The organism is Paraburkholderia sp. 2C (assembly GCF_054589215.1).
This window is the reverse complement of record NZ_BAAILL010000032.1, coordinates 423,024-479,037: the sequence shown is the minus strand read 5'-3', so window position 1 is coordinate 479,037 and position 56,014 is coordinate 423,024. Positions and strand designations below refer to the sequence as shown.

The following is a 56,014-nucleotide window of genomic DNA, read 5'->3' as shown; positions in this document are numbered from 1 at the left end:
ACGGATCGAACGCGCGGTGAGCATGACGGTCGTGCGTGGCGCGCAGCGGCTCGAGCTGACCGTGACGCCGGTCGAGCAAACAGGCTGACGCATCGCGGTGCGGACGGCGTGGCCATTACAGCACCGCTTCGCGTTCGAGCAGCGTATCGAGGCGGCCCGATGCGTCGAGCGCCTGCAGATCGTCGAAGCCGCCGACGTGATACGTGCCGATGTAAATCTGCGGCACCGTGCGCTGCACGTCGCGTTGCCATAGCGCAACCGCCGATCCGTGCGTGCCGGCAATGCTGATTTCGTGGAGGCGTACGCCTTTGCGTTTCAGAAGCGCTTTGGCAGCCGTGCAGCATTCGCAGTCCTGCCGCGTGTAGATCGTGATCGAGTTCATGGCGTTCGTCATCCGGTTCGGGCGCAAGCGCGTTACCGCAAGTCAGTGAGTTGCCGTCACCTTGGCGACGGCCTGACTTCACTTTAGGTGCGCGCTGTATCCGCGTGAACCGCGTAACGGATCATTTGCATGCTCGATCGGATCAATGCACTCGATGACGATCTATGGGCGCTGCGCTCGGGTCGTAGACGACATATCGACGACGACCCATGCGCTGGCATCATGACTCGGCGCTGTCCATCTCCGCTTCATCGGTTTGTCGCGCCTGTACATTGCCGCCCGATGTGCGCCAACGTGCGGGCGTGATGCCCGTGTGCCGCTTGAAAATACGCTGGAACGCGGCATCCGATTGATAGCCGACTGTCTCGCCGATTTCTGCTACCGGCCGCGTCGTTTGCATCAGCAGACGGCCCGCGACCGTCATGCGAACTTCGGTCAGCACATCGGTTGCCGAGCGGCCGATCGCTTCCTGGAACTGACGCACGAAGGTCGCGCGCGACATGTTGCACAGCGCGGCGAACTGATCGAGCGTCCATGGTTCGCCAGGCTTGTCAAACATCGCGATGATTGCCGGCTGCAGGCGCGGCCGCCCTGCAAGCGCGAGCAATCCGTGCGGCGGCGCCGATGTTTCGGTGGCAAAACGCAGTGTGAGGCCGAATAGCGCGGCGGACAGATGGTTGACGAGCGTCTCGCTGCCCGGGCCCTGATCGGTGGCTTCTTCGCGCATCAGTTCGATGAGCCGCGTGAGACGTGTGCCGGCGCTCGGCGATGCGGCCTTCCGGTTCGTGTCCTCGCCCGCGGGCGCATGTTGTGGTGTGCTATGCACGACGAGCCGTCCGGGCAAGTGATCGCGCAATAGACGGTCCGGCACGGCGCCGACCAGAAAACGCCCGCATAGCAGATCCGCGGTGACCCCCGGGGCGCCACTCTCGACGATCAGCAGCGATTCGTTCCGCCGTTCGATGGCCGGCTTCGGCGACATGCCGCTGCCATCATGAATGCGATGCGCGCTACCCGTGGGAAACAGCACGATATCGCCGGCCCCGATGCGCTCGGGGGGCCCATTGCCGTCCTCGACGACCGCGGTGCCCGAGAGCAGCACGTGATAGGGAATCTCGCGCATGCCGGCGGTTTCTTCCTCGATGGCCCACGGTGCGCCGAAGTGGCAGCGTATTTCGAGCCGGCCGCTGACTGGCATCAGCGAAAGAAGACGGCTTAACAAATCCATAAGCGCCGCATGTGTTCTGTTGTAGTGGTTCGGGAGTGTGCACGCGACGCGGCGACGCTGCGCCCGGCGTTGCTGCGTGCGGGGCGCCTCGTCGAAAGACGGCGGCGTGCAATGTCGTCCGATTCTACTAAAACGGATGGCGGCGCGCAGCGAGAGGGCTGCGCGCGAGACTGCGGGCGCTTCGGCTATTCGTCGTCTTCCGACGACTTGTTGCGGCGCGCCGCCGTGTGCCAATGCCGCCGCGCATGGGATCGCGCCGCGGGTGCCGCCGCACCGCTCGCTGCCTTGGCTGTTTCATGCGCGATCGATGATGTTTCGGTTGCCCAGCCACCCTGGACGATCGCTCGTTGCAGTAATGACTGCGCTTCCGTATTGCCTTCCTGGATCGCGAGCACGCCACTCGCGGCGTCGAGCACGCAGTTCCAGTGCGATGAAGCCGCGCACGCGCGCGCACGCGCCAGCGATGCGTCGACGGTGGCGGTGGGCATCGCGGCGCTCTGCGTGGCAACCGGCATCGCTACTGCCGGCGCGCTGCTTGCCGACGCGTCGTTGCCGCTGCGTGCATGCTGATCGCGCATGTTCTGCGCGCTGGCCTGTTGCGGCGCGTCCTCGCGAGCCGCCTGTCTGGATCCGGAATGTTGAAAGCCGATGACCGCGCCGAGAATCGCTACGAAGCACACCATGCTCAGTGCCGCGCTGCTGCCCGGTCCCCATGAAATCCAGCGGAAGAGCATAGGCTGCCGCGGCGCGGATGCGCTCGCGTTAGCGGCAGGCGTTGCAGCTTTCGGTCCGGTTTTCACGTTGCTTAGTGTCGGTGTGTCTGATGAAAGTCTGTCGGTACTCACGATCTTGCTCCGGCAGGCTAGCGCATCACGGCGGCAACAGGCGAGTCTTGTCCCGGCCAGGCCGGGACAACGCAGTTGCTTCTTCTTGTGAACGGACGCGCGTACGACCTGTAAACGAGAGGCGAAAACCCCTGTGCGACGATGGAGGCGCATAGGCGACACCATCGGTGCACAAGGCGCGAATTACCACTTGATCTGCGTATCAAACGTTCCTGTTTCGACAATTTCGAACTTCATCTCACCACGATAGGTGCCTTCAATACGATAGCTTGCCGAAGGCACAGAGAACAGGCAGCGTGGCCCGCCCGCGACGAAATCCATCAACACTCTTCCATGCCGCCGCAGACGAACCGCGACGTCCGAAAGCGGCGCCCCGTTCTGTTGGGCGACGAACGTGATACCGAGATTGAACGGATGCTTCGGGTCAGGCGAAGTCACGGTTTTTTCGAAACCTGCCTGGCCGCACACGTAGTACAGCATTTCTTGTGCTTCGGAGTTGGAGCCCGATGCGCCGGCCGCTTCCGGCGACGATGCGGCGATTGTCGACGCAGCCGGTGCGGACGCAGCGTCTTGCGCGGCGGCAGTAGCGGAACCGCATAACGCAACAGCGATGATGGCCAGCGAGTACACCCGTCCCGCCAGCGTTGAACCTTGGTCTTTGCTTGTATTTATGACAGCACGCATGACGACCTCCTCGGATCGTGGAAAGGAAAGCATAACGAACAGGGACTACAAAACGCAATGTAAAAGCGGCAGAAAAAATTGCTTTCTATTATTCAGGGATACGTATCATTCATCGATAACGGCTGATCTTTCGCCATGCATCCTTGTAACGAAAGGTTTCCGTTTTGCGCGGATGAAACGATTTGCGCATGCGCTTCGTGTTGCGAACATAACCATGAATCAAAAATGAAACATCTTCGACACGTCTGAGAAAGCCCGGCGAAGCTTGCACGCGGTGAAGCGATCGGAGATGTTCAGGCGCGTCAAAGATAGTACGTTTGACGGCCTTTGGCAGCGGAACGCTTGCGGCAGCGTGCGCTCGACCGCACAGGATCTTCGTCAGTAACACGCACGACATGCGTGAGTCTGTGCGCTGTTTCCGTATCGTCCTTATCGGCAAGTTTTCGTGCGGGGCCTTTGAATGCCAAGGTAAATCGCATACCTCGGGGTTGTATCGCAGATGAAACGCAAGCATCGCGAAATGACTGTCGATCCCATTTCATCTCGCGTGTCGCGTGATGGTTATGCAATGGCATAGATGTCGCTTGACGTGCACGGGCTCGACCTCTTCAAAAAAGCAGTCCTTCAGAACAATGCACTCAACGTTAAGGACATATCGTGAACGCTCAAAAAAAGCGTCTTTATGCAGTGCTTGCCCAGCCGAAGCGGTCTCATCCGGCCAACTGCATCTCGCTAGTGACATGTGCGCCCGTTATGCTGCTGTTTCTTTCGTCGATGTGTTCCGCAGTCGAGACGGAGAATGGAGGTGCACGCGAGCCTAACGATGTCGCGGAAGCGCAGGCCATCACGCCGCGCACCTCGACAATCGCACAATCGGTCCAGCAAGCTCAGCAACCGGCTGAACAAACGCCTGAATCGAAAACGCAACCATCGATGGAGCCTTCCTCAACGTCAACACCTGCGGCGCCGGGTCAACAGCCGCCTGCTGCGCAAGCACCCGCGCCTGCATCCGCGCCAGCAACGACGCCTCCTTCAGCGCGCGCGGGCGGCACGCAATCCGCCAGCACGATACGTACGGAAGTGTTCGGTCTGGCGACAGGGGGGGGTGCGATTCAAGCGCTTGAGGAGGCCAAGGCAAGGCCCGATATCTTCACTCCAGTAGATATTGCACAGCTTGAAGAACTTTCCATTCGTCAGCAGGTTAGAGGCGGACGCGATAAAGCGCGTGCTATGACCAGCCCCGATCGTTTTGATGGACTCGACACTGCGCTCAAGGCTGCGGACAATCTCGAAGCGAGTCTGCCGAATACGCCTGAGTATCAGCAAGTCCGTTACTCGCTCGCAGGCGATCGCACGGTGGCCTACGCCGGACGCGGCGAAATGGAAAAGGCCATATCGTCATATGAGTCGATCCCTGCAAATCAGCCCGTCTCCGTCGAAGCACTTGCTTCGGCGGGCGAAGCATATAGCTACGTGAACGAGCTCGCCAAGGCGGAAGTCGCCTATCGCCGTGCAATTGAGCAGGAAACCGCGGCGAGTGCCGATCCGGCCACACGCGGCTATCAATACGGCTCGCGCACCCGTCCGATCGATTTGCGCGAGGGACTGTTCTACTCGTTGACCGATCAGAACAAATTCGTCGAGGCCGGCAAGGTGCTCGATGAAATCAGCGCATCGTTGCCGCCGCCCAGCCAGGTGAGGCCTTGGGATCTTGCCAACGACGATTATCTGAGGCTCAACCGGTTGCGTGCGCAGTATCTGATTTATGTTGGTCAGACAGATGCGGGTCTCGCTGAGCTCGATCGTCTCAAGCAGCAGGTGCCATTTAGCGCGGAAGTGCGTAACGCAGAAGCCGACGCGGAACTCGGCAAAGGCCGCAACCGTCTTGCGAAAGATATGTATGTGGCCGCTCTTAACGATCACCCGGACAATATCGAGGCACTGGCAGGCCTCGGCCGTACCTCGCTCAATACCGGCGACTATCGGAACGCAACGCAGATCAATGCGGCGTTCGACGACACGTTCCCCGAGAACGGCTCGGTGAGAAACTTCAAGCGCGATTACAACGCGTGGCGTGCACCGACGTTTTCAACGACGCTAAACGCCGAGCACGGCGCGGCTGCGATTGCCGATGAAGAATTCAGTGCAGATACGTACGTCTATTCACCGCCGATCTACGATTTCTGGCGTATCTTCGCTCACAACTACTATCTGTGGGCACTGACCGATCTGGGCAGGCTGCAACGTATCCGCAATGGTGTCGGCGGTGATTTTCGTCAAGGGCCGTTGACCGTGCAGGCTGAGGTATCGCGCTCGACGGGTCCCGATGGACGAACCGGGGGTAACGGCGAGGTCGAATATGTGTTCAACGACTTCTTCAAGGCGACGGCCGGCTTCGATAGCGATTCGAACGAATTGCCGTCGAAGGCTTACGTCAGTCATATCTTTGGGCGCACCGGGCAGGTCGGGTTCAGCTATACGGACGGCGACCGGCGTACTGCGGACATCGGCTATACGGTCGGCCGCTATAGCGACGAGAACTTCCACCAGGAGATCTCGGCCAACGGATCGCAGCGCCTCTTAACACTGCCGAATCAGCAGATCAATGGGACGCTGCACTTAGGCACGAGCAGCAACACGCTCACGAACACCCCTTACTTCAGCCCGTCGCGCGACTATTCAGGCGAGCTTGGGATCGTGCATCAATGGTCTGTATGGAGAAGCGGGGAGCGTTCATTGCTGCAACGTTTTTACATATCAGGAGGTGCCTATAACCAACGGGGGTTCGGCACAAGCGGCTTTTGGGCCGCGCGGATCGAACATGCGTGGACGTTCAGCCACGACATTACCTTGACTTATGGCATCGGCATCGGCCGGCATGCCTATGACGGAGAGCAGGAACTATCAGAAACCGCATACGCATTGGTCACCGTACCGTTCTAACGTTTTTGGGGGTTCGACGATGCAGTCGCGCAGACGATTTATCTGTGGTTGTCTTGGAGCATTGGCAGGTTGTTCGTTATTTCCAAAGCTGGCGCCAGCGAAATTGATCGACATACTCCCGCCATCGGATCCGGCCGATGGCAAAACCTTCAGGGTGATCTGTTTTCACGATATTCGGGACAACCTGCTGTCTTCGTTCAACTCGCAGAACATGATCGACCCGTATGCGGTCGACACAGGCACGTTGACATCGATTTTCTCGTGGCTGCAGAACAATGGTTACCACCCGATCACGGTCAAGGACGTCGTAGAGTCGCGTTCCGGTGGAAAGCCGTTGCAGCCCCGCTCGGTGATGCTGACGTTCGACGACGGCTTTCGCAGCCACTACACGAAGGTCTTGCCGCTGCTCGAGCGTTTCCGCTTTCCGGCGGTGATGGGCATCGTGACAGCGTGGACCGATACGCCGCCTAACCAGAAGATCCGTCTTTCCGCCAAGCTCGAAGTGCCGAGAGACACGTTCATGTCATGGGACGAGGTCGCGCAGTTGTCGAAGTCGCCGTTCGTCGAGCTCGCATCGCATACGCACGACCTGCATCACGGCGCGGTCGCAAACCCGCAGGGCAACGAGTTGCCTGCTGCGACCTCTCACCTGTATTTGCAGGATCAGAAGCGCTACGAAACCGATGAGGAATTCGAAGCGCGCGTGCAAAACGATCTGGCTGGATGCCTGCGCCGCTTACACGATCATGCGGGCGTCACGGTGCGCTCGATGGTTTGGCCGTATGGCGCCGAGAACCATGCGGTGCGGACAATTTCGACGTCGCTTGGCATGCAAACGCAGTTCAGCCTCGAAGCCGGGCCGAATACGCCTGATGTACCGCTCGACCGTCTACGCCGGATTCTGATGACGTATGACGTCGACGTCGGCGGATTCGAACGGTCGATGCGTGAGCCGGCGACCAACCGCGGTCAGGTCAACCCGGTCGAGCGGGTCGTGCGCGTGAGTCTCGACGATGTGTACGAACCCGATGGCGGCGAAAAGAAGCTGGGCCAACTGATCGAACGGATCTACCGGATGCAGCCGAGTTCAGTCTATCTGCAGGCGTATTCGGATCCGAATAATACGGGAGTCGCGGAAGCGCTGTACTTCCCGAACCGTCACCTGCCGATGCGGGCCGATCTGTTCTCGCGTGCTGCATGGCAGTTGAGTACTCGCGCGAACGTGCAGGTGTACGCGTGGATGCCGTTGCTTGCATTCCGTTTGCCTGCGCAACAGGCGGGCAAGATCGAGTTCGTGACGGCTGCCGCGGGCGCGCCGGCCGACCGGCGCGGCGCGAGGATCGAACGCTTGAGCCCGTTCGACCCGGCCGGTCGCGCGATGATTCGCGATATCTATGCGGATCTCGGCAAGTACAGCGCGTTTTCCGGTCTGCTGTTCGGCGGAGATGCGATGCTCGACGATTACGAGGACGCCGGCCGCCATGCCGCGCAAACGTTTCAACAGTGGGGACTGCCTGCCGATATCGGTACGATCCGCGCAAACCCGGATTTGATGAAGCGCTGGACTCAGGCGAAGACCAAAGAACTGGTCGACTTTTCCGCGGAAATCGAGAAGATCGTGCTCGACAGCCAGAACGGCGGCGATGTGCTGACCTCGCGCGATCTTTACGCGGACGTGTTGCTCGATCCGAATGGGCCAGCACGCTACTCGCAGAGCTATGAGGCGTACCTGCGCGCCTACGATTTCGTCGCGTTGCTCGCGTTGCCGAGCGGCGAGCGCTACGGCGGCAGTGTCAACAGCCGGCTCGACGCGCTCGCGGATGTCACTTCGGCGGTACCGAATGCCTTGCGGCAGACCGTGTTCCAGTTACCGGTGGTCGATCCGCAAACGGGCGCCGACGTTCCGACCGAGAAGCTGCTGGCGGAGCTGCGCTATTTACGTCAGCGCGGTGTCGTGAATTTTGGCTACTACACCGACCGCTTCGCCACCGACACACCGCAGTTGCAAACGATGGTCGACGTCATGTCGCTGCGCGCGCGGCTCGATCCGACTTCGATCAATGCGCTCCTTCAGGCGCAACAGGCTAAAGGAGTGACCCGCTGATGACGCACGATATGATCAGCCGTCTGCAGGATTTCATTTTCTTCTACCCATTCTTCATGTCGTATTTCTGGATGATCGGAGGGTTGGTTCACTACCTGGCGCTGGAGAAGGGACGTGCCCGCTCGCATCGGGCGCTGGTGGCAGCCGGTATGCCGAAGGTGTCGGTGATCGTGCCGTGCTTCAACGAAGAATCGAACGTGCGGCGTGTGATCTATCACCTCGCGAATCTGAACTACGCGAACTACGACATCATCGCGGTGAACGACGGCAGCAAGGACGGGACCGGTGCGATTCTCAACGAACTCGCCAAGGAGATCCCACGCCTGACGGTGATCCATCATTCGAAGAACGAAGGGAAGGCGATCGGCCTGACGACGGCGGCGACGGTTAGCGATGCGCCGTATCTAATGTGCATCGACGGCGATTCGTTGCTGGGCCGCGACGCGATCGAATGGATGCTCGAGCATTTCATTTCCGATCCGAACGTCGGCGCGGTAACCGGCAATCCGCGCATTCGCACGCGTACCTCGCTGCTCGGACGCATGCAGGTGGGGGAGTTTTCGTCGATCGTCGGGCTGATCAAGCGCACGCAGCAGGTATACGGGCGAATTTTTACAGTGTCCGGCGTGATCACGATGTTTCGCAAGAGCGCGCTGGCCGATGTCGGCTACTGGAGCTCGGACATGCTGACCGAGGACATCGACATCAGCTGGAAGCTGCAGACGCGCGACTGGCGTGTCGCTTACGAGCCGCACGCATTGAGCTGGATTCTGATGCCCGAGACGCTGAGGGGCCTCTATCGCCAGCGCCTGCGTTGGGCCAAAGGCGGTATTCAGGTGCTGCTCAAATACGCGCCGCAAATCGCCAAGCCTTCGATGATCATGATGTGGCCGCTCTTCCTCGAATATCTGCTCGGTATCGCATGGGCGTATTCAATGACATTCGTCATGCTGCTCGGCCTCGTCAACATGCTCGTGCCGTTACCGGCCGACTGGCATATCTCGCTCTTACCGCACTGGCACGGCATGCTGCTCGTCGCGACCTGCGTGTTGCAGCTGATTATCGGCTGCATGATCGATCGCCAGTACGACGAAAAGCTGCTGTTCTATTTCATGGACACCGTGTGGTACCCGCTTGCTTTCTGGCTTATCAACATGATCACCACCGTCGTTGCCTTGCCTTCCATCGTCCTGCGCCGCCGTGGCAAGCGTGCGGTATGGACTAGCCCAGACCGAGGAATCCAGCATGAATAACGCCCCTGTCATCGACCTGTCGCTACGCACGCCCCAACAGATCATCGCGGATAAAGGAGTCAAGCTAGGTTTGCTGCAGGTCGTGTGGTTCCGCCTGATACGTCCTGCAACAGTGGGATCGTTGTGGGCCGCGATCGGCGTCTACACGTATCGCTATCTGATGCCGTTCAATGAGAGCGAATTGCCGCTCGAGCAATTGCTCTCGTATATGGCGGCGATCGGGACGATTGCGGCCGCACTGGTGGTGTGGATGATCGTGTCGCGCGTCGCTCACCCGTTCGCGTCGCGTTCCCGCATGCAGCGGCTGTTGCGGCGCACCGCAGGCCTGACCGTCGAACCGGGGCCGTTCGCGGCCGCTTCGCTCAAATGCCGGGGCGCGGTCGCACGCGTTTTCATCGCTTCGCACGATGCCAACGGATTTATCGCGGCATTGCGCGCGATGTCGGAGCCGGAGGTGGAAGGCGACGACGAAGGACCGGCCGATGTGCCGATCGGTGCGGACCCGGCTGCGCTGCGCTGGTACGACACGGTCCACGAGGGACCGCGTATGCCGGTCAATATGCCGATCCGGGTTCGCTATGTGATGGGGAGTCGTCCGATGACCGATACAGAGCTTTGAGTACGCGATAACACTCGCATGAGCGCTGCTCGAGCGCTGCGCGCTGCTGGATCAGCACGCCGTGGCGATCGTGGCTTACGATGCCCGCGACGCCCAACGCGTGCAGCGCGGAGCGCACCGAGCGCGCAGTCACGCCGAGTGCGCGCGATAGCGACACGGCCGACGTTTCGATGCGCGAACCGCGGCAGCTGTCCGCAAGCATCAGCAGACGGCATGCAACCTGCTGTTCGATGGAATGGAGCCGCGTACACGCGGCCATTTGCGACATTTCGGCGAACACCTGTTCCACGTACTGGAGCATGCGCGCTTCGACCCACGGCTCTTCTTTCAGGCACGCGAGCAGCGCCGCTTCGCTGCAGCGAAACGCCGTGCCCGATGCCGTAACGATCGTGCGAAACGGCATCGATCCTGTGCGCATGACGACGGGCCAGCCCGCGAAGCCGCTGCGGCCGATCGTGACGAGTTCGATCGAACGGCCGTCATCGAGGATGCATTCGTGCGCGAGGCGCGCGGTGAGGGGGAAGTACACGTGATGAAAGACTTCGTTGCAGTCGCACACCACCTGGCCGGCGTGCAGGTCGATGCAAACGAAGTCGTCGACGCGTTCGAGCAGGTGCAGGCGGCGCGACAGTTGCGTAAGCACGCTGTCGTAGTCACCGAAGCGCATGCCGGACGCTGTCGACAGGCCGGACATGAGGGGTTCGGACGCATGCTTCATCTGGGCAGGGGCAAGCAGCTTGTCTCGATTCATGGTGCTTTGCTCGTGAGATGTTGAGCGCGCGCGGCGAACACGCGGCGGCGGAACGGAGTTTCATCGTACGTTTGCACGCGTTGCGCATAAGCATGATTGTGCGCGCAGACAGCTCGACGCGAACCGAACGCGTTCTTTCGCAGATCTGCGAAGGAACGCATCGTTGAGGAGGACGAGGTTGTGCCGAAGAGGAACCGTGATGCGCCGTCGCTCGTGTATGCGTCGGCTGCACATGACCCGAACCTGTGCGAGCGTCTACGCGAAGCGGGATGGTCGGTCGGGCTCGTCGGCAGTGCGCACGAACTCGAGCGCACGATGCGGCATGCGACGGCGCCGACGGTGGGCCTGCTCGAGCTCGGCGACGAGCAGCCCGCCGCGCCATCGGGCTCGCCGTCCGGGGCGCAGTTCGGCCCGCAGTTCGGCGCAATAGGCAGCATCGTCGAGCATTGCCTCGGCGCACCGCAGGTGCACTGGATTGCGGCCGTCACGACGAACCAGTTGCGGCGTGCCGCAACGCGCGAGTTGATCGGGTGCTACTGCCTCGATTACGTGTTTTTGCCATATGCGTTCGATGTCGTCGAGTCTGCATTGCGCCGCGCGTTGCGCCTTGCGTCGCTCGTGCGGGGCGTTCCTTACGCGCCTCCGCTATCGGGCGATCAAGCCATGATCGGGCGCAGCGAACCGATGCTGGCGATGCAACGTGAAATACAGAAGGTCGCCTATACGCAGGCGCCGCTTTTTATCGCCGGCGAATCGGGCAGCGGCAAGGAACTGACCGCGCGCGCGGTACATGACGCATCGTCCCGCGCGAATGGACCGTTCATCGCAATCAACTGCTGCGCCATTCCGCCGACGCTCGTGCAAAGCGAACTGTTCGGCCACGAGCGTGGTGCGTTCACCGATGCCGAGCGCCGCAAGATCGGCCACATCGAGGCGGCCAACGGCGGCACGCTGTTCCTCGACGAAATCGGCGACTTGCCGCTCGAATGCCAGGCGACGCTGCTGCGTTTCGCTCAGGACGGCACGATTCAACGGCTCGGCAGCGACGTGTCCATTCCGCTCGACGTACGCATCATTTCGGCCACTCATGTCGATCTCGAAGCCGCGGTCAGCAGCCAGTCATTCCGTTTCGATCTCTACCACCGGCTTTGCGTACTTCGTATCGATGTGCCGCCATTGCGCGAACGAAGCACCGATATCCATTTGCTCGCGTTTCATTTGCTGGGTCTGTACGCGGGCGAACGAAAGTCACGGATTCACGGCTTTACGCCATCCGCTTTGCGCGCCATGCTGCTGCACGACTGGCCAGGCAACGTGAGGGAACTCGCGAACCGGGTCAGGCGCGCGATCGTGATGGCGGATGGCGCTTATATCCGCGCGGTCGATCTGGGCCTCGCGGAACCGCCGGCGCGACGCGCGTTGACGCTTGCCGATGCGCGCGACGAGGCGGAGCGCAACTGTTTGCTCTCCGCGCTGCTTGCGCACGGTAACCGGTCGAACGAAGTGGCAGAAGAACTCGACATATCACGCATCACGCTTTATCGACTCAGAATGCGGCATGGTCTGCAGGACATCGCGGGGCTGATGCCGCCGGACCTTTCGGAGCGGCGCAAGTGAGACCTAACGAAAAGCATATTTTTGTCGCACGCGTCATGCGTGGGACGCTAAAAGCGCTAATGGGCATCGGTTTTGTGACGATGTCGTTATATGCGGCTACGGCGGGCAGCGCGCAAGCGCCCGTAGCCGCGACTGTGGCCGCGTCCGCGGCTACTCCCGATGCAAAGTCGACCGTGAAGCCGACCGTTGCACCCGCAACGAATTCGTTCGTGGCGCCGGTCGGTGCGGTGATGGCCGTGCCCGCGCCCGGCGTGCGCGACGAGCGTAGCTTTATGCACGGTATCGGCCAGGCCGACGCGGGCGACGGCAAGACCTGGGTGTTCTTCAGCAGTTCGGGTTTGCCGCCGCACGGTGCGAATCGCAACGGCAACTGGCCGCACGACGTCTATGTCGGGCAATGGGAACCCGGTGGCGCGCGTCTGACGAATACACGTACGTTCATCAAGCGGCCGGAAGCGCAGGAGCCCGTATCGGTTGCGCAGAACACCAAGGGCACGATTTTCATCACGTTTGAAGACGGCTGGAACGCGCCGCGCAACGTAAGCCAGCGCTACGGCGTGTACTCGCAAAACCTCAAGCCGATCAAGCCTTACCCGAAAGATGTCGAGTCCGGCGGACATTCAGGGCACGTGGCCTCGGTCGGGGAACAGTTTGTCGTGTTCTATTCAGCAGACTGGGTGAACGGCGGCGGCGTCGACAATCTCGGCACCGGCGGCGGCGTCTATGCGAATGTCTATGACGGGCGTGGCCGCTTCTTGCGACACGTCAACGTCGCGGCGCATGTGCGCGAATGGTGGCCGGTCGTCGCGGGTTCGCCGACGCAGGCGCTGCTTGTCTGGCAAAAGTACATTCCGGGCAGCACGATCGCATCGCTGCAATATGCCGTGCTTGACCCGCGTACCGGCAAGATCACGCGCACCGAAGAAGGCGTCGATCCATACCGTGTTCAGTACTACGTCTATGCCGCGGCCTACGTGCCGGCTGTCGACAGGTTCGTGGTGCTTGCAACACTCGATAACGGGCGCGCCGTTGCATTTCTCGTCGACAGCAAGGGACGCCGTACCGCGGAACTCAATTGCCTGCCTGCGCTCGTGCGTGAAAGCAGCGTGGCCGTGGAAGGCAACGCGGTTTTCGTGCCGACGCAGGATGGCCGGCTGATGACGCTTGGCGTGGAAGGCGATCACATCACGCTGCGCGGCACGCAGCGCGCGCCGTTCGCGTGGGGCAATACAGGCGTGACAGGAATTGCCAACGGCGATTCGGTGCATTTCGTATCGCTGTCGCCGGACGGTTTGCGCGAGGCGAATTTCAGCACGCAGAAGCAGATCGCGGCGGGACCGGCCGATCGATGCGTCGTGCGCGCCGCGCAATGACAGTTCAAACCCTTGCCGGGAACGGAGGTAAGCAAGCAGTGCAATCCAAGCGGTCAGATTAAATAGAGAACGGTTTCAGTGGAGGTGGATATGTGTGGAATCGTGGCAGGAGTGACCCAGCGCAATATCGTGCCGATGTTGCTGGACGGTTTGAAGCGCCTCGAATACCGCGGCTATGACTCGTGCGGCGTCGCGGTGCTTCAGCAGGGCTCGGCACGGCGCGTCCGCACGCTGGCACGCGTTCGGGCGCTCGAGACGGACGTGGCCGCCGAAGCGCTCGACGGCTCGACCGGTGTCGCGCATACGCGCTGGGCCACGCATGGCGTGCCGGCGATCGACAATGCCCATCCGATTTTTTCGCGTGACCAGATCGCGGTCGTGCATAACGGCATCATCGAAAACTACGAGGAATTGCGTGAATCGTTGCGCGCGCAAGGATATGAGTTCAACAGCCAGACCGATACCGAAGTCATTGCTCACCTGGTTCATAGCCACTATTGCGGCGATCTTCTCGCAGCCGTGCATAACACGACGCGCGTGCTGCGCGGGGCGTATGCAATTGCCGTCATCTGCCGCGACGAGCCGCGGCGCGTGATCGGCGCGCGGCAGGGCTCGCCGCTCGTCGTCGGACTCGGCGACGACAGCGCGTTTCTCGCATCGGATACCTTCGCGCTCGCCAATTGCGCGCGGCGCTTTATCTACCTCGAAGACGGCGACATCGCCGATATCGTGCACAGCGAAGTACGCGTCATCGATCCGGACGGCCATGAAGTCGCTCGCGAGATTCGCTCGGTCGTCTCGAAGGCGGACGACGCGGAGCTGGGCGCCTATCGTCATTACATGCAAAAGGAGATTTTCGAGCAACCGCTTGCGGTCGCGCGGACTGCCGGACATGTGCATTCTCTCGATACGGAGCCGTTCGGTACCGTGGCGCCTGAGATGCTGGCGGGCGTCGAACGTGTGCTGATGCTGGGTTGCGGCACGAGCCACTATGCGGCATTGACCGCGCGCGGCTGGTTCGAGCATCTCGCGGGCATCTCCGCGCATGCGGAGATATCGAGCGAGTTCCGCTATCGCGATCATGTGAAAGAGCGCGGCACGCTTGTCGTGCCGATCTCGCAATCAGGCGAGACGGCCGATACGCTTGCCGCGCTGCGTTACGCGCAGTCGATGGGCGAAGCGCTGACGCTGACCATCTGTAACGTCGCGGCGAGCGCGATGGTGCGGCAAAGCAGATGGGCGTTCGTGACGCAGGCGGGCCCGGAAATCGGTGTCGCTTCGACGAAGGCGTTTACGACGCAGCTTGCCGCGCTGTTTCTGCTCGCACTGACGATTGGCAGGCGCCGCGGGCGGATCAGCGACGAAGAAGCGGTTGCCTATTTGCGCCAACTCGCGGGCCTGCCCGATGCGTTGCGCAGCGTGCTTGCGCGCGAGCCGCAGATCATGGCCTGGGCGGAGGAGTTGTATCGAAAGGAGAATGCGCTTTTTCTCGGGCGAGGTCTGCATTTCCCGATCGCGCTAGAGGGCGCGTTGAAACTCAAGGAGATCTCGTATATCCATGCCGAAGGCTACCCTGCGGGCGAACTCAAGCACGGGCCGCTGGCGCTCGTGACCGATGCGATGCCGGTAATCGTCTCGGCACCGAACGATGGGCTGCTGGACAAGCTGAAATCGAATATCCAGGAAGTGCATGCGCGAGGTGGGCAGCTCTATGTGATTGCCGATGCGGACACGCAATTGTCGAGTTCGCCCGGGGTGCGCGTGATCCGGATGCCTGCGTATTACGGTCCGCTGTCGCCGGTGCTGCACGTCATAGCGTTCCAGTTGCTCGCCTATCACGTCGCGTGCATGCGCGGAACCGACGTCGACAAACCGCGCAACCTCGCGAAATCGGTCACCGTCGAATGACCGGTCAGTGATGCTGGTAAATATTCGAATTGTGCGGCGCGATCGTGTTGGCCGTTTCGCTGTTCCACTGCATCGGCTGATCGAAGTCGCGTTGCACGCGGCGCGGGCCGTTGCCCGCGCCATGGAACGGATCGACTGCCGGAGCCTTCGTCGCATACTTACGCACGCATCCGCGCTGATTTGCGCTCGTGCACGCGTTGGCCGCGCGCAAGGCGGGCTCGCGACGAGCCGCCGATTGCGTCGTGCGCGCACGTTCGCGCGCTGGCGGCGCCGCTGCGGCATTTTGTTTCTTCTCTGTGGGCCGCGGCGACGCCTCGGCGAGCGGAGCAGCTTCCGACGCGGGCTGCGCTACCGCTAACGTGGCCGATGCCGCGATTTCAGGGTATGCCGCGAGATCGCCGGGCAGCCACGTCATGCCTATCACGCGCGGCATGAGCGCTTCCGCTCGACGCACCGCGGGATTCCCCATTCCTGCTATTGCCACATACCCGCCGAACACCAGCGCGAATGCGCTGAGCGCGACACCCAACCCTATCCACGCGGCCGCGTTATTGTTCTGATCAATCGACTCTGAAGCAGATTCTGAAAAAGGGCCGTTGTCAATCGTATGATGTGTACCACCAGGTATTGCGAACCCCATCGCAATAGGTGGGATGATTATTTTGTCAGATCGATCCTTGTCATTTGACGTTCGTGGTCGGGGTTCACTGAGGTCGAGACTCACACATTCGGCGCTGTCCGAACGCGAGCGATCAAGCGGGGAACGAACGCGACGCAATAACCCGTCGGAAACGGAAGCGAGGTAAGCACGGATGTGAATGGGCATTTTCACCTCATGTGCCTGCGTTTTCATCACGTTTTACTCTAGCAGACAGACGCCCGTTTTCACGACAAAAGATGCGATGTTTTGCGGGCTGTCCCCCAAAAGAAATAAATAGGGGTGCTACGTAATTGTTTATCTTCCGACCCCATACGGCATGCGATGTGCGGTCAAAATTTCAGAATAGACAAGCGCATTTTTCATTCCCGAGTCTTTATTTTTAAGACAACAGAGGGTATCCTCCAGGCTCATTTGTCTGTCATTAGGTTTCGTTTCGCAGTCCACGCGGCTGCTCATCGAAGCCTGCCAACGCGAAAGAAACGAACGTTCGGCGTGCGAGTTTTTCCCTGCACGCAGTCCTGAGCTTCTTTCCTCCAGCTTCGCCAACTCAGCGAATTGGCGTTTTTTTCCTCGGCATCCACCCGAGGTGGCGGAGCTTTTGTCCTTGAAAAAGGACGGCGGACAGATTTACCGCGTCCGCGCCACTTCGGCTAGAGCGGCCATTAATCATAGGAATCCTAAATTTTGCGACTGCCTTCCCTCTCCCCCCGTCTCGCTGCTGCTGGTTTCGTTCTCACGGCCCTCGCAGGCCAGGTCCAGGCAGCGTGTGTCAACAGCCCGGCCTCGCAATCGAATTCGACTTTCCCGACCACGCTCACCGGCAAGCTCGCGTATCACAGCTACGTCAGCTACGGTGACGGCACAAGCCAGATCTTCATCTACGATTTCTCGGCGCATACTTTGACGCAAGTGTCAAAGAGCTCGTGGGGTATCAAGGACCCGATGAACGCGGTGTTCAGCCCGGATGGTAAATGGCTTGTATTCATGGGCGAGACGAACAACGCGTGGAACGTGTTTATGTGGCAGGTCGGCTCGAACAGTGCGCCAATCAACATGACGAACAGCACGGGCCAGACGCGCAACGAAGACCCGAAATTCAGCAAGGACGGCAGCAAGCTGTTCTTCAAGCAAAACGGCGATGTGATGGAAGCGACGGTGTCGTTCACGAGCGGCGGTCCGCAGTTCACGTCCGTTGTCAACATCACGAACACGGCGCCGGGCATTGAAAGCTCGATGCCGTTCCCGTCGCCCGATAACAGTGCGGTGTACTTCGCGACGGGCGTGGGCGCGGCGTCGGGCCTCTACAGGGAAACGATTGCGACGCATCAGAAGGTTGCGTTCGATACGCCGTCGGGCCTCGAGACCTACTACCCGATGGTGCGCGGCGACGGTACGGTGTTTTACGCGCGCTGGAACAGCGCGTCGGGCAAGGCCGATCAGATCTACACGAAGGTCAACCCGGGCGACGCCCCGAACCAGCTGTCGATCAACGACTGTAAGGGCAATAACTCGGATCCGGCGCCGGTCGACAACACGAACTACGTGTTCTTCTCGTCGACGACCCAAGGCGGTTATCAGTTGTACGTCGCCGATATCAGCACTGGCAAGCGCTGGAATCTGGCGCAATTCGGCGTGAACTCGGACACGACCAAGGCGAAGCTCGGTTCGAACTACTGGAGCGGCACCAGCACGTCGACGCCGCCGGGCCAGACGCTGCTGTCGCAAGGCAAGCCGGCCACTGCCTCGTCGAGCTACAACTCGACCCTGACGGCCGCCAAGGCCTTCGACGGCAATACGGCGAACACGTCGCGTTGGGATTCGATCGAGGGAAGCGCCGCGGGTACGCAGTGGATTACGGTCGATCTCGGCGCAGTGAAGACGGTTTCCGCCGTCGATATCTACTGGGATGCAGGCGCGAAGACGTATCAGATCCAGACGTCGAACGACAACGCGAACTGGACGACGATCTACTCGACGTCGAGCGGCGTAGGCTCGGGTCACGTGTCGCTCGCGAACCTGAAGGGCAGCGGCCGCTATGTGCGTATGTACGGCACGCAGCGTGCGACGTCGTGGGGCTATTCGATCGACGAAATGCAGGTCTGGGGTTCGTAAGCAGCGCTGCTTCGCGCGCGTGGGCTCGCATAGGCAGCTACGCGATGGCTGCGCGCGCGAATGCGGGAGACGATAGCAGACGGCGATTCGATACAGGAGCCTGCACGGACATGACAGTTTCCTTAACGGGATGAACCTGTGACGAGTGCGTTTCAAAAGCGCACTCTCTGTCTGCATTCTTCCTTTCCCTGCCACTGCATACATCATTGCGCGCGCAACTTATGTGTCCATCGTCTTCATGCTCGACGCGCAACAGCATGGCAACGCGTTTATTTCCGATCGAACGCGGCGCATGTGACTTTTTCCGAATTGCAGGAGAACGTTTGTTGGTCTATCACGAAAGGACATCCGAACAAGACAAAAAGCGTCGAAAAAGACAACGCTGCTGCAGCGGCGAGTAAATAATTTTCGGACGCCGGAATAGTGATCGTGGTGGCGATGTTCATGCAAATGTGGGCGCCGCTTATCCCACTCCCCCGTGATCACTGAAGGAGTCTGAAAATGAAGTTGCTTGCGATGCTGACGATGTCTGCCGCCGTCCTTGCTTCAACGACGGTTTTCACCAACGCCTTCGCGCAGGACACCACGCGCGCGGATGCCGATCCGACCAGCCAGCAGCAGGTGGTGCGCAACGACAACGCCCAACACACGGGCACTGGCGAAGGCCCCGGTATGACGGGCATGAGCCAGAGCGGCCAGCGGGCGATGACGCCGAACGATACGTCCAACAGTCAGAAGCCGTGTGTCGGTCCTGTGAGTTACTGCAACATCTACTTTGGTAGCTGATACGAAGCGCTCGATTCCGGTTTTCGAAGACCTTTTGACCAATCAAGGAATTCAGATCATGAAGACGCTTATCTATCTGACGTTGGCAGCCGGTGCGATGGCTGTGCCAGCCTTGTCGTTTGCGCAATCGTCGGTGACGCGCGCGCAAGTGAACGAGGAGCTCGCGCAGCTTGTGCGTGCGGGTTACGACCCGTCAGCCGGTGAAAACGTGCACTACCCGGAGGATATTCTTGCCGCTGAAGCGAAGGTCGCCCAGCAAGGTGGGACGCGCGCGCCGTCGGTCGGTAATTCGGGTGCGGGAACGGCAGTGAGCCAGGCGGCCGTCAATGAAGCGCGATAGAAAATGCCTGAACATGGAGCGGGGCTGGTTTTGCCCCCGCTCGATCTTTGCGTCTGAGTGAGCGGTTTGTGTCCTTCGTCTTCCGGTTACCTGTCGACAGATTCGACAAATACCTTTGCGACTGCTTCGAGTCCCTTCCGGTCTTCGTCGTTAAAACGCGCGAGCACGGGGCTATCCAGATCCAGTACACCGAGCAGTTCGCCGTTTCGTGTGACTAAGGGAATCACGATTTCCGATTGCGATGCCGCATCGCATGCGATGTGATCCGCGAACGCATGCACATCCGGCACGACTTGCGTCTGTCGTGTGGCAGCGGCTGTACCGCATACGCCGCGTCCGATCGCGATGCGTACGCACGCCGGTTTGCCTTGAAACGGGCCGACGACCAGTTCGCCGTCGATCAGAAAATAGAAGCCGGCCCAGTTCAGCTGCGGCATCGTGTGATAAAGCAACGCCGCGAAATTCGCTGCGTTGGCGACCTGATTCGTTTCACCGGCTAACAGCGCATGCGCCTGTTGTTCGAGTTCGGCGTAGAAGGCCGGCTTCGGCAGGTTGGTGGAAATAGTGCCCTCGAACATGGGAATGGCCCCTTCTGAAATGATGTAAAGCGCAGAAGCGCGGGATTTCACCGCTGCTTCGCAAGCGCGGACGCCGGTGCCGGCACGCGTCGCACGAGTTCGCCAAGCACGCGCAGCGCGTCGTCGATCTTCGCGTTCCACGGATGGCCGAAATTGAGCCGTATGCAGTTTTCAAACGCGTGCGCGACAGAAAACATCGGACCGGGCGCGACGCTGATACCGTGTTCGATGGCAAGCCGATGCAATTCCATTGCGTCGATCGGCTCGGGAAATTCGAGCCATACGAAATAGCCGCCATCGGGCCGCGTCCATTTCACGCCGGGCGGCATCCAGCGCCGGATCGCGGCATCCATGCTGGCGAGCTGCGCGAGCAAGGCCGAGCGCAGCTTGCGCAGATGGCGGTCGTAGCCGCCGTGCTGCAGATAGTCGGCAAGGCCCGCTTGCACGGGAATACTCGCCGAGAGCGTGGTCATCAGTTTGAGTTTTTGCACCTTGTCCGCGAATTTGCCCGCGGCGACCCAGCCGATGCGGTAGCCGGGCGCAAGCGTCTTCGAGAACGAACTGCAGTGCATGACCATGCCGCGCTTGTCGAATGCGCGCGCCGGCAACGGATAATCGGCCTGAAAATGCAATTCGCCGTACACGTCGTCTTCGATGAGCGGGACGTCATGTCGATCGAGCAATTCGACGAGCGCGCGTTTTTTCTCAACTGTCAGTGTCACGCCGGTCGGGTTCTGGAAGTTCGTCATGAACCAGCACGCGCGAATCGGATAGCTTTTTAGCGCCTGCTCGAGTGCGTCGAGATCGAGTCCGCTACGCGGGTCGACGGGAATTTCGACGGCACGCAAATCGAGCCGTTCGATGGCCTGCAACGCTGCATAAAACCCCGGCGATTCGATCGCCACGACGTCGCCTGGGCGCGTAACGGCCATCAGACACAGGTTCAGCGCGTCGAGCGCGCCGTTGGTGACGACCAGCTCTTCAGCGGGCTGCGCGATGCCCATGCCGAGGTAGCGCAGCGCGATCTGGCTGCGCAGCGCCTCGTTGCCCGGCGGAAGATCGGCGACGGTGCTCCATGGGCTCACGAAACGCGCCGATTGACCAAGCGATCTGGCGAGGCGCTGAAGCGGAAACAGCAGGGGCGACGGAAACGCGGAGCCGAGCGGCACGATGCCCGGATGCTTGGCTGCTTCGAGTACCGAGAAAACCAGATTGCTGATGTCGACCTTGGCCGGTTCGGCGGGCGCTTTGGCGGCTTGCCGCGCATGGCCTTGCGCGACCGCCGCGCCCGGCGCGACGTAGTAGCCGGAGCGCTCCTGCGCGCGTATCAAGCCCCACTCTTCGAGCAGGTAGTACGCGCGAAATACCGTGGACTGGCTCACGCCGTGCTGCGCGATGACCTGGCGCAGCGAAGGCATGCGCGCGCCTACCTTGAGGCTCCCCGAGCGGATCTCCGCGGCCATTGTATTGGCGAGTACTTCATATCGTGTCATCGCGATTGTCGTCGTGAGCGCGCGGATGCGCGCACGACATTATCGCGCGCCGCGTCGCATCGAGCAGAACACGATGATAGCGGCCGCGAGTGCAACCACCGCCGCGACCAGGAACGCATTGCCGAAGCCCGCGCCGTAGCCGGTATGCGCCAGATGCACGACGCTTTGCACGACTGATGGCGGATACAACTGTGTGGCGCGTTCGAAATCGCCCGCGACGATGCGGTCGACGAAACCTGGCTCGGCCGGCACGTTCGCGTTGGCGAGATTACGTAGCACTGCATCGTGCACGCTGACCGCGAGCACGGCGCCGAGGCCGGAAAAGCCGAGCAGAATGCCCGAGAAACGCGACGTCGTGCTGATGCCGGACGCCATGCCCGCCCGGTCGCGCGGCACCGTGCCCATAATCGCCTTTTGCGTTTCCCCGTTCAGCAGGCCACCGCCGCTGCCGAGCAGCGCCATGCCCGCGAGTAGTACCGCGAAGCCTCCGGAATGGGCGGCGACGCTCATCACCGCGTTGCCGATGCCGACCACGAACAGGCCGATCGTCAGGATCTGATACGACGCGAGGACTTTGCCGAGCCGGCGGCCGACCATCGGCAGGAACAGCATCGCGAGCGCGAACGGCAGCATGCCGACGCCCGCATCGAGCGCGCTTTCGCCGCGCGCATTCTGCAGAAAGAGCGGCAGCAGCGACGCCATGACCTGTGCGCAGGCCGCATACGCGAACATCGCGACGATCGCACCGACGAACGGCCACGCGCGAAATAGCGAGAGATCGAGCATCGGATGCGCGCGGCGGCGCTCGACAAGCGCAAAGAGCGCGAACAGAGCCACGCCCGCGAGCGCGCGCAGCACGACCGCTTCACTGGTCCAGCCGCGCTCGGGCCCGAGAATCAGTGCCCATGTGAGGCCGAACATCGCCGCTGCGAAGAGGCCGATGCCGGGAAAGTCGAGCGTGCGCGGCGTTGGGTCGCGCGATTCCTCAATAATCCTCAACACCGCGATGGCAAGCGCCGCGCAGATCGGCACATTGATATTGAACGCCCAGCGCCAGCCGAGATATGCGCTGATCACGCCGCCGGTCAGCGGCGAGACGACCATCGTCAGCCCCATGATGCCGCCCCAGATGGCCCACGCCCGAGCGCGTTCGTTTTCGCCGTGAAATGCGTGGCCGATGATCGCGAGTGCGGGCGCCAGCTGAAACGCGGCGCCGACGCCCTGCAGCGCCCGCGCGACGTAGAGCGCCTGCGCGGTCGGCGCCATGCCGCAGGCGAGCGACGAAAGCGCGAACAGCGTAATGCCGACGATAAACACGCGCTTGCGGCCGAAGCGGTCGGCAATCGAGCCGGCCGGCAGCAGCAGCGACGCGAAGCACAGCACGTAGGCGCTGATCACCCATTCGATATCGGCGAACGACGCGTTGAGGTCGCGTGCGATGGTGGGCAGCACGATGCCGACCACGTTCGTGTCGAGGACGGTCATCGCGCAGCCGAGCGAAGCGGTCAACAGCAGCGGGGTGTTGCGCGACATCGTCGGCGCAGCGGAAATCGAGCTCATCGGAGTTTTGCCGGTTGCGGTGCGTCCGCGAGACACGGCGGCGCACAGATTGAATAAGCCGGTGAGTAGCGGCCCGATCGTTATTCAACCAGCCCTCGCTATTGAGCGCATTATCGGCGTTTGTAAATATAATTAGCTACAGACTAATTGAACGGCGGTAATCGGAAGATGGAGCTAAGACACCTTCGGTATTTCATCGCGGTCGCCGAGCAACTGCATTTCGGCCAGGCGGCCGAGACGCTCGGTATTGCGCCGCCCACGCTCACGGTGCAGATCCAGCAGATCGAGCGTACGCTCGACGCGCAGCTTTTCACGCGCACGAAGCGCTCGGTTGCGTTGACGCAGGCCGGCGAGGCGTTTCTCGTCGAAGCGCGCGCGGCGCTCGAGCAATTCGAGCGCGCGATCAATATCGGACGGCGAGCAGGGCGCGGCGAACTGGGGCGCGTGAATCTCGGTTTCGTCGGCTCGGCGGCGTTTAGCGGCGTACTGCAGCAGCAGGTGCGCGCGTTTCGCGAGGCGCGCCCGCACGTGTTCATCGATACGCACGAGTTTCCGATGGATGACCTGCCGGCGCTGCTCGAAGACGGGCGCGTCGATATCGCGTTTGTGCGCATGCCGGTCGAGCTGTCCACTGCGTTGCGCACGCATGTATTGCTGCGCGACCGCTTTTGCGCAGCGTTGCCGGCCGAGCATCCGCTTGCGCAGGCGGATGCGCCGATCCGGTCGCGCCTGCTTGCCGGCGAGCATTTCGTGGTGCCGGAGCAGCGCGAGGGCACGTTCGAGGTCGGGCGGCGCGGCCGGTTCAGTCCGCAAATCGTCAGTGCGCCCGGCGGGCTCGTGTCGGTGCTGACCGACGTGTCGCTCGGCGTGGGTGTCGCGATCGTGCCGAACGTGCTGACGAAAGCGGTCGAGGTGCCGAATGTGGTCTACAAGGAGATTGCCGGCGGCCCGATTGCGTCGGAAGTGGCCGCGGTGTTCCGGCGGTTCGAGCGCGCACCGGCGGTGAAAAGCCTGATCGATCAGGTCACACGGACGCCGGCGCAAGCCGCATGAGCGGGGCGCGCAGTGAGGCGTTGCGCGCCGCCATACCGCTGAACCGTGTTGCCGACGGTTACGCGGCGTGCCGATGCAGCAGCACCGGAATCGACTTCGACGTCGGGGTATTGCTCACGTCGCCCACGCTATGCAGCGGCACGAGCGGATTCGTTTCCGGGTAATACGCGCCGATGCAGCCGCGCGGAATGTCGTATTCGACGAGGCGGAAACCATCCGCGCGCCGCTCGATGCCGTCTTCCCAGACGGTTTCCATATCGACCCATTCGCCGTTCGCGAAACCCAGCATCTCGAGGTCGTCCGCGTTCATGAACACGACGCGGCGCTGGCCGTACACGCCGCGATAGCGGTCGTCGAGCGCGTATATGGTGGTGTTGTACTGGTCGTGCGAGCGCGTCGTCATCAGCGTCATCACGCGTTCGCCGTGCAACGCGCGGGCGCGTTTGATCGGCGTGTCGCGCTCGACCGGATGAACGATGAACTGCGCTTTACCCGACGGCGTGAGCCAGATCCGCTCGCTCGAGGCGATACGCAGGCGGAAACCGCCCGGGTGCTTGATTCGCTCGTTGTAGCCGTCGAAGCCCTCGATGCTCTTTTCGACTGCGTCGCGAATGCGTGCGTAATCTTCCGCGTACCAGAGCCACGGCACTTTCTTGCTGCCGAGCGTGGCGTGCGCGATGCCGGCGACAATCGCGATTTCCGATTGCAGATTCTTCGACGCCGGAATATTCATCCCGTACGACACGTGCACCATCGACATCGAATCTTCGACGGTCACGCCTTGTGAATAACCGCCTTGCACGTCGATCTCGGTGCGGCCGAGCGTCGGCAGAATCAGCGCATCCTTGCCGTGCACGAGGTGGCTGCGGTTCAGCTTCGTCGTGATGTGCACGGATAGATCGCACATGCGCAGCGCTTCGAAGGTGCGCGGCGTATCCGGCGTCGCGATCGAGAAATTGCCGCCGAGGCCGATCAGCACTTTCACCTTGCCTTCGAGCATTTCCGCGATCGTTTCGACGACGTCGAGGCCGTGCCCGCGCGGCGGTTCGAAGTCGAATGCCTTGCCGAGCCTGTCGAGGAACGCCTGCGTCGGCTTGTCCTCGATGCCCACCGTGCGGTTGCCCTGCACGTTCGAATGGCCGCGCACCGGGCACAGGCCCGCGCCTTCGCGGCCGATATTGCCGCGCATCATCATCACATTCGACAGCATGTGGATGGTCGCGACCGAGTTCTTGTGCTGCGTGAGGCCCATGCCCCAGCACGCAATCACGCGGCGGCCCTTCGCGTAGATTTGCGTCAGCGATTCGATTTCGTCGAACGGCAGGCCCGCTTCCTCGACGAGCAGGTCCCACGATTCCGCGCGCAAGTCGTCGGCAAACGCGGCGAAGTTCGTGGTGTGCGCGTCAATAAATTCGACGTCGAGCACGCGTTCGGTGCCGGCTGCCTGGGCCGCGTCGTCCATTTCGACGAGGCGCTTCGCCACCCCTTTCAACAGCGCGAAATCGCCGCCGAGCTTCGGCCGGATAAATGTCGATGCAATTTTGGTGCTGCCGCCGGTCAGCATTTCGATCGGATGTTGCGGGCTTGCGAAGCGCTCGAGTCCGCGCTCGCGCAGCGGGTTGATCGACACGATCGTTGCGCCGCGCTTCGCGCATTCGCGCAGTTCGCCGAGCATGCGCGGGTGATTCGTCGCGGGGTTCTGGCCGAAGACGAGGATCGTGTCCGCATGCTCGAAGTCGTCGAGGACGACGGTGCCCTTGCCGACCCCGACCGTGCCCGGCAAGCCGCGGCTCGTCGCTTCGTGACACATGTTCGAGCAGTCGGGGAAGTTGTTCGTGCCGTACATGCGCACGAACAGCTGGTAGAGAAACGCGGCTTCGTTGCTGGCGCGGCCCGACGTGTAGAACGCGGCCTGATGCGGGCTGTCGAGCTTATTCAGATGACGCGCGATCAGCTGATAGGCGTCGTCCCAGCCGATCGGTTTGTACTTGTCGGTGGCGGAGTCATAGACCATCGGATCCGTGAGGCGGCCGTGCTGCTCGAGTTCGTAGTCGCTCTGCTCCATCAGCTCGGCGACCGTGTGCGCTTCGAAAAACGCAGGGGTGACGCGCTTGCCGGTCGCTTCCGCAGCCACCGCTTTTACGCCGTTTTCGCAAAATTCGAATGTCGATGCCTTCTCGCGGTCGGGCCACGCGCAGCCCGGACAGTCGAATCCATCCGGCTGGTTCTGGCGGAACAGGGTGCGGTAGTTGGTGCCGGATACCTTCTCCTTGATCAGATTCAGCGCGACATACTTCAGCGCGCCCCATCCCGCTGCCGCGTGTTTATATGGCTCGATGCGTCCTTGCTGCTTCAGTTCCTTGATTTGTTCCACGACGTTGACTCCGCGATCCATTCGGCTGCGACCGCTGCTGCGTCGATTTGCGCCTTGTATTCACGCGGCGTTCGACGTAATGCGGTCTATGCGATGGATAGTAGGGCGGCGCAAGCGCGGCGGGCAGACACACAACGCGCGACGGCAGAGGAGTACAGTCGAGTTTTCGCTGCACGCGAAAGGTGCACAGTGCTCGCCGAGGCTTAGGCGTGACCGATGGCACAATGCGGCTCATTGTCCCGAGCCGCGCGATCAGCGTGACGAGCGGGGCGCGTCCGCGACGGGGGGAAGGGCGTTGAAACTGTACGAGAAGCTTGCCGACGACATCGAGGCACTCGTCACGCAGGGCGTTTATCGGCCCGGCGAGAAGATTCCTTCGGTGCGCCGCACGAGCCAGCATCATCGTTTGAGCATTACGACCGTGCTGCGCGCGTATGCGCTGCTCGAAAGCCGCGGAGTAATCGAAAGCCGCCCGCAATCCGGTTATATCGTGCGTCCTCAAGGGCCGGCTGTTGCAGCCGAACTGGCGCCGTCGAAGCCTTTGGCCATTTCCGCGTCGGTCGACGTGAGCCGGCTCGTGCTGTCGACGCTGCGTTCGATTCGCAGCGACGAAGCGGTGCCGCTCGGTTCGCCGTATCCGGATCCGTCCGCGTTTCCGTATCAGCGGATCAACCAGTACGCGAATGCCATCGCGCGGCGCCCGGGCTTGTGGCACGGCTCCGAAGAGCTGCCGCCGGGCGCCCGGCCGCTGATCGGCCAGATCGCGAAACGCTATCTGGAGAATGGGCTCACCATCGACCCGAACGAGATCGTGATTACCGTCGGCGCGACCGAGGCGATCAATCTGTGCCTGCAGGCGGTGGCGAAGCCCGGCGATGTGATCGCCGTCGAATCGCCGACCTTTTACGCGATGCTGCACGCCATCGAGCGCATGGGCATGCGGGCGATCGAGGTCGCGACGCATCCGCGCGAAGGCATCGATCTCGGCGCGCTCGCGGACATTCTGAAATCGCAGAAGATCGGCGCGTGCATGGTGATGCCGAACTTCCAGAATCCACTCGGTTTCCAGATGCCCGACGACAAGAAGCGCGAGCTCGTCGAACTGCTTGCGCGTTACGACGTGCCGGCGATCGAAAACGACGTCTATCACGAGCTGTATTACGGGCACTCGCATCCGACGGCCCTCAAGTCTTACGACGAGAAAGGTCTTGTGCTGCATTGCGCGTCGTTTTCGAAGAGCCTGTCGGCGATGTACCGGATCGGCTGGGCCATCACCGGACGCTACCGGGAGCAGGTCGAAAAGCTCAAGTTCCTCAATACGCTGACGACGCCGTCGATCCCGCAGCTCGCGATTGCCGAGTATCTGAAGAACGACAGCTACGACCATCATCTGCGCAAGCTGCGTAAAGCGTACGCGCAGCAGGCGAATCTGATGAAGGCGATGGTCAAGCGCTTCTTTCCGGACGGCACGAAGATGTCGGAACCGGTGGGCGGCTATGTGCTGTGGGTCGAGTTGCCGGCCGAGGTCGATTCGATGCAGCTCTATCAGCTCGCGCTTGCCAACGGCATTACTGTCGGGCCCGGTTATATGTTTTCGACGACGCCGAGCTACCGGAACTTTATCCGGCTCAATTACAGTTACCCTTGGAACGAGCAGGTTGAAAAGGCGGTGATTATGCTGGGCAAGCTGGTTGCATCGTGTATGCGGTCGGCAGCTTGAGCGCGGCGATTCCATAAAGAACGGGAGGACATCAATGAGTGCGACTGGAGACGACGCGCCACACGACCCGCAAGCGCCACGCGAGCCGCAAGAACACGACGGCGCGCCGGATATGAACGATCCGCAAGTGCAGCTCGTCGTTGTGCTCGGCGAGCTGTGGGGCGCGCGCGATGAATCGCCCGGCAAGCCGTGGTCGCTCGCGAAGCTCAGCAAGCGCGCGCAACTGCCGATGAGCACGCTGCGGCGTTTGTTGACCGAGTTGACCGCAGCGGGTCTCGTCGATGTCGAGTCGCGGCCGGATGGCACCGGATCGGCCGTGTTGACCGAGCAGGGCGCGCAGGTATGTGCCGATCTGTTTGACGGTTCGTAATGCCCTGATGTGCCGCTTGCCGTTTGCATGACGCGCTCTTTGCGGTTCGTCGCCTGATCGCTGCTTGAGCGCTTGAGCGCCTAGCCGCCGACAAGCGACATCCGCACCGTCGGATAACGCTTTTTTCCCGGCATCAGGCGCGTTGCCTCGCGCAACTCCGAATAGCGGTCGCCACGGCGCGTCCAAACTTCGCGGATTTCGCCCGCGAGGTCGTTCGCGCTGCAGCCGCTTTTCACGAGCCGGCGCAAATCGAATGAATCGGTCGCGAAGAGGCACAGGAACAGTTTGCCGTCCGCGCTGACGCGTGCGCGCGTGCAGTCGCCGCAAAACGGGTGCGATACGCTCGAGATGAAACCGACTTCGCCCGCGCCGTCCGGGTAGCGATAGATCTGGGCGGTATCGCCAAGCTTGTGCTGCTCGCCGGCGCGCAAGGGGAAGACCGCTTCGAGCGCACGGCGCGCGTCGGCGGAAGTAAACACGCCGCTTTGTGTCCACGACGCCGCGCCGCCGACGTCCATAAATTCGATAAAGCGCACCGTCACACCGCTCAAGCGGAAATGGCGGGCAAGCGGCACGATCTGGTGTTCGTTGACGCCGCGCTCGATCACCGTATTCACCTTGACCGGCGCGAGGCCGGCCGCGCACGCTGCCTCGATGCCTTCGAGCACGCGCGAAACCGGAAAGTCGACACCGTTCATCCGGCGAAATACATCGTCGTCGAGACCGTCGAGGCTGACCGTCACGCGTTGCAAGCCGGCTGCCTTGAGCGCGCGGGCCTTCGCGGCGAGCAGCGAACCGTTGGTCGTCAGCGCGAGTTCGACCGGTGTGCCGTTTCGCGTCGTCATCGCCGCGAGCCGTTCGATCAGCCGTTCGAGGTCCTTGCGCAGCAGCGGCTCGCCGCCGGTGAGGCGGATCTTGTCGACGCCTAACCGCACGAATGCGCCGGCAAGCGTCGTCAATTCGTCGAACGACAGGCGTTCCGTTGCACTTAGAAAACGGTAGTCCTTCGTGAAGACTTCCTTCGGCATGCAGTACGTGCAACGGAAATTGCACTGGTCGATGACCGAGAGCCGCAGGTCTTTGAGCGGACGGCCCAGTGCGTCGAAACAATCCGATTGCTGGCCGAAGCCTGGTGCGTGAACAGTTGGGGTTTGCGTGCGCGCGGACGCTTCGCGTATGGATAGCGCCTGCAGTGAAGCGCCGGCGGAGGGTTGTGCATCGGATTGGACTTCAGCTTCCGGTAGACAGACAGTGCTCACGCGCGGGCCTCTCAGTGCGGCGCGCCCGGTTTTACCGGCCTATGCGCCTTACTTTGAGGATAAAAGCATTGAGGTGCGCCGCGTGCGTACAGAGCGTCGGCCGCTGATAGAACACAGTTGGCGCGTGCCGGAAGCGTGCGCCGCGGCATCGCGCGGCTTCAGTGCCCCGCGCCTCCGTACATCACGCAGCTGATGAGCAGTGTGCCGCCATTGTCCGTATCGCCGTTCACGTTCGCCACATGCGATTGCGCATCGCCGCATCGCCATTCGACGACGAAATTGTTGCCGCATGCCGCCGGGGCTGTATGAGCCCCGGCATGCACGACGTATGCGCAGGTGTCGCGGTTGTTGCAGGACGATGCGGCGTCGTTTGTCAGGTTGCCCGCGCGCGCGTCGCATGCGTCGCCGTATGTCGCCGATGCGATGCGGATTGTTCCTGCGGAAAGATCGGGTGAAGCCGCGACGAGCGTCGCGGCTGCGGCCAGCGCGGCGGCGCGTGTGCCGTTAGATGTCCTTTGTGGGTAGCACCACATGGCCGGTCTCCAGCAGCGACTTGAGATTCGACAGGATGCGCGGCCAGCCGCCCGATACCGCGCGGATAAAGTTCGAATCGTCTTTTTCGATCGAGTGTGTGATCGTCAGTTTTGCCGCGTCGCCGGACGTTTCGATTTCCATCACGCACAGCGAATACCCCTCGGCCTTCAATTCCGGCCTGAATTCGTTGCGCCAGCGGATGGCGAGCCGCTTGGGCGGTGTGCTTTCGACGATCTCTCCCGTATCGGCCACGCGCCCGTCCGGGAACATCATCCGCCACGACGAACCGCTCTGCCAGTCGGATTCGCAATGCATGCCGAACCAGTATTGCCGCATGAAATCGGCGCTGGTCAACGCCGTCCAGAGCCTGTCCGCCGACGTGCGGATATACGTGACATACACGAACGTGCTGCTTTCCATGGTAGCCCTCCAGACATCGCATTGCACTGCGGTTGACGAGGTCGCGCGGCGGGCATGGAGCGCGGTCGCGCGTCAGCCGGCGGGTTCGCCTTCGTCCGGCCGTTCGAGTTCCTGCTTGAGTTCCGATAGCGCCGCGAGACGCGGGCGCTCGAACTTGCCGATCCAGCGCTCGGCGATCTCGTTGATCGGCACCGGGTTCAGAAAGTGCAGCTTCTCGCGGCCCTGACGACGGGTCGATACGAGATTCGCGTGTTCGAGCTGCGCGAGGTGCTTCGCGACGGCCTGGCGCGTCATGGCAAGCCCTTCGCAGAGCTGAACCAGCGTCTGGCCGTTGCGTTGATGGAGCCGGTCGAGCAGCAGGCGGCGGCTCGCGTCGGCAAGGGCACGAAAAACGGCGTCGTCGTCCATGTCGATAATAGGCAACTGTTTGGTTGCGTGTCAAGGACGATTATAGTCCGCGCGCGCGTGCTTTGACGCGTGCGGTGCGTTGCTTTCCGGTTCGATCGTGGACGTACTGATGAGCGTGATTCGGAAAATGCCTGAAGACGGAATGCACATACGGAGTCCTGCTGTTTGTGTGATGGGAGGGCAACGTCGGCCTCCGCGCGGCACGCGCCGCGCGCCGACCGGCGTTCGAAGACGGAACGGCCCGTTGCTGCGCCGATGATAGGTCGCCATGCATCGAATTCGGCTATCTGCGGCTGCACAATTTCTTGCACGAAACCGTCTTACGCGAGTACCTGACGTACCCGGCGAACGCCGGTGGGGCGGCGGTTCCGGCGCGGGTGAGTCAACCGGCGCGGGGCGCGGGTGCCGACGTTCCTGTTGTGTTCGCCGCAGCATGTCTGACTAGCTGACGTGAGTGCCATAATCGCGTGACGCCGCCGTCCGGGCATTTGCGGGAGAACATCATGTCCTTCGAAGCGATTGTGCGCGGTACGCCTGTTTGGGTCTGGATTCTGCTGGTATTTTTGCTGTCGCGCGGCATCAAGGCGCTCAAGGGCGGGACTGCGCCGCTCGGCAAGCTCGCGATCGTGCCGGTGGTGTTCGCGGCCTGGGGCATCGCGCATCTGGTCAGCGAGCACGTCGCCGGCTGGCAGTCGGCGGCCGCATGGGTAGCCGGTGCGGCGCTCGGGTTGCTCGCCGGCGCATTGATCGCGCGCAAGACGAGCTTTACGGTCGACCGGGCGCAGAAGACGGTCACGCTGCCCGGCTCGGCGGTCCCGCTGATTCTGATTCTGGTGACCTTTGCGTCGAAATTCTGGCTCGGTGTCGAACTCGCGATATCGGAGCCTGTACCGGTCGATTCAGGTTACGTGGTGCTCGATGCGCTGATTTCGGGGATCGTCGCGGGGATTTTCGCCGGGCGGTTTCTTGTTTATTGCATGCGGTTTCGCGTGCGGGCGGCGGTGCCGGTCAATGACGGCTTTTAGTCGGCTTTGGGTTGAATACGGCTTGGCGCGATGAGAACCAGTATGAGAGCGCTCGCAGCGCCGCATAAAAAGAAACCGCCTTCAAGAGCCTGAGTTCGACGAATGAGACATCCTTCGACGGCCAGATAGGTGAGCACAGACACACGCGATGTGCGCTTGTTGGCATCGGCAAATGTGCGGCCTCGGGCAATAGCCTCGGCGTACATGCCCGCGCTCTCGAACACGTCATCCAGACCCGCATACACTCGTCTGTCTCAATACGACCGGGGGCGCTTTCTAATGCGCCCTCGTTCATACCCGTCCAGGCCAGGCTTGCGATCCAGAACGAACTTGTGTATGAGGATCACGAGCGGTGAATCCAGATTCATCTACTTGCCAATGCCTGTATGACCGACTGATGTTGCTTGTATACGCTATCCGCTGCCTCCAAGATCGCCTTGCGACCATCCGACGTTGCGGTATCGACCTTAACGGTCGGCGCTTGCGTCTGGCTTCTAGCCTTGACTTCAACGCCGTGAATGACGCCCGTTTTTCCTTTCCGAATGCTCATAGGCTTTCCCATTTGCGCAAACAACTGCATGTGAATCAAAGGATTACCCACACAGTGGTTCGCGGCTGACGTCTCACTAGCGACCATAGCATCGCTGGAATGAGGGGTGTCCTCAGCCCGGAACATCGCGCTCACGCCCAGTGCGCCGGAATCCACACCCGCCCGACCCAATGGCCGGGGATCCATACCGCGGGCCGCGGCTTCGGCGCGACATACACGACCGGCGCCGGTGCGACGTAGACGACAGCCTTCGGCGGGGGCGGTGCAACATAAACCGTCTTCGGCGCAGGCGGCGGCATATAGACAGCAGGCGCCGGAGCCACCACCACAGAGGGAGCAGGCGGCGGGGGCGGCACTACCACCACGGCTGCCGGCGGGGGGGGCGGCACGTAGACAGCCGGCGGAGGAACATAAACCGCCGGCGGCGGTGCGACGATCACCGGCGCCGTGCCAACGGCGACCGTCGCGCCGACCGTCGTGACCGAGCCGCTCGTCGTCACCGTCGTGCCGTGCGTGCCGGTGACGGTGCCTGTGGTGACCACCGTGCCGGTCGATACGCGCGTCGCGCTGCCCGAGTGATAGACCGTGCCGCCGTCGCTACCGGTTGCGGTCCCCGAGCGGTAGCACGCATTGCCCGCGCAATTCGTCGATGCCGAGTGGCTGACCGTGTTGCCGTTCGATCCCGTCACCGTGCCCGACGACGAATACTGGCCCGGCGCCGTGCGCGTTACGCTGCCCGACGTCGTCGCGGTGTTGCCGTTCGAGCCGGTCATCGAGCCTGTGTGCGAGCACGTGCCGCCCGCGCAACTGGTGTTGCCCGAATGATTGACCGTGTTGCCCCACGGCCCGACCGCGGTGCCCGAGTTCGAGAACTGGCCCGGCGCGGTACGCGTGACCGTGCCGCTGTTCGTGCCGACGCCGCCCCATGGACCCACTACGCCGCCCGCATGCGAGCAGCTGCTGCCGCCGCACGACGTGTAGTGCCCGCCGCTGTACGTACCGTGCGAGGTGTAGGCCGTGCCGCCGTGGGCCCAGCCGGCCCACGCCGACGCGCTGCCGAGCGTCAGCACCGCTGCCGCGGCCGTCACGACCAGCTGGCGCACCCTCTTGCGCGCGCGTGCGGCCGGTGCGGGGGAAACCGGCATCACGCGGCCGGCGGGAGCGACGTACGTCTGGATGTTCACGGCAAGTCCTTCGAGGTTCGGTTCGGGCCACTTCGAGCTGCATTGCGTGGCGACGGAACGAACTATAGGAGGACCGGCTCTCGAAGTCTGCTGGAGAACTATGTCGAGCCATTTCACGGGCTGCAAAGCCTTATGCAGTGCCGCTTGGGCGAGATCGTACGACTAATCGAACGGGTCTGTCGCGGCGCGTTTCGACGCGTTTTTTCCGCATTCGGTCGAGCGTTCCCTCGTGCGTTTCGATGCACGCGCCGATGTGCGAATCAGCGCGTGCACTGGCGTACGAATCAGCGAGCAAACCGGATGTCGAGCGAGCGCAGATACGTCTGCAAGCCGGCGTCCTGAATCGGAATCACATAACCATTTTCACCGGACTCGTTGAAGTGCGCATGCCAGTAGCCGGGCGGCGTGACGAACGCCATGCCGGGTTCCCAATCGACGCGCTCCGGTTTCACGATCTCGCCGCGCTCGTCGAGCTCGGTGCCGACGAGCGTATAGCAACCCGGTTTGCAATCGGAGATGAAGTCGAGCGCAATCGATTGATGGCGATGCGGCTTCTGCATCGTATTCGGCGCGATGACGCCGAACATCGCCCACAGCGAATGCGTGACCGTGCGCGTTTGCGGAAAGCGTGCGTTGCCGAGCAGAATGCTGACGCGATTGCGCTGGCTCGCGCCCGGCGCATTGGACACTTTGCGCAGTTCTTCCTCGGCGCGCGCGGCGGGGTACAGCGTCGGCGTAAAGCGTGCGCTGCTTGCGCTGACACCGAGATACGCGAGCAGCGGTGCGTCGTTCACGTAGTAAAGGCGCATGGTCGATTCGGCCTCGATCTGCACTTGCGCGCTGCCCGGCATGGTGAAGAAATCGCCCTTCGCGAACCGGAAGCGCGTGTTGCCTTGCGAGGCGATTCCCGCGCCGTCGATGGCGTAGAACAGCAGCGAGGTGGCGTTGGGCGCGAACGCCACTCGCTCGCCGGCGACGACGCGTACGAAATGAGCGGCGAGTCCGGGTCCCGTCGCGGGGCCTGGACAACCGAGCTCCGCGGAAAGATCGAGCGGCACGGTGCGCGTCGGTCCGCTGTCGTGCAGCGATGCGTGAAACGTTCGATACGGTACGCGCGAGATCAGCTTCGCGCCGACCGGGTTCGCTGAAGACGTGTACTCGAAATATTGCGCGTCTGCGGTGATCGCGTCGCTGACTGCGCTGTTCGATGCCAGTGTCGAAACTTCGGTCTTGTCCAGCATGATGCTCTCCGTAAATTGATTGCAGGTTGCCTCACACGCATGCGGTGCTGCTGCGTGCTAAAACCTTGACGTCACTTTAGGACGCGCGCGCTCGCGGCAGAACGGCCCCATCGGCGAATCTGCTTTGCGGAAAAGGAATAGCCAACCGCGACGCGCGACGTTATGTTCCAATGCAACGTTCCAGCCACTCGACAGACCGACATGGACTATTTCGCTGCGGTGCGCGCCTTCCTTCATGCGGCGGAACTCGGCAGCTTCAGCAAGGCGGCCGCGCAGATGGAGATCAAGACATCGACGGTGTCGCGGCATATCAACGAGCTCGAAGCCGATCTCGGCATTGCGCTGTTTAACCGCTCGACGCGCGGGCTCGTGTTGACCGAAGGCGGCCAGGTGTTTCGCACGCATGCGTCGAGCGCGGTGGAAAGCCTCGACGAAGCGAGGCAGTCGGCGTCGTCGTTGAATGCGTCGCCGAAGGGCGTGCTGCGCGTGACGATGCCCGCATCGTTCGGCCGCAGACATGTCGTCCCGCACCTGCCTGAATTTCTCAAGCGGTATCCGCATATCGACGTCGATGCGGTCGTCACCGATGAACCGCTGAATATCATCGAAGCGCGTATCGATCTCGCGATTCGCATCGGTGCATTGCCCGATTCTCAACTCGTGGCGCGGCGGCTGGCGGAGCACCGGCGCATCGTCTGCGCGAGTCCGGCCTATACGAAGCGGCATGGTGTGCCGGCTTCGCCCGCAGAATTGGCCGCGCACGCCGCATTGCGCTTCGCGCTTGCGCCCGACGATAAATGGATACTCGTGAAGCGCAGCGATGCAACGGCTTCAAAGCGCGCATCGCCGCGCCGGTCCATGCTGCAAAACTCGCAGAAAAACCCACGCGAGCAGGCTCGGCAAAACGAAGCAACGGTGCAGCTGCAAGGCCGCATTCGCGCGAACGATACCGATGCGCTGCTCGAACTCGCGATCGCGGGTTGCGGCATCGCGCTGCTGCCTGCGTGGAGCGTCGGCGATGCGTTGCGGCAAGGGCAACTGGTACGGCTGCTGCCGGACTGGGAGGCGCAGACGTCGCGCGCCGCGCCGGCAGTGTGGGCCGTGTATCCGCCGAAGAAGACCGTATCGTCGAAAGTGCGCGCGTTTCTCGACTTCTACGCAGCGCTCTTCGCCGACGATACCTATTGGCGAGTCTGATCGCGCCGTGTGGGCTGCGCGCCTACTTGCCGATGGTCTGAATCACCTCGAAACCTTCGAATTCCGGATGGCCGAGATAGAGCGGCCGGTTGTTGCCCGCACTGCGGTGCGCCGCGCGAAACGCTTCGGATTGTGTCCACGCCTCGAATGCTTGCTGACTTGCCCACACCGTGTGGCTCGAGTACAGCACGTGGTCTTCCTTGTGCGGGCCTCTTAACAAATGGAATTCGACAAAGCCGGGCACTTGCTGCAAGTGCGTATCGCGGCTTTTCCAGACCTGCTCGAACGCGTCCTCGGAACCGGGGACGACCTTGAAGCGATTCATCGCGATGTACATGGGTATCGATCCTATGCGGCGCGTGGAACGTCGATGCTGAAGGGCGAGGTGTCAATGGCCGATTATAGAGCGGCTATTGTGCGACTTCAGCGAAGGGCATAGGCTGTCCTGTGTCGCACCGCGTGGCGCCGCGTGGCGCGCCGGAGCATGCTTCGCAATCAATGCGGGAGCGATCCTTGCTGAGCGACAGATTCATCGTGCAACGGTTTCAGCACACGAGGAAAAGAAAATGACGATCGAATTTACCGGCCGCCGCCATATCGTGGCGGCGTCGCGCGTTGCATTCGAAGCCAAGGTGGGTGGCAAGGAAGTCTGGTGTAGCGTTTCGATGGATGCGTTAAACGATCATTTCGGCAATACCGGGACGTCTTCCCACGAGTTGATTCAGTCATTCGAAGCGAATCGCCCGCGTATCGAGGCGGCCGCGCAGCGCGTGCTCGAGCGCAACGGCGGCCAGTCGGTCGAACTGGAAACGCGCGATCTCGACTAGCGGGCGCCGCCATCATGATGGTCCCGGGGCCTTTTTGAAGAACAAACGCGCCCCGGGCGAGTCCGATCACAGACGTATGCAAAGGCGGCAAGCCGCCCGTCGTTCCGTGCACGGCCCGTGCCGTGGCGCTGTTGCGCGCTTCACGGCAGACCTGGCCGCTTCGACAGTAGAATCGTCCTGACGAGGAGAGCCGACGGGGGAAAGCCCTCGTCGAATGTCCACTGCCGCGGCAGCACGGGCAGGACGCGTTGTGCGCAGGAATTTCATCGTAACCGGCAGCAGGGGACCGCTGCTGTACTTGGCGTGCCCTTTCGGTCGCGAGGAGTTTGCATGAAAGTACTTGCGGTTCACCCCAGTGGCTTGATGTATACCCGTGTGTTCCTTCGACTGGAGCCTCTGGGCCTTGAAACCGTGGCAGCGGTGATCCGCGAAGCGGGTCACGACGTGCGCCTGATCGATCTGCAGGTCGAGACGCATCGCGATCTGCACCGCTGGATACGCGACTGGCGGCCGGATGCGGTTTGTTTCTCCGGCAACTATCTCGCCAATATTCCCGAGATTATCGACCTCTCCAAGGAGATCAAGGAGACGTTGCCGGGATGTTTCGTGTTCGTCGGCGGCCATAGTGTGTCGTTTACGGCGGCCGATTTGCTGCGGCATGCCGATGGCGCGATCGATTGCATACTGAAAGGCGAGGGCGAAGCGTCCGTCGCGTTGCTGCTCGAGACCGTGCAGCAACGCGGCAACCTGCTGAGCGTGCCCGGCGTGGTGACACGCGAAGGCTCGGGGCCGCCGCCGGGCTTTATCGAATCGCTCGATCATATCCGCCCCGCGCGCGACCTGTTGCGGCATCGTCGCAAATACTTTATCGGCGTGCTCGATCCTTGCGCCTCGATCGAATTCGCACGCGGCTGTCCGTGGGATTGCACGTTCTGCAGCGCATGGACGTTCTATGGGCGCACGTATCGTTCGCGCAGCCCCGAAGTGATTGCCGAAGAACTCGCATCGATTCGCGAGCCCGGCGTTTTTATCGTCGACGATGTCGCGTTCGTGCATGCGGATCACGGCATGGAAATCGCGCGTGCGATCGAGCGTCGCAATATCCGCAAGCAGTACTACCTCGAAACGCGCGGCGATGTTCTGCTGCGTAACAAGCATGTATTCGAGTATTGGCGCAAGCTCGGCTTGCAATACATGTTCATCGGCATGGAAGCGATCGATTCGGCCGGGCTCGAAGCGTTCCGCAAGCGGATCGATATCGACAGGAACTTCGAGGCGCTCGAGTTCGCGCGCTCGCTCGGCATCACGGTTGCCATCAATCTGATTGCGGATCCCGACTGGGATCACGATCGCTTCGAAGCCGTGCGGCAATGGTGCCTCGACATTCCGGAGATCGTGAACATCAGTGTCAACACGCCTTATCCGGGCACCGAGATCTGGCTGCGCGAACGGCGGCGGCTGACGAGCCTCGACTATCGTCTGTACGACATCCAGCACGCGGTGTTGCCGACGCGTTTGCCATTGCCTGAGTTCTATAAGGAATTGGTCAACACACAACAGGTGCTCAACCGCAAACATCTCGGCTGGGCGGCGCTGCGCGGTGCGGTGTCCGAGGCCGCCGGGCTGCTGATGCGCGGGCAGACGAACTTCGTGCGCATGCTGTGGCGCTTCAATTCCGTGTTCGATCCGCGTCTGCAACTGGCCGACCATGCGCGCGAAGTGCGCTATGAGATGACGCCGCCGCCCGATACCGCAGGCGCCGACACGCGCACGAGTGCGAAGACGCTTTATATCCACGGCCCGGTCGGCCGCAAAGGCCGCAAGATCGACGATGCGACCGAACGGTTCGTCGATCAGACGCGGATGGGGACGGGCTGAAGCACGGCGTGGCTGCGCCACTGATTGCGCTGTTGCTTGACTCGCAGGGCCGCCATGCGGATACATGGCGGCCCTTTGCTTACCCGCGCGTCATACTCTGCGCGTCGTATCGAATCGACCGCGGCGCCTAGTGCTTGTCGCCTGCCGTGAGCATCGGGTTGAGTTCGTCTTGCTGCGCTGCATCCGCAGTGTCCGTTTCATTCATTGAATAGCCGGACCGCGGTTCCGCGGACAACGTCTGCGTGCTGATGCCGCGCTGCGATACCGGCGCGCCGACGCCCGGCTGGTAGTAAGGCGAAGGTCCGTAACCACTGGCGAAGGCAGGTGCGGCGAGCGCGCACAGTGCGCATGCGCCGGCAAGCGTACGGACAATCGGGGTGAAAGGGCTGCGAGTCATGATAGTGCTCCTGAAAAATCGAACGGTCGAAGGTCGGAGTGCTGCGCTGCCTGATATCGATCAACCCTCCGGAACGTGAAAAAACGTACGTGTTGATCGTTCAACTTCAAAACACGGATGACCGTTTCCGCGTGCATCGTCTGTGTCCGATGCATGCTGTTGCAGCTGTACGTGGGAGTAGTATCTTGACGAATGCCTTTCCGATGAATGATCTGGCGTCCAGAGTTTTTGTGCGGAACGCCGGAACGCAAAATCAACGCGGTTTGCCAGGTTCGCTGAATATGGATGCGGTGTCCGATGTGTTGCGTTTCGTGCGCCTGTCCGGCGCGCTTTATCTGAGCGGCGAATTCACCGCGCCGTGGTGCGTGAGCGGCGAACCGGATGCCACGCTGTGCGCGGGCTTTCTGCCGCGTGCCGAGCGTGTGGTGTCCTATCATCTGATCACCGAGGGGCATTGCTGGGCGCAACTACCGGGCGACGCCGGTTCCGCCATGCGTGTCGAAGCCGGTGAACTGCTCGTGGTGCCGCAAGGCGAAGCACACCTGATAGGCAGCGCGCTCGATCTCACGCCGGTACCCGCGGCGCCGCTGCTGACCAGCCAGTTGCAGGCAGCGCCCGGCGAAGTCCTGCGACTCTCGTACGGCGGCGGTGGCGAGCGAACGCGGCTCTTGTGCGGATTTCTCGCGTGTGACGAAACGCTGAACAACCCGGTGCTATCCGCGCTGCCGCGTATCTTCAAGGTCGATATGCGCAACGATCCGCGTTCGGCATGGCTCGAGGCGTCGCTCGAATTTGCCGCAGCCGAGGCCGCGCAATGGCGAGCCGGCAGCGCGACCGTGCTCGCGCGGCTCTCCGAGCTGCTTTTCGTCGAAGCCGTGCGTCGCTGCATCGACGCGCTTCCCGACGACCGTAAAGGGTGGCTGGCAGGCGTGCGCGACCGCTTCGTCGGCCGCGCGCTCGCGAGCCTGCACGCACAACCTGCTTATGGATGGACCGTCGACGAGCTCGCGCGCAAGGTCGGCCTGTCGCGTTCCGCGCTCGCGCAACGTTTTTCCGATCTGCTCGGGCAGCCGCCGATGCAATATCTGGCGAGCTGGCGTCTCAGGATGGCCGCGCATGAATTGACGTCCGGCAGCAAGACACTCGCCGCGGTTGCCGAACTGGTCGGCTACGAATCCGAAGCGGCATTCAACCGCGCGTTCAAGCGCGAATTCGGCATGCCGCCCGCGGGCTGGCGCAAGAGCCGCATGAAAATGGATGGCTTCGACAACGCGATGTAGCGGCCGCTGCATGCATACCAGTTTCGCACGCGATTCGCGCAAGGGGCACGCGCAAAAAAATGCGCTGCTCGCATCAATCGGCGAGCAGCGCAAAGGGGACCACGGCACGGTCCCTGGGAGACTGTCCATTCGAAGCCAGGCCGCCAGCGCCGGCTCAGCTCGTGTTCATCCACCGCGTCCGCTTCTCGTAACCTATTCGATCACAGACGTCGCGACGCGTGGGGCGATGTAATGGCCGGTAACGCATTGCAGCTATGCATCGCCGTGCGGCTGCGGCACATTGCATCGGTATAGGTGGTCTACATGTGACGCCTGCACGTGATGTCTACGCATGAGTTAACCTGGCAACCGTACGTTTATTCCACGATCGCGTTTTTATCGGTCGTTGACGATGCATCGCGATGCGCGACGCGTATCCCCGAGCCTCGCTTAACCGATGCATGATGGACTTCATACTTACATATGATTTACGCTAAAAGCCCCTGCAGATAGATTGAATTCGCAGTTTCGAGCGGGCACGACTTCGGGCGCGCCTTGTCAATTTGCTTGAAGGATGTCCAGCTTGCACAACGCTTCCATCGTTTCGATCGTCGACGACGACGAGTCGGTCCGGCTTGCCACCGCCAGTCTGATTCGCTCGTTGGGTTGGTGTGTGCAACTCTATGCATCGGCCGAGGCGTTTCTTCGTTCGCGGGAATTCGAACAGACCGCGTGCGTGGTCTGCGATATCCAGATGCCCGGCATGACCGGGCTCGAGATGCAGGCTCAACTCGTCGCGAGCGGCAACCGCGTGCCGATCATTTTCGTCACCGCGTTTCCGTCCGATGTCGCGAGGCGCCGCGCAAACGAAAACGGTGCCCATTTCTTTCTTCATAAGCCTGTCGACGCTGCCGAATTTACGCGCTGCCTGCAGTCCATTCTCGGCTCCGAGCAAACGCAGTAAGCGTTGTTCATTGCGCTGCATATCGATGCGCGCTCGTGCGGATTTGAAATTGCGTCGCGAAAGTCAACGTCCGCTTCCTTCTTTTTGGCTAAGTTTGAAGCGTCGGCTCGCACGCGCGCCGGTGCGTTTGCTGAACTCGTCCTGTGGTTGCTTTGCCAAGGAGGGAGTCATGAGAAAGTTTCTGTTGCTCACGACGTCAGTGGCCGCGCTCGCGCTGACCGGCGTTTTGACGAGCGCATCCGCTCAGTCGACCGGCGTGCAGCCGTCCAGCGCGCAGCCGTCCAGCGCCGGAATGGCGCCGTCGTCCGGCACGTCCGACGAAGGCCCCGGCATGTCGGGCCAGACGGCGAGCGGTAAGTACAGGACCGGCTGGCCATGGCACAGCGCCGGCAATCACAACAATAACTGCGTCGGGCCTATCAGCTTTTGCAATGTTTACTTCGGCGGAGGTTGAATCAGGTTGACCGGTCATACCGTGGGCCGCGCCGCGGTGCGCGCCATGTACGCGCGCCTGCGCGGTGCTGCAGCGCGCAAATTGCTCTCCTTGATCTGCGCCGTTGGCGAGGCGCACTATGTACGGCTCGGGCCGGGACGCCGGCCAAGCCTCAATGCGTGTGAACCGCGCGCGTAAAGCGCGCGGGCGAACCATGCCTGCAAACCGCGCGTGCGAAGCGCTGCCCTGTGCGGCATCGCTCGCGCATTGCTCAAGGGGAGGGAACGATGTCCGAACTCGATCGGCAGCGTGTGGTTGGCGTGCTCAACCGCATTCTCGAATCGGAACTGGCCGGCGTCGTGCGCTATACGCACTACTCGTTTCTCGTGTTCGGATTCGGCCGGATCCCGATTGTCGCGTGGCTCCGGCAACAGGCCGACGAGTCGTTGCTGCGCGCGCAGCAGGCCGGCGAGTGGATTACCACGCTCGGCGCCTATCCGTCGCTCGAAATCGGGCCGTTGCTCGATTCGCACACATTCGATATCGGATCGATTCTGCGCGAGTCGCTCGAGGCGGAGAACGTCGCGCTCGAGCTTTATCGCGAGTTGCTCGAGCTCGTGCAGGACAGGTCGGTCGCGCTCGAGGAATACGCGCGCCAGATGATCCACGCGGAAGAGATGCACGCCGGCGAAGTCGACAAGATGCTGCGCCGGCCCGGTGCGCTGGCGACATCGCCGGGAGCGGCGCCGCTTGCATGAAGTCTTGCGTGACAGCTGCTGCACAAGCGCCGGTAACAGTCGCACGTCATTGCGCGGTTTGCTGGCGCTGATACTCGTCGTGCTTCATCTCGAGGTAATCGACCTTTTCCACCTCGTGCAGTTGGTGCGGATACTGTTCGGTCGCATCGAACCAGCGGTTCAGCCGGTCGTCGAGGCGCTGGCTGGCCGGCGCCGACAGCGATGCCAGGTATGCATCGATTGCAAGGTAATAGCGCATCGTATTGCGCTCGACGAGACCGCGCACGCCGCCGATATAGTCGCCGCCGTCCGCCGATTTCGAAAAACCCACCTTGTCGCTGCCAATCGTCGCCAGATAGGTTTTCATCGCAAGACGGCCCGCGGTGCCGTAGCCGTAGGAATAGGTCAGGTGAATGAACGTGTGCGTGCTGTCGATCGCCACCGCCTCGAGCACGATGTGATAGTCCTTCGTGCTCATCGGACCTTGGGCCGCGCTGAGATCGACCCTGAAATAATCGGCGCGGGTGACGTCCGGGTGATAGTCGAACGTCACACGGAATGTCGACGATAGTTTCTCCTCCACTTTCTTGCCGAGATTCACGTTCAGCGTGCTGCCGTTGGCGCCGGTCGTCGCGTGGCAATACTTGATGTTCAGGTGCAGGATCAGCACGTCGCACCAGTTCGCGGGGCCTTTCTCCGGATTGTTCAACGCGCCGTTGACCGTGGCGAACGGATAATCGAGCACAGCGTAGATGTCGCCTTTCAGTGAATCGTGTGCCTCGGTCGAATCGAGGTGGAGCGGGCGATGGAACGGATTGCTGGCCAGCTGGGCCGAGAGGCTCTGATATTTGTCGCGCAGCGCGGCCTCGTTGTCGGCGCCGAACGACGGCGCAAGCGGCGCGAGGCACGCAAGCATGAGCGCGCTTAGCGCAGTAAGCGCTCGCAGCAAGTCGAGCGTGCGTGAAATCGAAACGCGCGCGATCGTCCGTTGGGCAAATGAGTCCATTTGCTCGAGCCTCCCCACCTTGTTCGTGACGTTGTACGCTGCGTGCGTCGCCTTTGTCCGGCTGCGGCGCGTGACGCTGCGATGCACCAGAACAAAGCATACGCTATCCATCTGCGTCACACGGACGACACGGTAAACGTCGGCAACAAGGAAGCATATACACGGTGTCAACGTCGCCGCTCTCTTCTGGTGCGCACGATCTGAATGATCAGGACTAGGAATATTTGAGTCCCGCCGGGTGTTCTGTAGATACCGCGTTGCACGCTGCGTTCCTGGTGAACGGCATGCGACGCACGCGGGCGTACCGGACGCCGATCGTGCCCGGACAAGTGAGAAAGGAGGCAGGATGCAACATTTGGCACAGCACATCCACGCGAATGTGCGACTTCCGAAAATCACCTATCACTTCGCAGTCGAGCCGGGCGAGGTGTTCTACTGGGACTGCACGCCGGGATCCCAAATCCGCACGCTAAGCGAACGCGTGTGGCTGACCCGCGCCGACTGCGATTACGACTACTGGCTCGAGCCCGGCGGTGTGCTTCGCTTACCGAAACACGAACGCATCAGCATGAGCACCGACGCCGACTGTGCCGCGGAAATTTCGGTCACGTGCGACTATTTCGGGTCGCAGCGCGCGATGCGCGGCTGGTTCGATCGGGTCGTGTCGATGTTTCGCGGCAGCCGGCCGGGGCCGGTATTGCGCCATATGTGAGCGTGCGGCTGCCGCGGTGTGCAGCGCAGTGCTGGCCACATCGCGCGTAAACGCGGTTTTCGGCCGGCGGCGGCGACTGGAAACGGCGGAACACTGCGACAACGTCAAAGATGTTTATAGAAGTACGTGGTCGAGCAGAATTCGCCGTCCGGCATCAGCGCGTACTTCGGCACGTCGCCGACCCGCTGCCAGCCGGCCTGCTCGTATAGCCGCGACGCGGGGGAACCGGTGACGGTGTCGAGCACGAGCACGGTCTTGCCTTCTGCGCGCGCGACCGTGTCGACCGCGGCCATCAGACGTCGCGCAATGCCTTGCCTGCGCACCGCGCGGGAGACGAGCATCTTCGCGACATCCGCGCGATGCGGTTGATTGTCGGGCTGCGCGAGAATCATCTGGACGGTGCCGACAATGCGTCCGGCCTCATCTTCGGCGACGAGCAACGCACGCTCGCCGCGCATCACGCCTTGCACGACATCGCGCCAGAATGCGAGCGCCCGCTCGCGCGGCAACGGCAGCATGAAGCTGACCGATGCGCCGCCTTCCACGCAATCGACCAGCACGTCGGCCAGCGCTTCCACGCAGCGTGCCGCTTCGTGCGCGTCGACGCGGCGCACCATGATCTGTTCGTTTTTATCGCTCATGTTGTTGTCCGTTGATGTTGTTGTTCACGGGTAGCGAGCGGTGTCAGTGTATCGCCTTCGCACGAGGTAGCCAGCGTGCATCTACCGTGCGTTTCGGATACCTCTTGTGCAAATTGAAAGAGGACGGCGGCGACACCGGCCCATCATGCCGTACCCAGTGGGCTTTGCCCCGGTTTTGTCACGCAGACGTAGCAGCGCATTGATAGCGTCTATTGTTTCGATAGGTTTCGGTACCGCCGGAGGTTGCATACGCAACGGTCGGCTGGACGAGCGCGCCGGCGACAGAACGGCGCCCCCCGAAAGACGCCCGCTGGCAGAACTTGCAGTGCGAATGGCATGGATCGATGCATCGATTCGATTGAGTGAAGGCCGTATGCGAACGACACTTACTGCGTAGTCCAGACAAGGTAGGCCGCCGCTTCAGAAGGCGAACGGCTAGCCAGTGACCTTCCACTTTTGGAGCAACGCAATGAGCAAGATCATCGCCGGCATCAAGATTCCCGACAGCAAACTGGCGCGGGAAGCAACCGAACTGATTCGCGACACCGAATCCGACCTGCTGTTCCACCACTCGACGCGCGTGTTTCTGTTCGGTGCGCTGACCGGCGAGCGCAAGAAGCTCAAGTACGACCCGGAATTGCTTTATATCGGCGGCATGTTCCATGACATCGGTCTCACGCAGCGTTACAGCCATTCGCAGAACCGCTTCGAAGTGGACAGCGCAAATGCGGCGGCGGAATTCCTGCGCCAGCACGGCATTGCTGAAACGGACGTCGAGCTCGTCTGGGATGCGATCTCGCTGCACACGACGCCCGGCATTCCGCCGTTCAAGAAGCCGGTTGTGCAACTGGTGACGGCCGGCGTCGAAATGGACGTGCTCGGTTTCGCCTATAACGAATTCACCGAAGAACAGCGTCGCCAGGTGGTGGCCGCGCATCCGCGCGCGGTGAACTTCAAGGAACAGATTATCGATGCGTTCAACGAAGGGATGAAGCATCGCCCGGATTCGACGTTCGGCACCGTCAACGACGACGTGCTCGCATTGAAAGACCCGAAATTCAAGCGCTTGAACTTTTGCAGCATCATCCTCGGCAACGCGTGGGTTGATGATGCACATGGCTGTGCGCATTGCAACGATCCGTCGCATCAGCACGGCTAAAAGTGGCGCCGGCGTCAATCACGCCGGCGCGCGATTTGCCTGTTGCACCCATTGGCTTTGATCGACAATCTGAAAGGAAACCCCATGAGCAAACTCACCACGGCATTCGGCGCTCCTGTCGTCGACAATCAGAACACGCAGACCGCGGGCCCGCGCGGCCCGGCACTGCTGCAGGACGTCTGGCTGATCGAAAAGCTGGCGCACTTTGCGCGCGAAGTGATTCCGGAGCGGCGCATGCACGCGAAGGGGGCGGGCGCTCATGGCACGTTCACGGTTACGCACGACATCACGAAGTACACGCGCGCGAAGATCTTCTCGCAGGTCGGCAAGCAGACGCCGATGTTCGCGCGCTTTTCGACGGTGGCCGGCGAACGCGGTGCGGCCGACGCCGAGCGCGATATCCGCGGCTTCGCGCTGAAGTTCTACACGGAAGAAGGCAACTGGGACATGGTCGGCAACAACACGCCCGTGTTTTTCTTTCGCGATCCGCTGAAGTTTCCCGATCTGAATCACGCGATCAAGCGCGACCCGCGCACCGGCATGCGCAGCGCGCAAAACCAGTGGGATTTCTGGACGCAGCTGCCCGAAGCGTTCCACCAGGTGACGATCGTCATGAGCGATCGCGGCATTCCGAAGAGCTTCCGTCATATGCACGGCTTCGGCAGCCACACGTACAGCTTTATCAATGCGCAGAACGAGCGCTTCTGGGTGAAATTCCATTTCCGCACCCAGCAGGGCATTCAGAACCTGACCGATGAAGAAGCGGCGGCAGTGTGCGCGACCGATCGCGAAAGCAATCAGCGCGATCTGTACGAAAGCATCGAGCGCGGCGATTTTCCGCGCTGGACGGTTTATGTGCAGATCATGCCGGAGAAGGAAGCGGGCTCGTATCGCTACAACCCGTTCGATCTGACAAAGATCTGGTCGAAGAAAGACTATCCGCTGATCGAAGTCGGCGTGATGGAACTGAACCGCAATCCGGACAACTTCTTCGCGGAAACGGAGCAGGCCGGTTTCGCGCCGTCGAATGTCGTGCCCGGCATCAGCTTCTCACCGGACAAGATGCTGCAAGGGCGTCTCTTTTCGTATGCGGATGCGCAGCGTTATCGCCTCGGCTCGAACTACTTCCAGATTCCGGTCAATGCGCCGAAGAGCCCGACGCACAGCTATCACCGCGACGGCAAGATGCGCGTGGACGGCAACCTGGGCGGCACGGCTTCGTACGAGCCGAACACGGTGAACGAATGGCAGGAGCAGCCGGACTTCCGCGAGCCGCCGCTGTCGATCGAAGGGGCGGCGGACCACTGGAATCATCGCGTTGACGACGACTATTTCTCGCAGCCTGGCAATCTGTTCCGTTTGATGTCGGCGGCGCAGCAGCAGGTGCTGTTCGACAACACGGCGCGTGCGCTGCAGGGCACGACGAAGGCCGTACAGGATCTGCACGTCGAACATTGCACGAAGGCTGATCCGGCATACGGCGCGGGCGTGACGAAGGCGCTGGCAGCGATCGCGCAGAGCGGGAACGCGCGCTGAGGCGCGATAGGCCCAGACGAGGCGCGCTGCGCTTACCTCATCCAGTAGGGGGTGTTGAACCCGCTATCGCGATTGCGCGTTAGCGGGATTTTTTTGCAGGCCGCTAGCGATGGGGGTGGCCGCATTGCACGGCTCGCGCACGAAGGACGAACGCCCGAATCAGCGATGCGGATTCGCTTCTTTTTGCGGCGCGGCGAGCGGCCGCCTGTTTGCGTTCGGCCAGAAACCGATGTAGCGGAACTGCTCGCGCTTGTGCTCTTCTTCGAAGTGGCCGAGCGACGGCTTAATCAGGTCGCTGCGCGACACGATGCCGATCAGGCGCATCGACGTGCGATCGGCCACCACCGGCAGCCGCTCGAGGCCGTGCACCGCGAGCCGCGTCGCGATCAGGCGGCAAGTTTCGTGCGGCAGCGCGATAGCGGGCGCGTCCTGCATCAGGTCGCCGACGCGCATGTCGAGCGCGTCGGGCAACCCGTCGACCGCTGCCGAGCCGCTCGTTTCGGCGGTGACGGCGGTGGCGGCGGCCATGCTTTTTTCCGTCGATTCGTGAATCTGTTCGAGCGTCGCGCGGTCGAGTATGCCGAGCACCGACTCATTGCGGATGACGGGGTACGCGCGCCGCTTCTGGTTCGCGCCGAAGTACGTGGCGAGCGCATCGCGCACGGTGACGTTCGCATCGATCGCTTCGACGGTGCGCGACATCACTTCGTCGACGTAATGGCGCTCGAGCGGATCGACGCCGTATTCGCGATAGATGTGGTACCCGCGGCGCGCGATCTTTTCAGTCATGATCGAGCGCCTCATGACGATAGTGGCGAAGCCGTGTGCGACGAGCGTGGCGGCGAGCAGCGGCAACAGCGCGTTTGCATCGTGCGTGAGGCCGAATGCAAAAACGATGGCCGTGAGCGGCGCACCAAGCGTCGCACCGAGCGTGGCCGCCATGCAGACGAGCGGCCAGAGCGCCGGTTCACCACCGGGCAGCACGTGACCGAGCACCGTGCCGAGGCCCGCGCCGAGCATCAGAAGCGGGGCGAGCACGCCGCCGGATGTACCCGAGCCGAGCGCGACGACCCAGATTACCGCTTTGACGACGAGCAGCGCGATGGCGATCTGCAAGGCGATATGTTGATGCAGCAGATCGCCGATCACGTCGTAGCCGACGCCGAGCGCGCGCGGCTCGATAAAGCCGCCGATACCGACCACAAGGCCGCCCAAAGCCGGCCACCACATCCAGTGCAGCGGCAGACGCCCGAACAGGTCTTCGACCTTATAGAGCGCGGATGAGAGGCCCGATGCAAGCGCCCCCGACAGCAGCCCCGCGATCGCGCAGGACACGAGCGACAGCGCGCCCGGCTCCGCGGTTTGCAGCGGAAAAAGCGGCGCCGTGCCGAAGAACACTGCACGACCAAAGCCTGCCACCGCGCACGCGAGCGCGACCGGCAGGAAACTGCGTGGGCGCCATTCGAACAGCAGCAGTTCGACGGCGAGCAGCACGGCAGCGACCGGCGTGCCGAACACCGCGGTCATGCCGGCAGCCGCGCCCGCGACGAGCAGCGTCTTGCGCTCGGCGGACGTGACCTTGAAGCATTGCGCGAGCAGCGAGCCCAACGCGCCGCCCGTCATGATGATCGGGCCTTCCGCGCCGAACGGCCCGCCGCTGCCGATCACGATGCCCGACGACAGCGGCTTCAGAATCGCGACTTTCGGCGACATGCGGCTCTTGCCGAACAGAATCGCCTCGATGGCCTCGGGAATGCCGTGACCGCGAATTTTCTCCGAGCCGTAACGCGCCATCAGCCCGACGATGAGTCCACCCGCGATCGGAATCAGCACGACCCACGCGCCGAGCGTGTTCAGCGCCGGCGAATGCTCGGCGAACGAGACGGTGCCGAAGAAGAACAGGTTCGTGAACAGATGGATCAGGCTGAGCAGCACGAATGCGGCGAGCGTGGCGAGCACGCCGATCACGACGGCAAGCGCGGAGATGCCGGGAAGACGGGCGTTGCTGGAAAAATCGCGCTTGTGGGCGTCGTGATTCATGGCGTTTTACAGATCGATTTGCGGAATCGTGAAGGCGCCCTTGAGCGACCTCAGTTCGGCGCGATGCAGTTCGGCGAGACGCGAAAGCACACGCTCGCCGGCCTTCAGAAGATGAACTTCCACTTGCCGGCGGTCGGTTTCGCTGATGCGCCGTTCGACAAGTCCCAGCGCCTCGCAGCGCGACACCAGCGCGACGACACCGTGGTGCTGCGCCTGCAGCCGCTCGGCAAGCTCGCCGATGGTCGCCCATTCGCGGTCCGGGTAGCCTTTGATATGCAGGAGCAACAGATATTGCAGCGGCGTGATGCCTTCGCCTTGTGCGGCCTGCTCGGAAAATCGTTCGAAACGCCGCATCTGATAGCGGAATTCCGACAACTGCTCGAAGTCGGCTTTGGCCAACTCGCGTGCGAGGGTTTTCATTCGAAGGTTCGCCGGAAGAGAGACTAGAGAAGCCTCTAATGTATCACAAGATGATATAAATCAGGCTGCCCGGTATGCCGGCCCGCGTGTCCGACGGTAAAGGCCGGAGATCAGATCGGCCTGCGTGATGATGCCGGCAAGCCGGCGATGCGCATCGAGCACGGGAATGTGGTGGTGGCCGTGCGTGGCGAAAATCGGCACCAGTTCGACGATCGGCGTGTCGACGGTAACCGTATGCACCTGGGTCGTCATCAGCGACTGGACGACCGAGCGGCGCACCGGCCGCGAGAGCCCAAGGCTCGGGCGCGGGGCGAACCAGCGCCGCGACCACTTCTCGATGAAGCCCGGGCGTGCCTCGGCTGTGCTGCTCGCGAGGTTCGCGCGCGTGACGATGCCGATTACGCGCCGGTCTTCGGTAATCACCGGCAAGGCCTTGATGCCATGCTGGTTCAGCAGATAGGACGCGGTGCCCGCGGTCGCGCCCGGCGCCACCGCGATAACCGGATTCGACATGATATCGCGGCAGGTTAGTTCGCCGAAATTGCGCGCATACGCCTGCATTTCTGTTTCGCGCAGCAGCGTTTCGAGGTCGTCGGGATTCACGTCGAGCAGCTCGCTGCGACGGCGCAGCACGGCTTCGAGATCCGCGCGCAGCGAGGGCGGGTGTGCGGCCGGATCAGCCGTGGCGTCGCGCGAGACGAGCGCGACATGCGGATAGCGGTGTCCGGTGATCGCGTGGTAGATCAGCGCGGCCCCCAGCAGGAATAGCGATTGCACGAACACCGGTTCGAGGATGAAGCCGAAACCAAGCGCGTGGATCGCGGGGCCGCCGAGCACGGCTGTCAATGCGACGGCGCCCGATGGCGGATGGATGCAGCGGAACGCGAACATCGCGGCGATCGCGCCGGCTACCGCCAGTGCGGCCGCGATGAAAAGATCGGGAACCAGCATCCCGCAGATCACGCCGACCGTTGCCGATACGAGATTGCCGCCGATCAGCGACCACGGCTGCGCGAGCGGGCTGGCGGGTACGGCGAACAGCAGCACGGCCGATGCGCCCATCGGCGCGATCAGCATCGGAAACGCGGCGGCCGGGCCGAACACCACCTGCATCAGCGTGGCGGTAAGCGCGAGGCCGATAAACGCTCCCGCGGACGAGCGAATTCGCTCGGGCCACTTGAGCAGAATGGGGCCGGGCATAAAGCTGGCCAGCCAGCGAATCACGTTGGTTCGGGACACGATGAGCGGGTACGGAGCAATGAATGGCGAGGGCGCCGGCGTTTCCCTCTTCTATTTATCAACACCGACGACGGCTTTGGGCAGCTCAACCAGCGATCGTAATTATATTTGAACGTGATATAAATGATCAATTCCCCTGAAAAGTCCGGGTGATTGAAAAAGGTACCTGTCAAGGCTGCGCAAGCGCGGAGAACGCCTGCCCGACTCGCTGAATCGGCTCACGCCATGACATAAAATGAAGGTGAGACATACCGGACCGAAGTCCGGAAAGCCCGAGCAGCAACGCCTTTGCAGGCGAGCACTCGCTCAGGGAAGGAGGCATTGTGATGATCACTTTTCAATCCCGCGCCACGCCCGATGTGGTGATGCTGCGGGATCTCGCTCAATATCTGCTGGGTCTCGTCGGAAAACGGCTCGACGCACGGGGCGTCATTCCGCGCGACGAGTTGCCGGGCGCGATCAGCCGGCTCGAAGCGGCCATTACCGATCACGACAGGGCGGAGGCCGCGCTCGAAGCGTTGCACTATGCGCGCGATCGCCACGAAGACGCCGGCGGCGGGCTCGCGCAGCGGGCCTGGCCGTTTCTCGACATGATGCGTGAAGCGTATCGGCAGGATGCCGATATTATCTGGGGCCTGTAGCGTCATCCGCGCGCATAACGTATCGCGCGCCGTCAGCGCGATGCTCCGAATTGCACGCCGCACGCGCCTGCGTGCGTTCGAACAACGGATGTCGACGTCAGGCGGTTCGGTTCAGCGCCGGGTCCGCGCGCAGCCGCTCGATCGCGAGATCGAGAAACGCGCGCACTTTCTGCGTCGCGTGACGCCCTTCGCGATGCACGACGTGAATCGGCAGCGGCGGCGGCTCGTATTGCTCGAGCAGCACTTGCAGGGTGCCGGCGCGCAGGTGGCTCGCAATCTGATACGACAGCGGCCGTACGATGCCGAAACCCCTCACGGCGGCGGCGATGGCTGCGTCGTTGGTGGTGCTCGTCATGCGCGGCGCGATGCGCAGTGTGTGAATGCGGCGCTCGATCGTGAAGCGCCACTCCGACGAATTCGACGCGGCGCTCGTTGAAATGATGGTGTGATCATTCAGATCGTCGGGCGTGCGCGGTGTGCCGCAGCGCTCCAGATAGGCCGGCGACGCACAGACCACGCGCCGCACGGTGCCGACCCGAATTGCCTGCAGCGACGAGTTCGGCAGTTCGCCGATGCGCACCGCGACGTCGATGCCTTCGTCGACGAGATTGACGACGCGATCGAGGAACCAGCAGTTCATATCCACTTCCGGATAGCGTGCCAGATACTCGACGACAATCGGCGTCACATACAAAGCGCCGAACAACACAGGCGCGGTGATCGTCATCACGCCGCGCGGCGCCTCGTGTTCGCCGCTTGCCGACTGCTCCGCTTCGTCTATTTCGCCGAGAATGCGCCGGCAGTTTTCGAAGTAGCTCGCGCCGGTCTCGGTCAGCCGGACGATGCGCGTCGTGCGCGTCAGCAACCGCACCCCGAGGTGCTCTTCGAGTTCGGTGACGATGCGGCTGACCACCGAAGGGGACACGTCGAGCTTGCGCGCGGCCGCCGAAAACCCGCCGGTTTCGGCGACCGTGACGAAGGTGGTCATTGCCTGCAGTCGGTCCATGCTGATATGGCGTGCTGTTGTTGCCGCGGTTGTTCCCGCGGTTGTTCCGTCAGGCCGCTTGCGGACGGATGGTCAGGTTGATCGGCATCTTGCTCGGCTTCATGATGAAGTCGTTGATTTCCTCGATCTCGGACGGATCGACGGCCAGCTTCGCTTCGAAGTTTGCCGCGAGCATCGACAGCGCGGCGCGCATTTCGACGCCGGCCAGGTGCCGCCCCGGGCAGACGCGCGGGCCCGCGCCGAATTGCAGATACGCGCGTTGTTCGTGCGCGCCGCGCGCGGGGTCGCGCGCATGCAGCCAGCGGTCCGGATCGAAGCGCTCCGGATTCACGAAGTTCGCCGGGTTGTGCATGGCCGGGCGATTGAGAAAAAACATAAACGTGCCGGCGGGCACTAGCACGTCGCCCATCGTCACGTCTTCGAGCGGCTCGAACGAACTGAGCGCGGCGACCGGTTTGAAGCGGCCGGTTTCGGTGCAGACCGCTTCGAACACGTCGAGTTCTTTCAGCTTTGCGTAGTCGGTGCAGACGGGCTCGCTGCCGAGCGCGGCGCGCGCGTCTTTGGCAAGGCGCGCCTGCAAGGGCTGGTCGGTCGCGATAAACATGGTCGACCAGGCAAGCGAATTCGCGGTCGTATCTTCGCCGGCCAGCAACATGGTCAGCACGTTCGCGGAGACCTGGTCGTCGGTGATGCCGGAATCGGGCGTATCGCGCATCGCGAGCATCGCTTCGAGCAGATTGCGCGGCATGTCCGACGGCTCGTCGCGCATGCGTTCGCGCGCGCGCTCCATCATCCGGCGCACATAACGGTGGATCTCGATCAGCGCACGGTCGAGGCGCCTGTCGCGCGGCAGCTTCACGTAATGCCAGTACGGGAACGGCGCGCTCGTGCGCGACATCAGCGCCGGCATGATCAGCTTCAGATGCTCCTGAATGACATTCGTGTCGCGTTCGAGCGTGCGCGGATCTTCGCCAAATGCGAGCGCGCTCGTCACATCGACCGAATAGCGCTTCATCTCTTCGACCATATCGACGGTGCGCTGCTCCTGCGCCGCGCGCATCCAGCGCGTGTACAGCCGGCCGGTGATTTCGGCGAGCGTCGGGTAGACCGCGCGGATATGCGGGATGGACAGCGCCTGCATGACGAGCCGGCGCTGCGGCTCCCATGCCGCGCCTTCCGCCGAAAAAAGGCCGTTCGCGCCGAATTCCGCGAGCACCGTTTCAACCGGCTTGAAGCGGCGGTAGCGGTGCGGACGCTCGCGCGAGATGCCTTGCACGTGATCGGTGTCGCCAAGCACGACGATCTGCTGCCCGGGCATGCGGAACGTGTAGGGCGTGCCCAGTTCGCGGCCCCAGCGTTCGAGGTTCAGGTGAAATGTCCGTAGCGAAACCTGGTGCATGTTGCCGATGATCGGCAAGCCTTTCGGCGAGGGCAGGTCGGTCAGCTGCCGCAGCCGCGTGCCGTCGGTTCGGTTCGTATTGCCGCTTGCAGTGGTACTCATGGATAGTCTCCGGAATGGTCTCCGTTAAGGCGTGGCGCTCGCGCGGGTAAAGCCGCATACGACGCAAGCCGTTTTACGGCCCGCTTGCGGTACGCGTGCATTACTCCGACTAATGCCTGGGCGCCATTGTATGCGGTTCGCAAGACTTTGCGCATGCATACGAAACGAGGTGCCGCGCGGCGAATCTCACACCCGCAAGCATGCATCGTGTGCACGGATGGAGGCAAACGTGGCGGCGGTGCTGGCATATCGGGAATAGAACGTGCATGATCGCTTCACGTGCGGATAACCGGCCGCGGCGCACGAGTCATAGCGGCGATCCGGCCGTACCCACCATTTCGACGCATCGTTCCCGGAGAATCGAGCATGGAACCCAAAGACGCAGCCAATCCGTTTGCCGAATTCAACAAGATGCTGGAGCAGTTCAAGTTGCCCGGCTTCGATGTCCCGGCCGTGATGGAAGCGCGGCGCAAGGATATCGAAGCGGTGATCGCCGCGAACCAGATGGCGCTGCAAGGCATGCAGTCGCTCGCGCAGCAGCAGGCGGAAATGCTGCGTTCGACGCTCGCCGAGCTGCAGGCGGTCGCGGCAAAGCAGGCCGCCACCGGCGGCATGCCGTCCGCGCAAACGGCCGAGCTCGTTCAGCAGACGCTGCATAAGGCGCTCGCCGACATGCAGCAGCTCGCGCAGGCCGCTTATCGGTCGCAAGCCGATTCGTATGCGGTGATTGCCAGGCGTGTCGAGGAAAACGTGCAGGAGCTGAAGACATTGCTGCAAAAGCAGTGACCGGAGGTAACCGGACAAAGGGCGCCGCGGTCGCAATCGCCGCCGTGGTCGCCCTAATGCCGGGGCCCTCGATATTTTCTTTGCGGAAGGCTTGACAGTGTGCGTACGCACATATATGCTGCAAATCATGAACAAGCTCTTGTCCCATGACGAATGCAACTGCTTCGCGCTGCGCCAGGCCGCGCGCTTTGTAACGCAGATCTACGAACGCCATCTGAGCCGGGTCGGCCTGACAGCGGCGCAGTTCACCATCATGGCAA

General features: G+C 62.2%; 55 protein-coding genes (2 of these 55 only partly in view). 28 read left to right on the top strand and 27 right to left on the bottom strand.

Features of this window, described 5'->3' with window-relative positions; genetic code table 11:
• Window positions 1-88, top strand: partial view of a S1C family serine protease gene (locus tag ACYPXD_RS10355; RefSeq protein WP_459710495.1) — the 3' portion only. Its footprint begins 944 nt before the window's first position; the window shows 88 of its 1,032 coding nt (coding positions 945-1,032); its start codon lies beyond the left edge, outside the window; it ends in the stop codon at window positions 86-88.
• Window positions 89-115: 27 nt separating this feature from the next.
• Here ACYPXD_RS10355 and ACYPXD_RS10350 read toward each other — a convergent pair whose 3' ends face one another.
• The 5 genes from ACYPXD_RS10350 to ACYPXD_RS10330 all read right to left on the bottom strand — a co-directional run bounded on the left by ACYPXD_RS10350 (window position 116) and on the right by ACYPXD_RS10330 (window position 3,527).
• Window positions 116-382: a glutaredoxin domain-containing protein gene (locus tag ACYPXD_RS10350; RefSeq protein WP_459710493.1), complete on the bottom strand. Its 267-nt coding sequence runs from the start codon at window positions 380-382 to the stop codon at window positions 116-118.
• A gap of 220 nt (window positions 383-602) precedes the next feature.
• Complete coding sequence (locus ACYPXD_RS10345; protein WP_459710491.1) at window positions 603-1,610, bottom strand: cupin domain-containing protein; 1,008 nt, start codon at window positions 1,608-1,610, stop codon at window positions 603-605.
• A gap of 185 nt (window positions 1,611-1,795) precedes the next feature.
• Window positions 1,796-2,293 carry a hypothetical protein gene (locus ACYPXD_RS10340; RefSeq protein WP_459710489.1) on the bottom strand — a complete coding sequence of 166 codons (498 nt, stop codon included), beginning with the start codon at window positions 2,291-2,293 and terminating at the stop codon, window positions 1,796-1,798.
• A gap of 345 nt (window positions 2,294-2,638) precedes the next feature.
• A complete protein-coding gene (locus tag ACYPXD_RS10335) occupies window positions 2,639-3,139 on the bottom strand; it encodes a hypothetical protein (RefSeq protein WP_459710487.1) in 501 nt (166 codons plus the stop codon).
• A 109-nt stretch (window positions 3,140-3,248) separates the two neighbouring features.
• Window positions 3,249-3,527, bottom strand: coding sequence for a hypothetical protein (locus tag ACYPXD_RS10330; RefSeq protein ID WP_459710485.1), 279 nt, complete (start codon window positions 3,525-3,527; stop codon window positions 3,249-3,251).
• A gap of 269 nt (window positions 3,528-3,796) precedes the next feature.
• Here ACYPXD_RS10330 and ACYPXD_RS10325 point away from each other — a divergent pair, with 269 nt between their 5' ends.
• From ACYPXD_RS10325 to ACYPXD_RS10310, 4 genes are read left to right on the top strand one after another with little or no spacing between them, the layout of a single operon-like run.
• Complete coding sequence (locus tag ACYPXD_RS10325) at window positions 3,797-6,082, top strand: PgaA family protein (protein WP_459710483.1); 2,286 nt, start codon at window positions 3,797-3,799, stop codon at window positions 6,080-6,082.
• Window positions 6,083-6,101: 19 nt separating this feature from the next.
• Window positions 6,102-8,186, top strand: a complete 2,085-nt coding sequence (pgaB, locus tag ACYPXD_RS10320; protein ID WP_459710480.1) for a poly-beta-1,6-N-acetyl-D-glucosamine N-deacetylase PgaB — start codon at window positions 6,102-6,104, stop codon at window positions 8,184-8,186.
• A complete protein-coding gene (gene pgaC / locus ACYPXD_RS10315; protein WP_459711439.1) occupies window positions 8,183-9,439 on the top strand; it encodes a poly-beta-1,6-N-acetyl-D-glucosamine synthase in 1,257 nt (418 codons plus the stop codon). Before pgaB ends, pgaC begins: the two co-directional genes overlap by 4 nt.
• Complete coding sequence (locus ACYPXD_RS10310; protein ID WP_459710478.1) at window positions 9,432-10,058, top strand: Biofilm PGA synthesis auxiliary protein PgaD; 627 nt, start codon at window positions 9,432-9,434, stop codon at window positions 10,056-10,058. The genes pgaC and ACYPXD_RS10310 overlap by 8 nt, the downstream gene beginning before the upstream one ends.
• Here the strand turns inward: ACYPXD_RS10310 and ACYPXD_RS10305 are convergent.
• A complete protein-coding gene (locus tag ACYPXD_RS10305; RefSeq protein WP_459710476.1) occupies window positions 9,994-10,809 on the bottom strand; it encodes a Crp/Fnr family transcriptional regulator in 816 nt (271 codons plus the stop codon). The two genes, ACYPXD_RS10310 and ACYPXD_RS10305, sit on opposite strands and share 65 nt — an antisense overlap.
• Window positions 10,810-10,989: 180 nt before the next feature.
• Here ACYPXD_RS10305 and ACYPXD_RS10300 point away from each other — a divergent pair, with 180 nt between their 5' ends.
• The 3 genes from ACYPXD_RS10300 to glmS all read left to right on the top strand — a co-directional run bounded on the left by ACYPXD_RS10300 (window position 10,990) and on the right by glmS (window position 15,707).
• Window positions 10,990-12,426, top strand: a complete 1,437-nt coding sequence (locus ACYPXD_RS10300) for a sigma-54 dependent transcriptional regulator (protein WP_459710474.1) — start codon at window positions 10,990-10,992, stop codon at window positions 12,424-12,426.
• An 80-nt stretch (window positions 12,427-12,506) separates the two neighbouring features.
• Complete coding sequence (locus ACYPXD_RS10295) at window positions 12,507-13,799, top strand: hypothetical protein (protein WP_459711437.1); 1,293 nt, start codon at window positions 12,507-12,509, stop codon at window positions 13,797-13,799.
• A 90-nt stretch (window positions 13,800-13,889) separates the two neighbouring features.
• Window positions 13,890-15,707, top strand: coding sequence for a glutamine--fructose-6-phosphate transaminase (isomerizing) (gene glmS, locus ACYPXD_RS10290; protein ID WP_459710471.1), 1,818 nt, complete (start codon window positions 13,890-13,892; stop codon window positions 15,705-15,707).
• A 4-nt stretch (window positions 15,708-15,711) separates the two neighbouring features.
• Here glmS and ACYPXD_RS10285 read toward each other — a convergent pair whose 3' ends face one another.
• Window positions 15,712-16,560, bottom strand: coding sequence for a hypothetical protein (locus tag ACYPXD_RS10285; protein WP_459710469.1), 849 nt, complete (start codon window positions 16,558-16,560; stop codon window positions 15,712-15,714).
• 492 nt (window positions 16,561-17,052) lie between these two features.
• On the opposite strand from ACYPXD_RS10285, the gene ACYPXD_RS10280 reads away from it, so the two are divergent.
• The 3 genes from ACYPXD_RS10280 (at window position 17,053) to ACYPXD_RS10270 (ending at window position 19,606) form a co-directional block, all read left to right on the top strand.
• The gene (locus tag ACYPXD_RS10280) at window positions 17,053-18,480 is read left to right on the top strand and encodes a discoidin domain-containing protein (protein WP_459710467.1); all 1,428 of its coding nucleotides are present in this window, start codon (window positions 17,053-17,055) and stop codon (window positions 18,478-18,480) included.
• Between the two features lie 501 nt (window positions 18,481-18,981).
• Entirely contained in the window at window positions 18,982-19,266 is a 285-nt protein-coding gene (locus ACYPXD_RS10275; RefSeq protein WP_459710465.1) for a DUF4148 domain-containing protein, read from the top strand.
• A gap of 58 nt (window positions 19,267-19,324) precedes the next feature.
• The gene (locus tag ACYPXD_RS10270) at window positions 19,325-19,606 is read left to right on the top strand and encodes a DUF4148 domain-containing protein (protein WP_459710463.1); all 282 of its coding nucleotides are present in this window, start codon (window positions 19,325-19,327) and stop codon (window positions 19,604-19,606) included.
• Window positions 19,607-19,692: 86 nt separating this feature from the next.
• Here ACYPXD_RS10270 and ACYPXD_RS10265 read toward each other — a convergent pair whose 3' ends face one another.
• Genes ACYPXD_RS10265 through ACYPXD_RS10255 form a run of 3 tightly spaced genes read right to left on the bottom strand, consistent with a single transcriptional unit; the run spans window position 19,693 to window position 23,237 of the window.
• Window positions 19,693-20,184, bottom strand: coding sequence for a GAF domain-containing protein (locus ACYPXD_RS10265; RefSeq protein WP_459710461.1), 492 nt, complete (start codon window positions 20,182-20,184; stop codon window positions 19,693-19,695).
• Between the two features lie 47 nt (window positions 20,185-20,231).
• Window positions 20,232-21,677, bottom strand: a complete 1,446-nt coding sequence (locus tag ACYPXD_RS10260; protein ID WP_459710459.1) for an aminotransferase-like domain-containing protein — start codon at window positions 21,675-21,677, stop codon at window positions 20,232-20,234.
• 39 nt (window positions 21,678-21,716) lie between these two features.
• Window positions 21,717-23,237: an MFS transporter gene (locus tag ACYPXD_RS10255; protein WP_459710457.1), complete on the bottom strand. Its 1,521-nt coding sequence runs from the start codon at window positions 23,235-23,237 to the stop codon at window positions 21,717-21,719.
• Between the two features lie 168 nt (window positions 23,238-23,405).
• Here ACYPXD_RS10255 and ACYPXD_RS10250 point away from each other — a divergent pair, with 168 nt between their 5' ends.
• The gene (locus tag ACYPXD_RS10250; RefSeq protein WP_459710455.1) at window positions 23,406-24,290 is read left to right on the top strand and encodes a LysR family transcriptional regulator; all 885 of its coding nucleotides are present in this window, start codon (window positions 23,406-23,408) and stop codon (window positions 24,288-24,290) included.
• Window positions 24,291-24,348: 58 nt separating this feature from the next.
• Here ACYPXD_RS10250 and ACYPXD_RS10245 read toward each other — a convergent pair whose 3' ends face one another.
• Window positions 24,349-26,664: an FdhF/YdeP family oxidoreductase gene (locus tag ACYPXD_RS10245; RefSeq protein WP_459710453.1), complete on the bottom strand. Its 2,316-nt coding sequence runs from the start codon at window positions 26,662-26,664 to the stop codon at window positions 24,349-24,351.
• A 295-nt stretch (window positions 26,665-26,959) separates the two neighbouring features.
• Here ACYPXD_RS10245 and ACYPXD_RS10240 point away from each other — a divergent pair, with 295 nt between their 5' ends.
• Together ACYPXD_RS10240 and ACYPXD_RS10235 are read left to right on the top strand one after the other, a co-directional pair.
• A complete protein-coding gene (locus ACYPXD_RS10240) occupies window positions 26,960-28,384 on the top strand; it encodes an aminotransferase-like domain-containing protein (RefSeq protein ID WP_459710451.1) in 1,425 nt (474 codons plus the stop codon).
• A gap of 34 nt (window positions 28,385-28,418) precedes the next feature.
• Window positions 28,419-28,754 (top strand): helix-turn-helix domain-containing protein, encoded by a 336-nt coding sequence (locus ACYPXD_RS10235; protein WP_459710449.1) that lies wholly within the window; start codon window positions 28,419-28,421, stop codon window positions 28,752-28,754.
• A gap of 80 nt (window positions 28,755-28,834) precedes the next feature.
• On the opposite strand, the gene moaA is transcribed toward ACYPXD_RS10235, so the two are convergent.
• The 4 genes from moaA to ACYPXD_RS10215 all read right to left on the bottom strand — a co-directional run bounded on the left by moaA (window position 28,835) and on the right by ACYPXD_RS10215 (window position 31,375).
• On the bottom strand, window positions 28,835-29,932 hold the full coding sequence (moaA, locus tag ACYPXD_RS10230) for a GTP 3',8-cyclase MoaA (RefSeq protein WP_459711435.1): 1,098 nt from the start codon (window positions 29,930-29,932) through the stop codon (window positions 28,835-28,837).
• Window positions 29,933-30,171: 239 nt separating this feature from the next.
• A complete protein-coding gene (locus ACYPXD_RS10225; RefSeq protein ID WP_459710447.1) occupies window positions 30,172-30,546 on the bottom strand; it encodes a hypothetical protein in 375 nt (124 codons plus the stop codon).
• Entirely contained in the window at window positions 30,518-30,967 is a 450-nt protein-coding gene (locus ACYPXD_RS10220) for an SRPBCC family protein (RefSeq protein WP_459710445.1), read from the bottom strand. Before ACYPXD_RS10220 ends, ACYPXD_RS10225 begins: the two co-directional genes overlap by 29 nt.
• A 72-nt stretch (window positions 30,968-31,039) precedes the next feature.
• Complete coding sequence (locus ACYPXD_RS10215; RefSeq protein ID WP_459711431.1) at window positions 31,040-31,375, bottom strand: ArsR/SmtB family transcription factor; 336 nt, start codon at window positions 31,373-31,375, stop codon at window positions 31,040-31,042.
• Window positions 31,376-31,878: 503 nt separating this feature from the next.
• On the opposite strand from ACYPXD_RS10215, the gene ACYPXD_RS10210 reads away from it, so the two are divergent.
• The gene (locus tag ACYPXD_RS10210; protein ID WP_459710443.1) at window positions 31,879-32,400 is read left to right on the top strand and encodes a DUF6622 family protein; all 522 of its coding nucleotides are present in this window, start codon (window positions 31,879-31,881) and stop codon (window positions 32,398-32,400) included.
• On the opposite strand, the gene ACYPXD_RS10205 is transcribed toward ACYPXD_RS10210, so the two are convergent.
• The 3 genes from ACYPXD_RS10205 to ACYPXD_RS10195 form a co-directional block, all read right to left on the bottom strand.
• Window positions 32,397-32,645 (bottom strand): hypothetical protein, encoded by a 249-nt coding sequence (locus ACYPXD_RS10205; RefSeq protein WP_459710441.1) that lies wholly within the window; start codon window positions 32,643-32,645, stop codon window positions 32,397-32,399. The two genes, ACYPXD_RS10210 and ACYPXD_RS10205, sit on opposite strands and share 4 nt — an antisense overlap.
• Before the next feature lie 436 nt (window positions 32,646-33,081).
• The gene (locus tag ACYPXD_RS10200; RefSeq protein ID WP_459711428.1) at window positions 33,082-34,095 is read right to left on the bottom strand and encodes a hypothetical protein; all 1,014 of its coding nucleotides are present in this window, start codon (window positions 34,093-34,095) and stop codon (window positions 33,082-33,084) included.
• 323 nt (window positions 34,096-34,418) lie between these two features.
• A complete protein-coding gene (locus ACYPXD_RS10195; RefSeq protein WP_459710439.1) occupies window positions 34,419-35,375 on the bottom strand; it encodes a cupin in 957 nt (318 codons plus the stop codon).
• Between the two features lie 201 nt (window positions 35,376-35,576).
• Between ACYPXD_RS10195 and ACYPXD_RS10190 the strand changes: the two genes are divergently transcribed.
• On the top strand, window positions 35,577-36,572 hold the full coding sequence (locus tag ACYPXD_RS10190) for a LysR family transcriptional regulator (RefSeq protein ID WP_459710437.1): 996 nt from the start codon (window positions 35,577-35,579) through the stop codon (window positions 36,570-36,572).
• A gap of 22 nt (window positions 36,573-36,594) precedes the next feature.
• Here ACYPXD_RS10190 and ACYPXD_RS10185 read toward each other — a convergent pair whose 3' ends face one another.
• A complete protein-coding gene (locus ACYPXD_RS10185; RefSeq protein WP_459710435.1) occupies window positions 36,595-36,909 on the bottom strand; it encodes an antibiotic biosynthesis monooxygenase family protein in 315 nt (104 codons plus the stop codon).
• A gap of 229 nt (window positions 36,910-37,138) precedes the next feature.
• Here ACYPXD_RS10185 and ACYPXD_RS10180 point away from each other — a divergent pair, with 229 nt between their 5' ends.
• Window positions 37,139-37,399, top strand: coding sequence for a DUF1488 family protein (locus ACYPXD_RS10180; protein WP_459710433.1), 261 nt, complete (start codon window positions 37,139-37,141; stop codon window positions 37,397-37,399).
• A gap of 330 nt (window positions 37,400-37,729) precedes the next feature.
• A complete protein-coding gene (hpnR, locus tag ACYPXD_RS10175) occupies window positions 37,730-39,277 on the top strand; it encodes a hopanoid C-3 methylase HpnR (RefSeq protein ID WP_459710431.1) in 1,548 nt (515 codons plus the stop codon).
• Between the two features lie 127 nt (window positions 39,278-39,404).
• Here the strand turns inward: hpnR and ACYPXD_RS10170 are convergent, their stop codons facing one another.
• Window positions 39,405-39,674, bottom strand: coding sequence for a hypothetical protein (locus ACYPXD_RS10170; protein WP_459710429.1), 270 nt, complete (start codon window positions 39,672-39,674; stop codon window positions 39,405-39,407).
• 281 nt (window positions 39,675-39,955) lie between these two features.
• Here ACYPXD_RS10170 and ACYPXD_RS10165 point away from each other — a divergent pair, with 281 nt between their 5' ends.
• The 4 genes from ACYPXD_RS10165 (at window position 39,956) to ACYPXD_RS10150 (ending at window position 43,088) form a co-directional block, all read left to right on the top strand.
• Entirely contained in the window at window positions 39,956-40,954 is a 999-nt protein-coding gene (locus ACYPXD_RS10165; protein WP_459710427.1) for an AraC family transcriptional regulator, read from the top strand.
• Window positions 40,955-41,516: 562 nt separating this feature from the next.
• Complete coding sequence (locus ACYPXD_RS10160; RefSeq protein WP_459710425.1) at window positions 41,517-41,897, top strand: response regulator transcription factor; 381 nt, start codon at window positions 41,517-41,519, stop codon at window positions 41,895-41,897.
• 169 nt (window positions 41,898-42,066) lie between these two features.
• Window positions 42,067-42,351 carry a hypothetical protein gene (locus ACYPXD_RS10155; RefSeq protein ID WP_459710422.1) on the top strand — a complete coding sequence of 95 codons (285 nt, stop codon included), beginning with the start codon at window positions 42,067-42,069 and terminating at the stop codon, window positions 42,349-42,351.
• A gap of 266 nt (window positions 42,352-42,617) precedes the next feature.
• Window positions 42,618-43,088: a ferritin-like domain-containing protein gene (locus ACYPXD_RS10150; protein ID WP_459710420.1), complete on the top strand. Its 471-nt coding sequence runs from the start codon at window positions 42,618-42,620 to the stop codon at window positions 43,086-43,088.
• 46 nt (window positions 43,089-43,134) lie between these two features.
• Here the strand turns inward: ACYPXD_RS10150 and ACYPXD_RS10145 are convergent, their stop codons facing one another.
• Window positions 43,135-43,983, bottom strand: coding sequence for a hypothetical protein (locus ACYPXD_RS10145; RefSeq protein ID WP_459711426.1), 849 nt, complete (start codon window positions 43,981-43,983; stop codon window positions 43,135-43,137).
• A 436-nt stretch (window positions 43,984-44,419) separates the two neighbouring features.
• On the opposite strand from ACYPXD_RS10145, the gene ACYPXD_RS10140 reads away from it, so the two are divergent.
• Complete coding sequence (locus tag ACYPXD_RS10140) at window positions 44,420-44,785, top strand: DUF2917 domain-containing protein (RefSeq protein ID WP_459710418.1); 366 nt, start codon at window positions 44,420-44,422, stop codon at window positions 44,783-44,785.
• A 104-nt stretch (window positions 44,786-44,889) separates the two neighbouring features.
• Here ACYPXD_RS10140 and ACYPXD_RS10135 read toward each other — a convergent pair whose 3' ends face one another.
• On the bottom strand, window positions 44,890-45,426 hold the full coding sequence (locus ACYPXD_RS10135; RefSeq protein ID WP_459710416.1) for an N-acetyltransferase family protein: 537 nt from the start codon (window positions 45,424-45,426) through the stop codon (window positions 44,890-44,892).
• A 469-nt stretch (window positions 45,427-45,895) separates the two neighbouring features.
• On the opposite strand from ACYPXD_RS10135, the gene ACYPXD_RS10130 reads away from it, so the two are divergent.
• The gene (locus tag ACYPXD_RS10130) at window positions 45,896-46,585 is read left to right on the top strand and encodes an HD domain-containing protein (protein WP_459710414.1); all 690 of its coding nucleotides are present in this window, start codon (window positions 45,896-45,898) and stop codon (window positions 46,583-46,585) included.
• A gap of 84 nt (window positions 46,586-46,669) precedes the next feature.
• The gene (locus tag ACYPXD_RS10125) at window positions 46,670-48,121 is read left to right on the top strand and encodes a catalase (RefSeq protein WP_459710412.1); all 1,452 of its coding nucleotides are present in this window, start codon (window positions 46,670-46,672) and stop codon (window positions 48,119-48,121) included.
• A 159-nt stretch (window positions 48,122-48,280) separates the two neighbouring features.
• Here ACYPXD_RS10125 and ACYPXD_RS10120 read toward each other — a convergent pair whose 3' ends face one another.
• Genes ACYPXD_RS10120 through ACYPXD_RS10110 form a run of 3 tightly spaced genes read right to left on the bottom strand, consistent with a single transcriptional unit; the run spans window position 48,281 to window position 51,781 of the window.
• The gene (locus ACYPXD_RS10120) at window positions 48,281-50,161 is read right to left on the bottom strand and encodes a chloride channel protein (RefSeq protein ID WP_459710410.1); all 1,881 of its coding nucleotides are present in this window, start codon (window positions 50,159-50,161) and stop codon (window positions 48,281-48,283) included.
• A 6-nt stretch (window positions 50,162-50,167) separates the two neighbouring features.
• The gene (locus ACYPXD_RS10115; RefSeq protein WP_459710407.1) at window positions 50,168-50,581 is read right to left on the bottom strand and encodes a MarR family winged helix-turn-helix transcriptional regulator; all 414 of its coding nucleotides are present in this window, start codon (window positions 50,579-50,581) and stop codon (window positions 50,168-50,170) included.
• A 60-nt stretch (window positions 50,582-50,641) separates the two neighbouring features.
• Window positions 50,642-51,781 carry an HPP family protein gene (locus tag ACYPXD_RS10110; RefSeq protein WP_459711424.1) on the bottom strand — a complete coding sequence of 380 codons (1,140 nt, stop codon included), beginning with the start codon at window positions 51,779-51,781 and terminating at the stop codon, window positions 50,642-50,644.
• Between the two features lie 362 nt (window positions 51,782-52,143).
• Here ACYPXD_RS10110 and ACYPXD_RS10105 point away from each other — a divergent pair, with 362 nt between their 5' ends.
• Window positions 52,144-52,461, top strand: coding sequence for a DUF1840 domain-containing protein (locus ACYPXD_RS10105; protein ID WP_459710405.1), 318 nt, complete (start codon window positions 52,144-52,146; stop codon window positions 52,459-52,461).
• A gap of 97 nt (window positions 52,462-52,558) precedes the next feature.
• Here ACYPXD_RS10105 and ACYPXD_RS10100 read toward each other — a convergent pair whose 3' ends face one another.
• Together ACYPXD_RS10100 and ACYPXD_RS10095 are read right to left on the bottom strand one after the other, a co-directional pair.
• Window positions 52,559-53,467, bottom strand: a complete 909-nt coding sequence (locus tag ACYPXD_RS10100; protein WP_459710402.1) for a LysR family transcriptional regulator — start codon at window positions 53,465-53,467, stop codon at window positions 52,559-52,561.
• A 49-nt stretch (window positions 53,468-53,516) separates the two neighbouring features.
• Complete coding sequence (locus ACYPXD_RS10095) at window positions 53,517-54,968, bottom strand: cytochrome P450 (RefSeq protein WP_459710400.1); 1,452 nt, start codon at window positions 54,966-54,968, stop codon at window positions 53,517-53,519.
• 366 nt (window positions 54,969-55,334) lie between these two features.
• Here ACYPXD_RS10095 and phaP point away from each other — a divergent pair, with 366 nt between their 5' ends.
• Both phaP and ACYPXD_RS10085 read left to right on the top strand, forming a co-directional pair.
• The gene (phaP, locus tag ACYPXD_RS10090; protein ID WP_459710398.1) at window positions 55,335-55,754 is read left to right on the top strand and encodes a TIGR01841 family phasin; all 420 of its coding nucleotides are present in this window, start codon (window positions 55,335-55,337) and stop codon (window positions 55,752-55,754) included.
• 127 nt (window positions 55,755-55,881) lie between these two features.
• Window positions 55,882-56,014 carry the 5' portion of a MarR family winged helix-turn-helix transcriptional regulator gene (locus ACYPXD_RS10085; RefSeq protein WP_459710396.1) on the top strand. Its footprint extends 290 nt past the window's final position, so only the first 133 of its 423 coding nucleotides appear in the window; it begins with the start codon at window positions 55,882-55,884; the stop codon falls past the right edge of the window.

Bases quoted from the DNA above. Each gene is read 5' to 3' on its own strand.
- ACYPXD_RS10350 (WP_459710493.1), bottom strand. From the start codon at position 382: ATGAACTCGATCACGATCTACACGCGGCAGGACTGCGAATGCTGCACG.
- ACYPXD_RS10345 (WP_459710491.1), bottom strand. From the start codon at position 1,610: ATGGATTTGTTAAGCCGTCTTCTTTCGCTGATGCCAGTCAGCGGCCGG.
- ACYPXD_RS10340 (WP_459710489.1), bottom strand. From the start codon at position 2,293: ATGGTGTGCTTCGTAGCGATTCTCGGCGCGGTCATCGGCTTTCAACAT.
- ACYPXD_RS10335 (WP_459710487.1), bottom strand. From the start codon at position 3,139: ATGCGTGCTGTCATAAATACAAGCAAAGACCAAGGTTCAACGCTGGCG.
- pgaB (WP_459710480.1), top strand. From the start codon at position 6,102: ATGCAGTCGCGCAGACGATTTATCTGTGGTTGTCTTGGAGCATTGGCA.
- ACYPXD_RS10310 (WP_459710478.1), top strand. From the start codon at position 9,432: ATGAATAACGCCCCTGTCATCGACCTGTCGCTACGCACGCCCCAACAG.
- ACYPXD_RS10305 (WP_459710476.1), bottom strand. From the start codon at position 10,809: ATGAATCGAGACAAGCTGCTTGCCCCTGCCCAGATGAAGCATGCGTCC.
- ACYPXD_RS10295 (WP_459711437.1), top strand. From the start codon at position 12,507: ATGTCGTTATATGCGGCTACGGCGGGCAGCGCGCAAGCGCCCGTAGCC.
- glmS (WP_459710471.1), top strand. From the start codon at position 13,890: ATGTGTGGAATCGTGGCAGGAGTGACCCAGCGCAATATCGTGCCGATG.
- ACYPXD_RS10285 (WP_459710469.1), bottom strand. From the start codon at position 16,560: ATGAAAACGCAGGCACATGAGGTGAAAATGCCCATTCACATCCGTGCT.
- ACYPXD_RS10275 (WP_459710465.1), top strand. From the start codon at position 18,982: ATGAAGTTGCTTGCGATGCTGACGATGTCTGCCGCCGTCCTTGCTTCA.
- ACYPXD_RS10270 (WP_459710463.1), top strand. From the start codon at position 19,325: ATGAAGACGCTTATCTATCTGACGTTGGCAGCCGGTGCGATGGCTGTG.
- ACYPXD_RS10265 (WP_459710461.1), bottom strand. From the start codon at position 20,184: ATGTTCGAGGGCACTATTTCCACCAACCTGCCGAAGCCGGCCTTCTAC.
- ACYPXD_RS10260 (WP_459710459.1), bottom strand. From the start codon at position 21,677: ATGACACGATATGAAGTACTCGCCAATACAATGGCCGCGGAGATCCGC.
- ACYPXD_RS10255 (WP_459710457.1), bottom strand. From the start codon at position 23,237: ATGAGCTCGATTTCCGCTGCGCCGACGATGTCGCGCAACACCCCGCTG.
- ACYPXD_RS10250 (WP_459710455.1), top strand. From the start codon at position 23,406: ATGGAGCTAAGACACCTTCGGTATTTCATCGCGGTCGCCGAGCAACTG.
- ACYPXD_RS10235 (WP_459710449.1), top strand. From the start codon at position 28,419: ATGAGTGCGACTGGAGACGACGCGCCACACGACCCGCAAGCGCCACGC.
- ACYPXD_RS10225 (WP_459710447.1), bottom strand. From the start codon at position 30,546: ATGTGGTGCTACCCACAAAGGACATCTAACGGCACACGCGCCGCCGCG.
- ACYPXD_RS10220 (WP_459710445.1), bottom strand. From the start codon at position 30,967: ATGGAAAGCAGCACGTTCGTGTATGTCACGTATATCCGCACGTCGGCG.
- ACYPXD_RS10215 (WP_459711431.1), bottom strand. From the start codon at position 31,375: ATGGACGACGACGCCGTTTTTCGTGCCCTTGCCGACGCGAGCCGCCGC.
- ACYPXD_RS10210 (WP_459710443.1), top strand. From the start codon at position 31,879: ATGTCCTTCGAAGCGATTGTGCGCGGTACGCCTGTTTGGGTCTGGATT.
- ACYPXD_RS10200 (WP_459711428.1), bottom strand. From the start codon at position 34,095: ATGCCGGTTTCCCCCGCACCGGCCGCACGCGCGCGCAAGAGGGTGCGC.
- ACYPXD_RS10195 (WP_459710439.1), bottom strand. From the start codon at position 35,375: ATGCTGGACAAGACCGAAGTTTCGACACTGGCATCGAACAGCGCAGTC.
- ACYPXD_RS10190 (WP_459710437.1), top strand. From the start codon at position 35,577: ATGGACTATTTCGCTGCGGTGCGCGCCTTCCTTCATGCGGCGGAACTC.
- ACYPXD_RS10185 (WP_459710435.1), bottom strand. From the start codon at position 36,909: ATGTACATCGCGATGAATCGCTTCAAGGTCGTCCCCGGTTCCGAGGAC.
- ACYPXD_RS10180 (WP_459710433.1), top strand. From the start codon at position 37,139: ATGACGATCGAATTTACCGGCCGCCGCCATATCGTGGCGGCGTCGCGC.
- hpnR (WP_459710431.1), top strand. From the start codon at position 37,730: ATGAAAGTACTTGCGGTTCACCCCAGTGGCTTGATGTATACCCGTGTG.
- ACYPXD_RS10170 (WP_459710429.1), bottom strand. From the start codon at position 39,674: ATGACTCGCAGCCCTTTCACCCCGATTGTCCGTACGCTTGCCGGCGCA.
- ACYPXD_RS10165 (WP_459710427.1), top strand. From the start codon at position 39,956: ATGGATGCGGTGTCCGATGTGTTGCGTTTCGTGCGCCTGTCCGGCGCG.
- ACYPXD_RS10155 (WP_459710422.1), top strand. From the start codon at position 42,067: ATGAGAAAGTTTCTGTTGCTCACGACGTCAGTGGCCGCGCTCGCGCTG.
- ACYPXD_RS10150 (WP_459710420.1), top strand. From the start codon at position 42,618: ATGTCCGAACTCGATCGGCAGCGTGTGGTTGGCGTGCTCAACCGCATT.
- ACYPXD_RS10145 (WP_459711426.1), bottom strand. From the start codon at position 43,983: ATGCTTGCGTGCCTCGCGCCGCTTGCGCCGTCGTTCGGCGCCGACAAC.
- ACYPXD_RS10140 (WP_459710418.1), top strand. From the start codon at position 44,420: ATGCAACATTTGGCACAGCACATCCACGCGAATGTGCGACTTCCGAAA.
- ACYPXD_RS10135 (WP_459710416.1), bottom strand. From the start codon at position 45,426: ATGAGCGATAAAAACGAACAGATCATGGTGCGCCGCGTCGACGCGCAC.
- ACYPXD_RS10130 (WP_459710414.1), top strand. From the start codon at position 45,896: ATGAGCAAGATCATCGCCGGCATCAAGATTCCCGACAGCAAACTGGCG.
- ACYPXD_RS10125 (WP_459710412.1), top strand. From the start codon at position 46,670: ATGAGCAAACTCACCACGGCATTCGGCGCTCCTGTCGTCGACAATCAG.
- ACYPXD_RS10120 (WP_459710410.1), bottom strand. From the start codon at position 50,161: ATGAATCACGACGCCCACAAGCGCGATTTTTCCAGCAACGCCCGTCTT.
- ACYPXD_RS10115 (WP_459710407.1), bottom strand. From the start codon at position 50,581: ATGAAAACCCTCGCACGCGAGTTGGCCAAAGCCGACTTCGAGCAGTTG.
- ACYPXD_RS10110 (WP_459711424.1), bottom strand. From the start codon at position 51,781: ATGCCCGGCCCCATTCTGCTCAAGTGGCCCGAGCGAATTCGCTCGTCC.
- ACYPXD_RS10100 (WP_459710402.1), bottom strand. From the start codon at position 53,467: ATGGACCGACTGCAGGCAATGACCACCTTCGTCACGGTCGCCGAAACC.
- ACYPXD_RS10095 (WP_459710400.1), bottom strand. From the start codon at position 54,968: ATGAGTACCACTGCAAGCGGCAATACGAACCGAACCGACGGCACGCGG.
- phaP (WP_459710398.1), top strand. From the start codon at position 55,335: ATGGAACCCAAAGACGCAGCCAATCCGTTTGCCGAATTCAACAAGATG.